The 51,190-nt window shown below is 60.7% G+C and carries 58 protein-coding genes and 3 pseudogenes; 29 read left to right on the top strand and 32 right to left on the bottom strand.

Translation table 11 applies throughout. From position 1 onward, the window contains the following. Positions 1–268: 268 nt before the first annotated feature. From ACO54Z_RS02360 to ACO54Z_RS02310, 11 genes are all read right to left on the bottom strand, one after another. Positions 269–844 (bottom strand): tetratricopeptide repeat protein, encoded by a 576-nt coding sequence (locus ACO54Z_RS02360; RefSeq protein WP_485995570.1) that lies wholly within the window; start codon positions 842–844, stop codon positions 269–271. Positions 845–853: 9 nt separating this feature from the next. Beyond that, a complete protein-coding gene (gene pal / locus ACO54Z_RS02355; protein ID WP_298080472.1) occupies positions 854–1,417 on the bottom strand; it encodes a peptidoglycan-associated lipoprotein Pal in 564 nt (187 codons plus the stop codon). Positions 1,418–1,559: 142 nt separating this feature from the next. Beyond that, entirely contained in the window at positions 1,560–2,837 is a 1,278-nt protein-coding gene (gene tolB / locus ACO54Z_RS02350; RefSeq protein ID WP_485995569.1) for a Tol-Pal system beta propeller repeat protein TolB, read from the bottom strand. Positions 2,838–2,937: 100 nt separating this feature from the next. Continuing rightward, on the bottom strand, positions 2,938–4,614 hold the full coding sequence (gene tolA, locus ACO54Z_RS02345) for a cell envelope integrity protein TolA (RefSeq protein ID WP_485995568.1): 1,677 nt from the start codon (positions 4,612–4,614) through the stop codon (positions 2,938–2,940). After that, on the bottom strand, positions 4,611–5,069 hold the full coding sequence (locus tag ACO54Z_RS02340) for an ExbD/TolR family protein (protein ID WP_298080469.1): 459 nt from the start codon (positions 5,067–5,069) through the stop codon (positions 4,611–4,613). The genes tolA and ACO54Z_RS02340 overlap by 4 nt, the downstream gene beginning before the upstream one ends. Beyond that, a complete protein-coding gene (tolQ, locus tag ACO54Z_RS02335) occupies positions 5,066–5,800 on the bottom strand; it encodes a protein TolQ (protein ID WP_298080468.1) in 735 nt (244 codons plus the stop codon). The genes ACO54Z_RS02340 and tolQ overlap by 4 nt, the downstream gene beginning before the upstream one ends. A gap of 63 nt (positions 5,801–5,863) precedes the next feature. After that, positions 5,864–6,874 (bottom strand): Holliday junction branch migration DNA helicase RuvB, encoded by a 1,011-nt coding sequence (gene ruvB, locus ACO54Z_RS02330; RefSeq protein ID WP_485995567.1) that lies wholly within the window; start codon positions 6,872–6,874, stop codon positions 5,864–5,866. After that, positions 6,871–7,464, bottom strand: coding sequence for a Holliday junction branch migration protein RuvA (ruvA, locus tag ACO54Z_RS02325; RefSeq protein WP_485995566.1), 594 nt, complete (start codon positions 7,462–7,464; stop codon positions 6,871–6,873). Before ruvA ends, ruvB begins: the two co-directional genes overlap by 4 nt. Next, entirely contained in the window at positions 7,465–7,989 is a 525-nt protein-coding gene (ruvC, locus tag ACO54Z_RS02320; protein ID WP_485995565.1) for a crossover junction endodeoxyribonuclease RuvC, read from the bottom strand. It lies immediately after the preceding gene. Between the two features lie 3 nt (positions 7,990–7,992). After that, positions 7,993–8,727 carry a YebC/PmpR family DNA-binding transcriptional regulator gene (locus tag ACO54Z_RS02315; protein ID WP_485995564.1) on the bottom strand — a complete coding sequence of 245 codons (735 nt, stop codon included), beginning with the start codon at positions 8,725–8,727 and terminating at the stop codon, positions 7,993–7,995. 271 nt (positions 8,728–8,998) lie between these two features. Further along, positions 8,999–9,907 (bottom strand): DMT family transporter, encoded by a 909-nt coding sequence (locus tag ACO54Z_RS02310; protein ID WP_485995563.1) that lies wholly within the window; start codon positions 9,905–9,907, stop codon positions 8,999–9,001. Positions 9,908–10,231: 324 nt separating this feature from the next. Between ACO54Z_RS02310 and ACO54Z_RS02305 the strand changes: the two genes are divergently transcribed. The 3 genes from ACO54Z_RS02305 (at position 10,232) to ACO54Z_RS02295 (ending at position 11,645) form a co-directional block, all read left to right on the top strand. Continuing rightward, a complete protein-coding gene (locus ACO54Z_RS02305) occupies positions 10,232–10,603 on the top strand; it encodes a PstS family phosphate ABC transporter substrate-binding protein (protein ID WP_485995562.1) in 372 nt (123 codons plus the stop codon). Between the two features lie 13 nt (positions 10,604–10,616). Further along, the gene (locus tag ACO54Z_RS02300) at positions 10,617–11,120 is read left to right on the top strand and encodes a type 2 periplasmic-binding domain-containing protein (RefSeq protein WP_485995561.1); all 504 of its coding nucleotides are present in this window, start codon (positions 10,617–10,619) and stop codon (positions 11,118–11,120) included. Positions 11,121–11,333: 213 nt separating this feature from the next. After that, complete coding sequence (locus ACO54Z_RS02295) at positions 11,334–11,645, top strand: hypothetical protein (RefSeq protein ID WP_485995560.1); 312 nt, start codon at positions 11,334–11,336, stop codon at positions 11,643–11,645. A gap of 154 nt (positions 11,646–11,799) precedes the next feature. Here the strand turns inward: ACO54Z_RS02295 and ACO54Z_RS02290 are convergent, their stop codons facing one another. The 3 genes from ACO54Z_RS02290 to creB all read right to left on the bottom strand — a co-directional run bounded on the left by ACO54Z_RS02290 (position 11,800) and on the right by creB (position 13,605). Next, positions 11,800–12,288 carry a PAS domain-containing protein gene (locus ACO54Z_RS02290; RefSeq protein WP_298078995.1) on the bottom strand — a complete coding sequence of 163 codons (489 nt, stop codon included), beginning with the start codon at positions 12,286–12,288 and terminating at the stop codon, positions 11,800–11,802. Positions 12,289–12,391: 103 nt separating this feature from the next. After that, on the bottom strand, positions 12,392–12,781 hold the full coding sequence (gene gloA2 / locus ACO54Z_RS02285; protein ID WP_485995559.1) for an SMU1112c/YaeR family gloxylase I-like metalloprotein: 390 nt from the start codon (positions 12,779–12,781) through the stop codon (positions 12,392–12,394). A 164-nt stretch (positions 12,782–12,945) separates the two neighbouring features. Further along, complete coding sequence (creB, locus tag ACO54Z_RS02280; protein WP_485995558.1) at positions 12,946–13,605, bottom strand: two-component system response regulator CreB; 660 nt, start codon at positions 13,603–13,605, stop codon at positions 12,946–12,948. A gap of 99 nt (positions 13,606–13,704) precedes the next feature. Between creB and ACO54Z_RS02275 the strand changes: the two genes are divergently transcribed. The 6 genes from ACO54Z_RS02275 to ACO54Z_RS02250 all read left to right on the top strand — a co-directional run bounded on the left by ACO54Z_RS02275 (position 13,705) and on the right by ACO54Z_RS02250 (position 18,191). Next, positions 13,705–14,211, top strand: coding sequence for a hypothetical protein (locus tag ACO54Z_RS02275; RefSeq protein WP_485995557.1), 507 nt, complete (start codon positions 13,705–13,707; stop codon positions 14,209–14,211). 9 nt (positions 14,212–14,220) lie between these two features. Next, positions 14,221–14,760: a hypothetical protein gene (locus ACO54Z_RS02270; RefSeq protein ID WP_485995556.1), complete on the top strand. Its 540-nt coding sequence runs from the start codon at positions 14,221–14,223 to the stop codon at positions 14,758–14,760. A 272-nt stretch (positions 14,761–15,032) separates the two neighbouring features. Next, positions 15,033–15,167, top strand: coding sequence for a hypothetical protein (locus tag ACO54Z_RS02265; protein WP_485995555.1), 135 nt, complete (start codon positions 15,033–15,035; stop codon positions 15,165–15,167). A 277-nt stretch (positions 15,168–15,444) separates the two neighbouring features. Continuing rightward, positions 15,445–15,645 (top strand): DUF2065 domain-containing protein, encoded by a 201-nt coding sequence (locus tag ACO54Z_RS02260; RefSeq protein WP_485995554.1) that lies wholly within the window; start codon positions 15,445–15,447, stop codon positions 15,643–15,645. Positions 15,646–15,802: 157 nt separating this feature from the next. Continuing rightward, on the top strand, positions 15,803–17,095 hold the full coding sequence (locus ACO54Z_RS02255) for an adenylosuccinate synthase (RefSeq protein WP_485995553.1): 1,293 nt from the start codon (positions 15,803–15,805) through the stop codon (positions 17,093–17,095). A 268-nt stretch (positions 17,096–17,363) separates the two neighbouring features. Beyond that, complete coding sequence (locus ACO54Z_RS02250; protein ID WP_485995552.1) at positions 17,364–18,191, top strand: hypothetical protein; 828 nt, start codon at positions 17,364–17,366, stop codon at positions 18,189–18,191. 98 nt (positions 18,192–18,289) lie between these two features. Here ACO54Z_RS02250 and ACO54Z_RS02245 read toward each other — a convergent pair whose 3' ends face one another. The 6 genes from ACO54Z_RS02245 to exbB are packed head-to-tail and all read right to left on the bottom strand — an operon-like array spanning position 18,290 to position 22,235. After that, entirely contained in the window at positions 18,290–19,477 is a 1,188-nt protein-coding gene (locus ACO54Z_RS02245) for a TonB-dependent siderophore receptor (RefSeq protein WP_485995551.1), read from the bottom strand. Continuing rightward, positions 19,443–19,961 carry a hypothetical protein gene (locus tag ACO54Z_RS02240; RefSeq protein WP_485995550.1) on the bottom strand — a complete coding sequence of 173 codons (519 nt, stop codon included), beginning with the start codon at positions 19,959–19,961 and terminating at the stop codon, positions 19,443–19,445. Before ACO54Z_RS02240 ends, ACO54Z_RS02245 begins: the two co-directional genes overlap by 35 nt. Before the next feature lie 33 nt (positions 19,962–19,994). Further along, positions 19,995–20,468 (bottom strand): TonB-dependent receptor plug domain-containing protein, encoded by a 474-nt coding sequence (locus tag ACO54Z_RS02235; RefSeq protein ID WP_485995549.1) that lies wholly within the window; start codon positions 20,466–20,468, stop codon positions 19,995–19,997. A gap of 24 nt (positions 20,469–20,492) precedes the next feature. Then, positions 20,493–21,404, bottom strand: a complete 912-nt coding sequence (locus ACO54Z_RS02230) for an energy transducer TonB family protein (RefSeq protein WP_485995548.1) — start codon at positions 21,402–21,404, stop codon at positions 20,493–20,495. A 1-nt stretch (position 21,405) separates the two neighbouring features. Then, positions 21,406–21,801 carry a biopolymer transporter ExbD gene (locus ACO54Z_RS02225; protein ID WP_314912211.1) on the bottom strand — a complete coding sequence of 132 codons (396 nt, stop codon included), beginning with the start codon at positions 21,799–21,801 and terminating at the stop codon, positions 21,406–21,408. After that, complete coding sequence (gene exbB, locus ACO54Z_RS02220; protein ID WP_004142048.1) at positions 21,798–22,235, bottom strand: TonB-system energizer ExbB; 438 nt, start codon at positions 22,233–22,235, stop codon at positions 21,798–21,800. The genes ACO54Z_RS02225 and exbB overlap by 4 nt, the downstream gene beginning before the upstream one ends. Positions 22,236–22,492: 257 nt before the next feature. Here exbB and ACO54Z_RS02215 point away from each other — a divergent pair, with 257 nt between their 5' ends. The 7 genes from ACO54Z_RS02215 (at position 22,493) to ACO54Z_RS02185 (ending at position 28,607) form a co-directional block, all read left to right on the top strand. Continuing rightward, entirely contained in the window at positions 22,493–23,542 is a 1,050-nt protein-coding gene (locus ACO54Z_RS02215; protein ID WP_485995547.1) for an NADP(H)-dependent aldo-keto reductase, read from the top strand. After that, positions 23,539–24,402, top strand: coding sequence for an alpha/beta fold hydrolase (locus ACO54Z_RS02210; protein WP_485995546.1), 864 nt, complete (start codon positions 23,539–23,541; stop codon positions 24,400–24,402). The genes ACO54Z_RS02215 and ACO54Z_RS02210 overlap by 4 nt, the downstream gene beginning before the upstream one ends. Positions 24,403–24,416: 14 nt before the next feature. Continuing rightward, positions 24,417–25,088, top strand: coding sequence for a hypothetical protein (locus ACO54Z_RS02205; protein ID WP_485995545.1), 672 nt, complete (start codon positions 24,417–24,419; stop codon positions 25,086–25,088). 64 nt (positions 25,089–25,152) lie between these two features. Then, on the top strand, positions 25,153–26,391 hold the full coding sequence (locus ACO54Z_RS02200; protein ID WP_485995544.1) for a tetratricopeptide repeat protein: 1,239 nt from the start codon (positions 25,153–25,155) through the stop codon (positions 26,389–26,391). 7 nt (positions 26,392–26,398) lie between these two features. Next, positions 26,399–27,118: a M48 family metallopeptidase gene (locus ACO54Z_RS02195; protein WP_485995543.1), complete on the top strand. Its 720-nt coding sequence runs from the start codon at positions 26,399–26,401 to the stop codon at positions 27,116–27,118. An 88-nt stretch (positions 27,119–27,206) separates the two neighbouring features. Beyond that, positions 27,207–28,331, top strand: coding sequence for an N-acetylglucosamine-6-phosphate deacetylase (gene nagA, locus ACO54Z_RS02190; protein ID WP_485995542.1), 1,125 nt, complete (start codon positions 27,207–27,209; stop codon positions 28,329–28,331). Positions 28,332–28,367: 36 nt separating this feature from the next. Continuing rightward, positions 28,368–28,607 carry a hypothetical protein gene (locus tag ACO54Z_RS02185; RefSeq protein ID WP_281839907.1) on the top strand — a complete coding sequence of 80 codons (240 nt, stop codon included), beginning with the start codon at positions 28,368–28,370 and terminating at the stop codon, positions 28,605–28,607. A gap of 195 nt (positions 28,608–28,802) precedes the next feature. Here the strand turns inward: ACO54Z_RS02185 and ACO54Z_RS02180 are convergent, their stop codons facing one another. Both ACO54Z_RS02180 and ACO54Z_RS02175 read right to left on the bottom strand, forming a co-directional pair. Further along, the gene (locus ACO54Z_RS02180; RefSeq protein ID WP_485995541.1) at positions 28,803–28,949 is read right to left on the bottom strand and encodes a hypothetical protein; all 147 of its coding nucleotides are present in this window, start codon (positions 28,947–28,949) and stop codon (positions 28,803–28,805) included. A gap of 88 nt (positions 28,950–29,037) precedes the next feature. Then, positions 29,038–29,628: pseudogene (locus ACO54Z_RS02175) on the bottom strand (IS256 family transposase, variant Zn-binding type); the annotation flags it as partial. Between the two features lie 58 nt (positions 29,629–29,686). Here ACO54Z_RS02175 and dcuC point away from each other — a divergent pair. Further along, on the top strand, positions 29,687–30,532 hold the full coding sequence (dcuC, locus tag ACO54Z_RS02170; protein ID WP_485995540.1) for a C4-dicarboxylate transporter DcuC: 846 nt from the start codon (positions 29,687–29,689) through the stop codon (positions 30,530–30,532). Positions 30,533–30,607: 75 nt separating this feature from the next. On the opposite strand, the gene ACO54Z_RS02165 is transcribed toward dcuC, so the two are convergent. The 6 genes and pseudogenes from ACO54Z_RS02165 to citD all read right to left on the bottom strand — a co-directional run bounded on the left by ACO54Z_RS02165 (position 30,608) and on the right by citD (position 37,187). Then, positions 30,608–32,098, bottom strand: a complete 1,491-nt coding sequence (locus ACO54Z_RS02165; protein ID WP_485995539.1) for an anion permease — start codon at positions 32,096–32,098, stop codon at positions 30,608–30,610. Beyond that, entirely contained in the window at positions 32,095–33,501 is a 1,407-nt protein-coding gene (gene citX, locus ACO54Z_RS02160) for a citrate lyase holo-[acyl-carrier protein] synthase (protein WP_485995538.1), read from the bottom strand. Before citX ends, ACO54Z_RS02165 begins: the two co-directional genes overlap by 4 nt. Positions 33,502–33,729: 228 nt before the next feature. Further along, positions 33,730–34,104 (bottom strand): endonuclease domain-containing protein, encoded by a 375-nt coding sequence (locus ACO54Z_RS02155; RefSeq protein WP_485995537.1) that lies wholly within the window; start codon positions 34,102–34,104, stop codon positions 33,730–33,732. Positions 34,105–34,513: 409 nt separating this feature from the next. Then, positions 34,514–35,923 (bottom strand): annotated as a pseudogene (citF, locus tag ACO54Z_RS02150) (citrate lyase subunit alpha); the annotation flags it as partial. Positions 35,924–36,021: 98 nt separating this feature from the next. After that, positions 36,022–36,900, bottom strand: a complete 879-nt coding sequence (citE, locus tag ACO54Z_RS02145) for a citrate (pro-3S)-lyase subunit beta (RefSeq protein WP_485995536.1) — start codon at positions 36,898–36,900, stop codon at positions 36,022–36,024. Next, positions 36,897–37,187, bottom strand: coding sequence for a citrate lyase acyl carrier protein (gene citD, locus ACO54Z_RS02140; protein ID WP_485995535.1), 291 nt, complete (start codon positions 37,185–37,187; stop codon positions 36,897–36,899). The genes citE and citD overlap by 4 nt, the downstream gene beginning before the upstream one ends. Before the next feature lie 12 nt (positions 37,188–37,199). Between citD and ACO54Z_RS02135 the strand changes: the two genes are divergently transcribed. The 4 genes from ACO54Z_RS02135 (at position 37,200) to ACO54Z_RS02120 (ending at position 39,549) form a co-directional block, all read left to right on the top strand. Next, positions 37,200–37,373, top strand: coding sequence for a hypothetical protein (locus ACO54Z_RS02135; protein WP_485995534.1), 174 nt, complete (start codon positions 37,200–37,202; stop codon positions 37,371–37,373). Positions 37,374–37,408: 35 nt separating this feature from the next. Next, a complete protein-coding gene (locus tag ACO54Z_RS02130; protein WP_485995533.1) occupies positions 37,409–38,044 on the top strand; it encodes a transaldolase family protein in 636 nt (211 codons plus the stop codon). A gap of 35 nt (positions 38,045–38,079) precedes the next feature. Continuing rightward, the gene (locus tag ACO54Z_RS02125; RefSeq protein ID WP_485995532.1) at positions 38,080–38,652 is read left to right on the top strand and encodes a hypothetical protein; all 573 of its coding nucleotides are present in this window, start codon (positions 38,080–38,082) and stop codon (positions 38,650–38,652) included. Positions 38,653–38,961: 309 nt separating this feature from the next. Further along, positions 38,962–39,549, top strand: coding sequence for a rhomboid family intramembrane serine protease (locus ACO54Z_RS02120; protein ID WP_485995531.1), 588 nt, complete (start codon positions 38,962–38,964; stop codon positions 39,547–39,549). Positions 39,550–39,633: 84 nt separating this feature from the next. Here ACO54Z_RS02120 and ACO54Z_RS02115 read toward each other — a convergent pair whose 3' ends face one another. Both ACO54Z_RS02115 and glmU read right to left on the bottom strand, forming a co-directional pair. Next, the gene (locus ACO54Z_RS02115) at positions 39,634–41,133 is read right to left on the bottom strand and encodes an amino acid permease (protein ID WP_485995530.1); all 1,500 of its coding nucleotides are present in this window, start codon (positions 41,131–41,133) and stop codon (positions 39,634–39,636) included. Positions 41,134–41,628: 495 nt separating this feature from the next. Continuing rightward, positions 41,629–43,002, bottom strand: coding sequence for a bifunctional UDP-N-acetylglucosamine diphosphorylase/glucosamine-1-phosphate N-acetyltransferase GlmU (gene glmU / locus ACO54Z_RS02110; protein WP_485995529.1), 1,374 nt, complete (start codon positions 43,000–43,002; stop codon positions 41,629–41,631). A 171-nt stretch (positions 43,003–43,173) separates the two neighbouring features. Here glmU and ACO54Z_RS02105 point away from each other — a divergent pair, with 171 nt between their 5' ends. Beyond that, entirely contained in the window at positions 43,174–44,730 is a 1,557-nt protein-coding gene (locus ACO54Z_RS02105; RefSeq protein WP_485995528.1) for a glycerol-3-phosphate dehydrogenase/oxidase, read from the top strand. Between the two features lie 157 nt (positions 44,731–44,887). Here ACO54Z_RS02105 and ACO54Z_RS02100 read toward each other — a convergent pair whose 3' ends face one another. Continuing rightward, a complete protein-coding gene (locus tag ACO54Z_RS02100; RefSeq protein WP_485995527.1) occupies positions 44,888–45,391 on the bottom strand; it encodes a paraquat-inducible protein A in 504 nt (167 codons plus the stop codon). Continuing rightward, positions 45,388–45,819 (bottom strand): DUF1249 domain-containing protein, encoded by a 432-nt coding sequence (locus ACO54Z_RS02095; RefSeq protein WP_485995526.1) that lies wholly within the window; start codon positions 45,817–45,819, stop codon positions 45,388–45,390. Before ACO54Z_RS02095 ends, ACO54Z_RS02100 begins: the two co-directional genes overlap by 4 nt. 107 nt (positions 45,820–45,926) lie before the next feature. Here ACO54Z_RS02095 and ACO54Z_RS02090 point away from each other — a divergent pair, with 107 nt between their 5' ends. The 7 genes and pseudogenes from ACO54Z_RS02090 to ACO54Z_RS02060 all read left to right on the top strand — a co-directional run. After that, on the top strand, positions 45,927–46,445 hold the full coding sequence (locus tag ACO54Z_RS02090) for an adenine phosphoribosyltransferase (protein WP_485995525.1): 519 nt from the start codon (positions 45,927–45,929) through the stop codon (positions 46,443–46,445). A 100-nt stretch (positions 46,446–46,545) separates the two neighbouring features. Beyond that, positions 46,546–47,202, top strand: coding sequence for a Bax inhibitor-1 family protein (locus tag ACO54Z_RS02085; protein WP_298079547.1), 657 nt, complete (start codon positions 46,546–46,548; stop codon positions 47,200–47,202). Between the two features lie 63 nt (positions 47,203–47,265). Then, positions 47,266–47,880 (top strand): paraquat-inducible protein A, encoded by a 615-nt coding sequence (locus tag ACO54Z_RS02080; protein ID WP_298079548.1) that lies wholly within the window; start codon positions 47,266–47,268, stop codon positions 47,878–47,880. Continuing rightward, positions 47,858–48,508, top strand: coding sequence for a paraquat-inducible protein A (locus tag ACO54Z_RS02075; RefSeq protein WP_485995524.1), 651 nt, complete (start codon positions 47,858–47,860; stop codon positions 48,506–48,508). The genes ACO54Z_RS02080 and ACO54Z_RS02075 overlap by 23 nt, the downstream gene beginning before the upstream one ends. Beyond that, on the top strand, positions 48,475–50,094 hold the full coding sequence (locus ACO54Z_RS02070) for a PqiB family protein (RefSeq protein WP_485995523.1): 1,620 nt from the start codon (positions 48,475–48,477) through the stop codon (positions 50,092–50,094). Before ACO54Z_RS02075 ends, ACO54Z_RS02070 begins: the two co-directional genes overlap by 34 nt. 1 nt (position 50,095) lies before the next feature. Further along, positions 50,096–50,653 carry a PqiC family protein gene (locus tag ACO54Z_RS02065; protein WP_485995522.1) on the top strand — a complete coding sequence of 186 codons (558 nt, stop codon included), beginning with the start codon at positions 50,096–50,098 and terminating at the stop codon, positions 50,651–50,653. A gap of 261 nt (positions 50,654–50,914) precedes the next feature. Then, positions 50,915–51,190, top strand: a pseudogene (locus ACO54Z_RS02060) (tonB-system energizer ExbB); the annotation flags it as partial.

Here is a 51,190-nt window from a genome sequence, read left to right as displayed (position 1 = left end):
CCTGCCGCCTGATTGTCGGCGGCGACGGGCGGGTGTTATACCTGCGCGGCAAGGCGTAAAAATATATAGCCATCCACCGAAAATTTCAGACAAGGCACGCCGCTGAAGGCAGTACGCGGTTGTACGGCGCGGGGTTTCCCTAAAAAATGGCTCCGCCATTTTTTAGGGTGCCCGGTCAGACGACGCAACACCGTATGAGGCTTTCGGTGGATGGCTATAGAAAAACCCCGCCGTTTGGCGGGGTTTAACGTTGTAGTACTGGCATTATTTATTGCAAGGCGCTGATGCCCTGGCTGGCAAGCGTCGCGGCATCTTCGTTGCGCCCCATCGCGCGCAGTGATTCGACGAGGCGGTTCAGTGCCGCCTGGGCGCGGTCGCCGTTCGGTTGCGCCTTGAGGTAGGCGCCGAGGTAGCGGCTCGCCATGTCGTAGTTGCGCTGCATATAGTAGGCGTCGCCAAGCCAGTACTGTGCCAGCGCCGCTTCGGGGCCGCTGGCACCGCTGTTGAGGTATTGTTCAAAGGTACCGATGGCGCCGTTCAGGTCGCCGGCGCGGTATTGGGCAAGGCCTTCTTCGTAGCCGCCGCCGGTGCTGTTTTGTGCAGCGGGTGCGGCTTCGCCCCGGCGCGGGGTGACGACGGCATTGACGCCGCTCGGCAGGCGTGCGCCTTTGCCGACTTCGTCAAGGCGGGTTTGCAGTGCAACCTGGTCGGCTTCCAGTTTTTTCAGGCGGGTGCTGAGGTCATTAACCTGGCGCTGGGTGGCGGCGTATTGTTCGGGGTCAATGGTGGCGCAGCCGCTGGCGAGCAGGGCGAAGGTGATGAGGGCAAGGGTGTGGCGCTTCATGGCGGCTCCTTAGTAAACGATGACGGCGCGGCGGTTCTTGGCGTAGTCTTCTTCGCTGGAACCGAAGGCGGCGGGGCGTTCTTCGCCGTAGCTCATCACGCGCATTTGTTGTGGCGAGATGCCTTCGGCGACGAAGCGTTCTTTGACGGAGTAGGCGCGGCGTTCGCCGAGGCCGATGTTGTATTCGCGTGTGCCGCGTTCGTCGGTGTGGCCTTCGAGTACGACTTTGGTCTGCGGGTGGGCGCGCAGGTATTTGGCGTGCTCGCGGATGACGGCTTCGGAGCGGCTGTCAATGGCGCTGCTGTCAAAGGAGAAGTAGATGATGCGGTCTTTGTCCGCCGATTGTGGCCCGCCGACGACGTTCACGCCGTATTGCGGGTCGTTGTAGTAGTCGGCGGTGCTGGCGCTGCCGCGACCAAAGCTGTTGTTGTTGCCGTAGGTGGTGCCGTCGCCGTAGCCACCGAAGCCGTTTTCTTGTCCGGCGTTTTCGCCTTCTTCGAGGCCGTAGGGGCTGGAGCAGGCAAAGGCCAGCAGGCTGAAGATGATGAGTCCGAGGGTTTGTTTGTATTTCATGGTTTTTGGGTTCCTTTTTTGTCTTCAGGTTTTGTTGGAAAGGGTTGTAGGTGTTTTCTGTTCAGGGGGAAGGATGCGGTTTTGTTTTTGCCCCGCCACGGGGGCGGGGCGTGTTGTTTTTATGGTTTGGGAACGGTGCGCTTCAGGGCTGCGGGCGGGTGTCTGGTCCCCAGGCCGGGTCGCGCAGGCGGCCATTGCTGTCGGAGAGGGTTTGCGCGACGCCACCTTTGCTGTTGATGATTTTCAGCACGGATCTGCCGCCTTCTTTGGTGGCGTAGATGATGAGTTGTCCGTTCGGGGCGAAGCTCGCGCCTTCGTCAAGGCGACCGCTGGTGAGTGCGTCAAAGCGTTTGCTGGCAAGGTCGTAGGTGCCAATCTGGAAGCCACCGCCGCTTTGGCGTGTCAGCACGAGTGAGCTGCCGTCCGGCGAGAGGTCGCTGTTGGCGCTGTAGCCGCTGCCGGAGACGACGCGCTCGGCACCGCCGCCGTTGCGGCTCATGCGGTAGATTTGCGGACTACCAGAGCGGTCGGAGGTGAAGTAGATGTAGTTGCCGTCTGGCGAGAAGGCGGGTTCGGTATCAATCGCCGCGTGGTCGGTGAGGCGGGTTTTGGCACCGCTGGCGAGGTTTAAGAGGTAGATGTCCGGGTTGTTGTTTTCGGACTGGACGAAGGCGAGGTAGCCGCCGTCCGGCGAGAAGGCCGGGGCGCTGCTGATGCCGTCGCCCTGGGCAACGACGCGGCTGCCGCCGCCGATTTCCTGGATGACGACTTGTGCGTGGTGGTTGGCGTAGGTGACGAAGGCAATGGCGCGGCCGTTCGGCGCCCAGGATGGCGAGAGGATGGGTTCGTTGGAGGAGTAAACGGTACGGCGGTTGGCGCCATCAACGTCAGAGACGAGCAGCGAGTAGCTGCGCGCGCCTTTGGCGCCGCCCTGTTCGAGGACGTAGGCAAGCTGGGTGCCGAAGACACCGCGTTTGCCGGTGAGGCGGTAAAGTATCCAGTCGGCGGCCTGGTGCGCCAGTTGGCGTGCGTCGGCATCATGCAGGTTTTCGTTGGCGAGTTGTGAGGCGCTGTTGACGTCGTTCAGCACGAATTGGCCGGCGTTTGCGCCCTGCATCATCCCCATGACGACGTAGTCGGCGCCGGCCTGTTTCCACGCGGGATACTGAATGGCGGCGGGTGATGCCGGGTTTTCCGGGAAGGTTTTGGGGTCAAGCGGCTGGAACAGCCCGGTCTTTTGCAGGTCACTAGCGATGAGGTAGTCCATTTTGACGCCCGGATCGCCCTGTACCGGCAGGATGGCGATGGGGCGCGCCGCCACTTGTGCGCCGGAGACGTTGACTTCGACTTGTGCCTGCGCGGCAGTCCACGGCAGGAGGAGGCAGAGGCCGAGCAGCTTCCATTTTTGGCTATTTTTCATGTGGGTTCACCTTTTGGTTGTGGGTTGCGAGGAGCGCGGCATTTTAGCAGTTTGTCGCGCGGTTGCAGGCTTTTACGCCGGTTGGTGCGGGGTTTCGGGGTCATGGGTCAAATTTGGTGATGATGCCGTCGGAGACCAAGGCTTCTACCGCGCCGGGGTGTTTGGGCATCGGCAGGGGTGAGGCGTCGTGTACGGCGCGCAGCGCGGCGTCGTCAAACAGTTTGTAGCCGCTGCTTTGTTTGATGCTGGCTTTGACAACGTTGCCGCTGCTGTCGAGTTTGACGAAGATTTTGACGGAGAGGTTTTCCGGGATGTTCGGCGGCAGGCGCCAGTATTTTTTCATCCGCGCGCCAAGGGTGTTGACGCCAAAGTCTTTGAGGGCGGCAACGGCTTCGGCGCTTTCTTTGCCTTTGGCGTCAGCTTCGAGTTCGGCTTGCAGCGCGGCCATCGCTGCTTTTTTGTCCGCCTCCGCCTTGGCTTTGGCGGCTTCGCGTTCGGATCGGGCTTTTTCGGAGGCAGCTTTGGCAGCGGCTTCTTTGGCCGCTTTTTCGGCGGCTTCTTTTTCGGCTTTGGCTTTTGCCGCCGCTTCTGCTTTGGCGGCTTTTTCGGCTGCCGCTTTTTCCGCTGCTTCTTTGGCGGCGGCTTCTTTTGCGGCTTTTGCGGCAGCAGCTTTTTCAGCCTTGGCTTTTGCCGCAGCTTCTGCTTTGGCAGCAGCGGCGGCTTCGGCTGCTTCTTTGGCAGCCGCTTCTTTTGCTGCTTTGGCAGCCGCCGCTTTTTCAGCCTTGGCGGCAGCGGCTTTGGCGGCTTTGTCTGCCGCTGCTTTTTCCGCTGCTTCTTTGGCTGCGGCTTCTTTTGCCGCTTTGACCGCCGCAGCTTTTTCGGCTTTTTCGGCGGCGGCTTTGGCTTCTTTTTCGGCTTTGGCTTTTGCCGCTTTTTCGGCTTTGGCCTTGGCGGCGGCCTCGGCTTTGGCTGCCGCTGCCTGTTCGGCGACTTCCTGGGCGGCGATTTCTTTGGCGCGTTTTTCGGCGGCTTTTTTCTCGGCCGCTTTTTCGGCTTTGGCTTTTGCTGCGGCTTCTGCCTTGGCTTTGGCCGCCGCTTCGGCTTTTTCTGCCTTGGCTTTTTCGGCAGCTTCTTGTTTGGCTTTGGCTGCCGCTTCAGCTTTTTCTGCTTTGGCTTTTTCGGCGGCTTCTTGTTTGGCTTTGGCGGCCGCTTCGGCTTTTTCTGCTTTGGCTTTTTCGGCAGCTTCTTGTTTTGCTTTGGCTGCCGCTTCGGCTTTTTCTGCTTTGGCTTTTTCGGCGGCTTCTTGTTTAGCTTTGGCGGCCGCTTCTTTGGCGGCAGCGGCTTTGGCAGCGGCTTCGGTACGGGCTTTTTCTGCCGCTTCTTGTGCGGCTTTGGCGGCGGCTTCTGCGCGCGCTTTTTCGGCCGCGGCCTTGCGTGCAGCGGCTTCTGCCTGGCGGCGTTTTTGTTCTTCGGCGCGGCGCTCGGCTTCGATCGCTTTGCGCTCGGCGTCGAGGCGTTCTTGTTCTGCCGCCTGTTTGCGGTTTTCGATGCGGTCGATGGTGTTTTTCAGGGTGGCGGCATCGACGATTTGGGTGTTGATGGCGGGGCGTATTTGTTCGCTTTTTTCGCCCGGCGGTTTTTCGCCGCTGATGTCCACCGGGTATTCGCGGCTCAAGAGGATGATGAGCGCCAGGGTGAGTAGGCCGATGCCGATGCCGGCCGCGCCACCGAGGTTGTCCTGGATGCGGTCGCGCTTCGGCGCGTGGTATTCGTTCACTGCGTGGTCTCCGCCGCGCTTTCCGGGGGTTGTTCGGTGACGAGGCCGACTTTCGGCGCACCCGCCTGTTGCAGGAAGACGATGCCGTCGATGACTTTGTTGTAGTTGGCGTTGGCGTCGCCCTGGACAAGGACGGGCAGGTCAGGGTGCGCGGTCATTTCCTGGTTGACGATGTCAACGATTTCTTCGGGTTGCAGCGGGCGGGTGCTGTCGCCCCGGTTGAAGTAGTAGTTGCCCTGGGCGTCAACGGTGAGGACGAGCGGCATGAGGTCGTTGCCCGCGTCTTCGGGCATTTCGATGACGTCGGCGGTGCTGTCGGGCAGGTCGATTTCGATGGATTGCTGGTGGATGAGCGGCGCGGCGATCATGAAGATGACGAGCAGCACGAGCATGACGTCGATGTAGGGCACGACGTTCATTTCGGCTTTGGCTTTGTGGCGGCGACGTCGGATCATGCGGGTTTTCTCGGTTGTGCCTGTTGTTGTTGGCGGCGCTGGTAGTCGCGCGCGATGATGATTTGGCGTTGCAGGAGGTTGGAGAATTCTTCGATGAAGGCGTCGTATTCGACGACGAGGCTTTCGGAGCGGGTGACGAAGTAGTTGTAGGAGAGGACGGAGGGGATGGCGGCGAGCAGGCCGATGGCTGTGGCAATCAGGGCTTCGGCGATACCGGGGGCGACGCTGGAGATGCTGGCGCTTTGTGCGCCGCCGATGGCGATGAAGGAGTTCATGATGCCGTACACGGTGCCGAGCAGGCCGATGTAGGGCGCGGATGAGCCGATGGTGGCGAGCAGGTTCAGGCCGCGTTCCTGACGCGAGCTTTCGCGGTTGAGCGCAGCGGTCATGGCGCGGCGGCAGTTGTGGACGATGACGTCAGGGTTGTCGAGGCTGTTGCCGTGGAATTGCATAAACTCGCGGAAGCCGTCGGTAAAGACGCGCTCGATGCTTTCGGGGTTTCGTTTTTCGTAGCCGGCGTAGAGGATTTCGAGGTCGCTGCCTGACCAGAAGGTTTTGTCAAATTGTTTGATTTTCTGGCGCAGGCGCAGGAACTGGACGTATTTTTTGCCGGTGATGAACAGGGTGGTGAGGAACATCATGAAGAGGATGAGCATGATGAATTTGACCGGGATGCTGGCATCACCGATGAGGCGGGAGACGGACAGGCCGGTTTCTGCGGTCGGGTGCAAGGGGGTTCTCCTGTTGGGGTTTGCGGGGTTGCGGTAGTGTAACGTTGGCGCGTCCGGGCAAGGTTACGGTTTGGGCATTTCCAGGCCGAGATGCGCATAGGCGCGGGCGCTGGCGACGCGGCCGCGTGGGGTGCGTTGCAGGTAGCCCTGCTGGATGAGGTAGGGTTCGACCACGTCTTCGAGGGTGCCGCGCTCTTCGCCGATACTGGCGGCGAGGGTGTCGAGGCCGACCGGGCCGCCGTCGAAGTGGTCAATGATGATGGTGAGCAGGCGGCGGTCGAGGTTGTCGAAACCGCAGTGGTCAATGGCGAGCAGTTCCAGCGCTTCATCAGCAATGGCGCGGGTGATGATGCCGCCGCCGCGCACGTCGGCGTAGTCACGCACGCGGCGCAGGAGACGGTTGGCGATGCGCGGCGTGCCACGCGCGCGTTTGCCGATTTCCACCGCGCCGTCGCGTTCCATCTTCACGCCAAGCAGTTCGCCCGCGCGCAGGACGACGGCGGTCAGCTCGCTTTCGCTGTAGAACTGCAAATGCTGGCTGATGCCGAAGCGGTCGCGCAACGGCGCGCTTAAAAGCCCGCTGCGGGTGGTGGCGCCAACGAGGGTGAACGGTTTGATGGGCAGGATGATGGAGCGCGCCGCCGGACCTTCGCCAATCATGATGTCAATGCGGTAGTCTTCCATCGCCGAATACAGCACTTCTTCCACGGCGGGCGAGAGGCGGTGGATTTCATCTATAAAGAGGACGTCATGCGCTTCCAGATTGGTCAGCATCGCCGCCAAATCGCCGCCCTTGTCGAGGATGGGGCCGGAAGTCTGGCGCAGGTTCACCCCCAGTTCGGCGGCGATGATGTTCGCCATCGTCGTTTTGCCCAGTCCCGGCGGGCCAAAGAGCAAGACGTGGTCGAGCGCTTCCTTGCGGGAAAGCGCCGCCTGGATGAAGATTTCCATCTGCGCTTTCAGCGCGCTTTGCCCGATGTAGTCGGCGAGGCGTTTCGGGCGCACGGCGCGTTCAACGGCCTGTTCGTCATTGCCGAGACTGTTGCCGTGAATAAGGCGGTCGGATTCAATCATGTCTTGAATTTCAGTTGCAGGGCGCGGCGGATAAGGGTGTCGGTGTCGGCGTCGTCATCGCCGACGCGCTCAATCAGTTGCGCCGCTTCCGCCGGTTTATAGCCGAGCGCAATGAGCGCTTCTTCGGCATCGAGCCGCGCCGACGCCGGACGCAGGATGCTGCCCTGCCCTGCCCCGCCCGCCGTGGGCAGTCTGCCGACGCGGTCGTTCAGCTCCATTAACAGCCGCTCGGCGGTTTTTTTGCCGACGCCGGGCAATTTCACCAGCGCGGCGCTGTCCTGCGCGCGCACGATTTGCGCCAGCATTTCCCCGTCGAAACCGGAGAGAATCAGCAGCGCGATTTTCGGGCCGATGCCGCTGACGCGGATGAGTTCGCGGAACCAGCCGCGCTGCTCCAGGGTGAGGAAACCGTAGAGAAAATGGCCATCGTCGCGCACCGCATGATGGACGAACAGCGCCGCTTCCTGCCCCTCATGCACCCGCTCCAGTACGGCCAGCGGCACCGCCAGTTCGTAGCCGACGCCGCCGGTTTCAAGAATCAGTTGCCCGGCCTGTTTGACCAGCACCGTGCCGCGCAGATAGCCAATCATTCACGCCTCCCAGGCGGTAGCCAGCCCCGCCAGTTGTTGCCGCCGCTGCGTTTGCAGGTGGTGCGCGTGCGTCAGCGCGACGGCGAGCGCGTCGGCAGCGTCGCTCTGGATGACACCGCTGCGGTTCAGCAAAATCTTCACCATGTGCTGCACCTGCGTTTTCTCCGCGCCGCCCTTGCCGACCACCGCCTGCTTGATGCTTTTCGCCGCGTATTCGGCGACGGGCAACTGCGCCAGCACCGCCGCGCAAATGGCAACGCCGCGCGCCTGCCCCAGTTTCAGCGCCGACGCGGGGTTTTTGTGGACGAAGATGGCTTCTATCGCGAATTCCTGCGGGCGGTAAGTGCGGATAAGCTCGCTGATGCCCTGATGAATCATCATCAGGCGCAGCGGCATTTCTTCGTCGGCGAGGCGGATGCAGCCGCTATCAACGTAGCGCACCTCCTGCCCGCTGACATCAATAATGCCGTAGCCGGTGACGCGCGAGCCGGGGTCAATGGCAAGCACACGGCGGGACAACGCCATGATTTAGCCTGCGAAATCTTCCGGGAAATCGGCGTTGGTATAGACGCTCTGCACGTCGTCCAGCTCCTCCAGCCGCTCAATCAGGCGCATCACCTTGTCGGCGTCATCGGCGGAGACGGGCGAGAGATTATCAGCACGCATCGTCACCTCGCTCTCGTCCGGCGTATAACCGGCGGCGACCAGCGCATCATAGACGGCGGCATAATCGGCAGGGTCGGTCAGCACCTCGGCGCCGTTCTCGTCAATCTCCAAATCGGCAGCGCCCGCTTCAAGCGCGACCTCCATGAAAGCGTCCTCGTCGGCGACCTGCTCAAAGAACAGCACGCCGCGCTCGGTGAACTGAAACGCGACCGAGCCGGACGTGCCGAGATTGCCGCCCGCCTTGGTGAAGGCATGGCGTACCTCGCCAACGGTGCGGTTCTTGTTGTCGGTCAAACAATCGACCATCACCGCGACCCCGCCCGGCCCGTAGCCCTCATAGCGGATTTCCTCCATCTGCGCGCCTTCCAGCTCGCCCGCACCGCGCTTGATGGCGCGCTCCATCGTGTCCTTGGTCATGTTTTCCGCCTGCGCCTTGGCAATGGCGAGACGCAAACGCGGATTGCTGCTGGCATCCGAACCGCCGTGGCGTGCAGCAATCGTCAGCTCGCGGATGAGGCGGGTGAAGACCTTGCCGCGCTTGGCATCTTCCTTTGCTTTCTTGTGCTTGATATTTGCCCATTTACTGTGACCGGCCATAAATTCCTCTTAAATTGATTGGATTACGAAAAGGCGCGCATTCTATTACGCGCCCCGCACGAATGCCAGCCACCACGCCTGCCACGGTTTTCAACGCCATTTACATACACGATCCCCGCTATCGTGTATGTAAATTGTAGGGCGGGTCTTGACCCACCATGACGGAACACGCGGCTTTAACGGTGGGGCAAGCCCCACCCTACAACTGAAGCCGCTCACTATTTACATACACCTTCCCCGCTATCCTGTATGTATAGCCGGGCATAACAGACTATGCCTTGCCCCGCCCGCTGTGCATCAGCGCCATGCCGCCGATGGTGAGCGCGCCGCCGCTGACAAGCGACAGGGTCAGCGGTTCGCCCAGCCACCCGGCGGCAATCAGCACGGCGAAGAACGGAATAAGCGTCATGTAGGCGGCAGCATTGCCCGCGCCGAGGGCGGCGATACCCTCGAAATACCAGAGATAGCAAAGCAGGGTGGCGCCGAGGGCGAGCGCCAGCAGCGTTGCCCAGACCGGGGGCGCGACGTGTGCGAGGCTTGCCCATGCCGCCGTGCCTTCGCTGGCGAGGCTGATGACAAAGAGCATCGCGCCGCCGATGAGGGCGGTGGCCGTGGTGGCGGTGAGCGCGTCGATGCCTGTCAGCACGCGCCTGCCGAGCAGCGAGTAGCTGACCCAACAGGCGACGCAACCGAAAATGAGCCATTCACCCGCGCCGATGGTGGCAAACAGCAACAGAGGATTGCCGCGCGCGGCGACGATGAGCGAGCCGCCGACCGCCAGCGCCATGCCGCAGAGAATGCGACGGTTGAGCCGTTCGCCGAACAGCCACGCCGCGCCGAGCATGGTCAGCGCCGGGTTGATGGAGAAGATGACGGCGGCGCGTCCGGCGCCGATATGGCGCAGGCCGAGCATGAAGAAGATGGCGTAACCGCTGACGCCGCAGGCGGCGGCGAGCGCAAGTCCCGCCCATTGGCGGCGGTTGAGGGCGGTGAGCGCGCGCAGCCGGTCGCGATGGTACAGCCACAGCAGCAGGAAAACGGTGGATATCAGGAAGCGCAGGCTGGCGGCGGTGAGCGGCGGCATCGCCTGGGCGACGATGCGTCCCCACGTCCATGCCGCGCCCCAGATAAGCGCCATGCCAAGCAGTTGCGCGTGAATGCGCCAGATGTGCGGTTTCATAACGGTCTCCAACCAACGAGGGCGGGCATGATACGCCTTTTGCCATCGCCCGTTGCCGCCTACCCTCTTGCAAACCGCGTGCAGATAGCCCCGCCCTTCCGTATCCTTGCGCCTTTCCCCCAACCGGAGCCCTCCCATGATCCCAACCATCAACCGTAGCGGTTGGTACTCCTTCTTTTTCATTCTCGGCCTGCTCGCCCTGCTGGCGGGCAGTTTTTATGGCGCCATCCTGCTGCTCTTTGCCGGCGTTCCCATGTGGCTGGCACTTGGCTTTCCCGTGCTGATCGGCGGCTACATCAACCTGTGGGCGTGCGGCTACAAATCATGGGCGACACCCCGCTGCAAGCCGCACCGCGCGAAGACATCGCAGGCGACATGGGCGGCATCATCGACCGCGTTTCCGATTACTACAACTTCAGCGACGCCCTCGGCTACTCCTTCCTCTTCTACAGCACGCAGATGACCGCGAAAAAAACAATCAAACTGCTCAACATCGACGGCATCGCCCCCAACCACGCCAACATCCGCGCGGGCCGCTATCCCTTCACCAACGACTTTTACGCCGTGACCGTCGCCGGGCGCGAAAGCGACAACGTGCGCCAATTGCTGGCATGGGTACAATCGCCGCAAGGGCAGGAGCTGGTGCAAAAAACTGGCTACGTGCCGTTTACCGAACCACCCTCCCCTACCCCCTGAACCCGGAGCCATCATGAGCCTCAAACACACCCTCGCCGCCCTCTGCCTCGCTGCCGGACTGCTGCACAGCGCCGCCGCGCAGACCGTGCTGCGCTACAGCGACCACGAACCCTACGGCAATATGCGCACCCGCTTCATCAACAACGTCTTCTTCAAACACGTTGAGGCGGAAAGCGGCGGACGCATCAAAATCGAGCCGCACTGGGGCGGTACTATCGCCAGGGCGCACGACGAGCTGCAAGCCCTCGCCGACGGCAAAACCGACCTCATCGTCGCCGTGCCCGAATACAGCGCCGAACAACTGCCGCTGAACCAGCTCTTCAAAGGCTTCATGATTGGCCCCGCTGGCGAGCAACAAGTACAAACCCTGCGCCGCATCTACGCCGACATCCCCGAACTCGCCGCCGAATACCAAAAAAACGGCGCGATGCCGCTCATCATCGCCACCGGCTACCCCGTCGCCTTCTTCAGCGTCAAACCCCTGCAAACCCTCGACGACATCAAGGGACAAACCTAGCGCACCGCCAGCTTCTGGCACCGCGCCTTCCTCAAAAACGCGGGCGCCATCCCGACCAACAGCCGCTGGGGCGAAGAAACCTACGCCAAACTGAAGAACGGCGAAATGCACGGACTGATGGTCAACATCGACAGCGCCATCGACATCAAAGCCTACGAGTACGCGCCCTACGCGCTGGTCTCGCGCGACTTCTAGCTGGGGCACATCTACCCCGTGGTTATCAACAACGAAAAATGGGCGGCGCTCGGCGACGACGACAAGGCCGCCTTTGCCCGCGCCGCCGACAAATCCTGTGCCGAACTGGGCAAAATGATGGACGACCACTACGCGCAAATCCTCAAGACCGCGCAAGAAAAAGGCGTCACCCTGCGCGAACTCACCCCGGCAGAAGTCGCCGCCTGGGGCGAGGCGAGTGATTACCGCGCCGAACTCGACCGCTGGGCGCAGGAGCAGCAACAAAACGGCACGGTTGGCGCGACGGCCGTGTTGGCAAAACTGAAAGCCCGGCTGCTGCCGCCGCAATAACCGCGTCAAGAAAACCCGCCGGATGGCGGGTTTTTAGCAGCTGTTTACCATTTCCCTGCAAAGCGGGGAGGAAGTCTCCCGGCGCCAGGCAATAAAAAAACCGCCCCGAAGGGCGGAGGTTAGGCGCGCGAATGCGGTAGCGCATGGGCGCGAATCAGAGCTCGGCAGCGCGCAGTTGCGCGTAGAGCGCTTCGTGTTCTTTGATGGTGGCGTTGTCAATGCGACGGCGGACGGAGTTGTAGCCGACGATTTTGCCGTCTTCGATGATGGGGTCAATCACCGCGCGTACCCAATAGTAGCCGCCGTCCTTGCGCAGGTTTTTCACGCAGCCCGTCCACTGTTTGCCCGCTTGCAGCGTGCTCCACAGGTCTTCAAAGGCGGACGCCGGCATATGCGGGTGGCGCAGGATGTAGTGCGGCTGGCCGATGAGGTCTTCTTTGTCCCAGCCACTGGCTTCGATGAAGGGCAGGTTGACGCTGGTGATGAAGCCCTTGGTGTCGGTGCGCGAGAAAATCATCATGGTGTTGGTGAGGTAAAACTGCGCGTCGGTCACATATACGCGGCGTTTGTGGCCGTCGTAGTAGGTGAGGTCATAGGCTTCGGACTGGCCGGACGGTTTTTCCATATCGGGTATGGGATTCATGGTTTTCCTTTGTTCTGGAAGGGGTTTCTTGGTTATTCCCGTCACGAAAGAACGCGACGATTGTCTTTATTGAAGCACGTTCTGTGCCATGTCGGGCGAGGGGTTATTGCTGGTAAAACTCCAGCGGCAGGCCGTCCGGGTCTTTGATGAAAAATAGCTGCTTGCCGGTGTATTCGTCGATGCGGATGGCTTCGCAGGCGACGCCCCGCGCTTGCAGTTCGGCACGTTTGCCGGGGATGTCGGCGACGGCAAAGGCGAGGTGGCGCAGGCCGCAGGCTTCGGGCGCGCCACTCGTGCTGCCCGGTCGTGGCGGCGGGTTGGGGAAGGAAAAGAGTTCAAGGACGTACTGGCCGTTCAGACCAAGGTCAAGTTTCCACGAATCGCGCGCGGCGCGGTAATGCTCGGCCAGTATTTCCAGGCCGAGGATTTCGGTGTAGAAGCGCTTGCTGCGCGCGTAATCGGAGACGATGAGGGCGGTGTGGTGGATGTGCATTTAGAGCCTGTTCAATATTCTGGTGCGTGGCGGGTGGGTGCGGGTTGGGATGGGATGCAAGGCGCAAAACGCAGGCAATGTGGGCTACCTTGCCAAGTTTTGCAACGCCGCAGCCCGCCCAACCCCGCATACATTACGCCCGTAACGGGATATTGAACAGGCTCTTACGGCTCCAGATGGTAGCCGTAGCCCCGGCGGGTACGGATGGGGTCGGCGTCGGGCGCGATGGCGCGCAGTTTTTGCCGCAGGGTTTTGATGTGGCTATCGACGGTGCGGTTGTCGATGTGGTCGGGGTGATCCCACAGGGTGTTCAGCAGTTGGTCGCGGTCAAAGGTCTGGCCGGGATGGGCGAGCAGATGACGCAGCAGGCGGTATTCGTAGCGGGTGAGGTCAAGGATGACGCCGTGATAGCTGATGGTTTGCGCGCTGTCGTTATGCTGCCAGACGCTGACCGTCTCCGCCTCGCCGCTGCGGCGGCAGACCGCCTTGATGCGCGAGATGAGTTCGCGGTTGCTGAAGGGCTTGCCGCAGTAGTCGTCCGCGCCGAGTTCAAGGCCGACGATGCGGTCGATTTCTTCGTTGCGCGCGCTCAAAAAGATGAGCGGCGTTTGCCATTGCTGGCGGATGCGGCGGCAGAGTTCAAAGCCGTCGGTGTCGGGCAGGCCGACGTCGAGCACGATGCAGTCAAAGCGCTGCGCCTGCAGGGCGGCGAGCGCGGCGATGCCGGTGTCGTGCCACACCACCTGCCATTGTTCACGCGCGAGCGCGTAGCTGAGCGGGTCGGCAATGGCGGGGTCGTCTTCGATGAGGAGGATGTGTTTCATGCGGTCATTATAAGTAATGTGGCGTTAAGCTGGCGTTCACCCGCGCGTGCTATGGTTGCCCGCGTCTGAATATCCAGGCGCACACTAAAGAGGTGAATCATGAAGAAATCATTGTTATTGACCCTGATGGCGCTTGCGCTACCCGCGCTGGCAGATGGCAACGCCGTTGATCGCGCGCAACCGCAGCCGCCATCCAAAGTGACGACCACCAGCACCATCACCACCGAGCGCACCGTCGGCGGGCAAACCAGCACCGAAACCGCGCAACCGGTGGCGAACGTGCAGGAATGGCAGGACAACAGCAAACGCGGCGGCTACGCGCACAGCAGCAAGGCTGGCGGCAAGGTCAAAAGCAGCCAACTGCGCGACAGCTTCGCCGCCCTGCAAAACGCCGACTCGCCCGAAGCGATGGCCGCGCCGTTGCGCCGCTTTAACGCCGCCGGGGAACGCGCCCTGTCGCGCAAGGGGCTGAAAGCACAACGCGCCGAGTTCCGCGAAGCCATCGCCGCGCTGCGTGAAGCGGTGGATGCGGGCGACCTCGCCAGCGCCAAGGCGCAACTGGACACCATCGCGCAAATCCCTGCCATTGCCAACCGCCTGCAATAAGGGGTCGCCATGAAAAAAACGCTGCTATTCAGCCTGATCGCGCTCGGCGCATCCGCGCTGGCGGCGAACGACAACGCGGTAGATATGGCGCAACCGCAGCCGCCTGCCATCGTGAAAACCACCACGACCGTCACCACCGAGCGCACCGTGGGCAACCAGACCACAACAGAGACCGCGCAACCGGTGACGCAGGTGGAAGCCGCGCCCGCCAGCGACAAACTGCCGCCGCCGCAGCGCTTTGACAACGCCGACGCGGCGCAAACCCGCCAGTATCTGCGCGACAATTTCCACGCGCTGCAAAAAGCGGACACGCTGGAAGCGATGGCAGAGCCGCTGCGCCTGTTTTCCGCCTACGCCGACCAGGCGCAACTGCTGGGTATCGGCGATGTGGACAACGCGCAGCAGCAGGCCTACGTTGATGAGCTGGCGCAGCTCCGCCAGGGCATCGTCGAACTGCAAAACAAGGCCGAACTCGGCGATCTTGCGGGCGCGAAAGCGCAACTGGACGCCATCGCGCAAACACCCGCCGGGCAAAAATGGCTGCGCTGAGCGCACGCCGTCATGAAAAACCCCGCTGCGGCGGGGTTTTTTGTGTCGTTCAGGGGATGTTTGCAATTCAGCCCCCTTACCCGACGAACCTGTATAGAGCGGACACATGGGTAACAGGTGTGCGAGGACATAGGTATAGCCATCCACCGAAAGTCTCAGACAAGGCGCGTTGTCGAAGACAGTACGCGGTTGTACGGCGAGACAACGCAGTATGAGGCTTTCGGCGGATGGCTATAGATAACACTTTTACCATCCCAACGACGGAGAACCCTATGCCCTGGAGAACCCTTACCGTGAACCGACAACGTCAAGAATTCCTTGCCCTCGCCCAAAATCCCTCTCGCAACCTCAGCGAGCTCTGCCGCCGCTTTGGCATCAGCCGCAAATACGCCCTGGCAGCGTTTTGAACACCCCTGGCCCAATGCCCTGTGGCAAATGGAGTTCAAGGGACGCTTTAAGTCGCCGGGCAACGCCCGCCACCGGCAGCCAGTACGCAACAGCCACAGAAGGCTTATACGCCGCGATTTCGCTTTTTTTGGTGTGCGCTTGCCAGTAGCGGGCGGAGGTTTTCAAACTGTTTGCGGCTGATGTTGCTGGGGTATACTTGCCTCAATTCTGCAAAATTCTCATGTTTTATGGGAATTTCCGTACCATCCCCTTCCCGACAACCCCGGACACAAAACCATGAACATGACCACCTGGTGGCTGGCGCTCGCGCTGATGCTCCTCTGCGAAGGCGCGCTGATTGGCATCGCCCCCGCCGTCTGGCGGCGCACCATGCGCCAACTGGGCGAACTGCCGGACAACGCCCTGCGCCGCATCGGCCTCGGCATGGCCGCCACCGCCCTCCTCATCGTCGCCGTGCTGCTATGGCTGGCGCGCTAAAGCCCTTGAACCCGTTAGCTTCAGCAAGAAGCCCCACCCTCCTGTAGCAGTGGGCGGCGGCATACATTTCAGAACAGCGCCCGATTTTTATTAAATAAAGTGGCACAATAGCCGCCAAATCCACCCCATTCCTCACTACTTAACCAAGGAAACACCCATGAGTACAAACCTGGTCGTCATTGGCGCCCAATGGGGCGACGAAGGCAAAGGCAAAATCGTTGACCTCCTCACCGAAAAAGCAGGCGCGGTCGTGCGCTACCAGGGCGGGCACAACGCCGGCCACACCCTCGTCATTGACGGCAAAAAAACCGTGCTGCACCTCATCCCCGCCGGCATCCTGCACGCAGGCGTCGAAAGCTACATCGGCAACGGCGTCGTCCTCTGCCTGCGCGCCCTCTTTGAAGAAATCGCCGCGCTTGAAGCCGCAGGCGCGCCCGTGATGGAACGGCTGCACATCTCGCCCGCCTGCGCCCTCATCCTGCCGAGCCACAGCGCACTAGACCAGGCGCGCGAAGCCGCACGCGGCGCCAACAAAATCGGCACCACCGGGCGCGGCATCGGCCCCGCCTACGAAGACAAAATCGCGCGACGCGGCCTGCGCCTTGCCGACCTGATGCAGCCGGACACCTTCCGCGAACGCCTGCGCGAACTGATGGACTTCCACAACTTCCAGCTCGAACACTACTACCACGCCGCCCCGGTGGATTACGACGCCGTCGCCGCCGAATGGCTCGCCTACGCCGACCGCGTCCGCCCGCTCATCACCGACGTGACGCTGGCTGCCTACCGCCACCGCGAAGCAGGCGAACACATCATCTTTGAAGGCGCGCAAGGGGCGATGCTCGACATCGACCACGGCACCTACCCGTTCGTCACCTCCTCCAGCACCGCCGCTGGCGGGGCAGCAACCGGCAGCGGCGTCGGCCCACGCCACCTCGACTACATCCTCGGCATCGCCAAAGCCTACACCACCCGCGTCGGCGGCGGCCCCTTCCCCACTGAACTGACCGACGCCACCGGCAAACACCTCGCCGAAACCGGGCACGAATACGGCGCCACCACCGGCCGCGCCCGCCGCTGCGGCTGGATAGACCTGCCCGCGCTGCGCCGCGCCATCTACAACTCCAGCATCAGCGGCCTGTGCCTGACCAAACTGGACGTGCTCGACGCACTCGCGGAAATCAAAGTCTGCACCGCCTACCAGATGGACGGCGAACGGCTCGACATCGCCCCGGTCGGCGCGGACGAACTGGCGCGCTGCCAACCGGTGTATGAAACCCTGCCCGGCTGGCAAAGCAGCACCGTGGGCATCACCAACTACGACCAACTGCCAGAAAAGGCACGCGCCTACATCGCCTGGCTTGAACACGCGCTCGGCGTCCCGGTTGCCATCGTCTCCACCGGCCCCGACCGCGTCCACACCATCCAGCGGGAAACGCTGCTTGCCTGAGTGCTCCCCGCTCCCCGGTGGGGCGAGGGTACCCATGAAAAGGCCATGAAAAGGCGTCGGTCTTTCCATGGGTGCCGGGGGATGGGGCTGGCGGCGCACAGTTATTCTGCTGCCCCACATTTACATACACCTGGGCGCTCAAGGTGTATGTAAACCGTATGGGGTACTTGTCGCAGCCGTGGATGATTCATCGCCCCAAAATCGCATAAAACCAACCAACAGGCGCTTTCAACAAAAATCCCCCCGTTCGCCACCCCGGAGCCTCGCCATGACCAGCCGCTACATCCCCATCTACCTCTTTGCCGCCTTCATCATCATCCTTCTGGTCGTCCTGACCTTTGTCGCCAAAGACGAAAACCAAAAAATCTACCGCCCCGGCACCCTCGAAAAATACCTGCTACAAAAAGCGGCGCGCATCCACCAGCATATCCGCCAAACCCTGCGCAGTTTCGCCCAGCGCCCTGCCTTGCCCGCGCACATCCCGGAAACCCGCGCCGAGGACGGCACCCTCACCTTCCACGGTGCACTCAGCCACAACGGCATCCTCGACAGCGACTGGTTCCGCCGCCAAAGCGGCGGCACGCTGCCCGCCCATATCATCATTGACGGCGACCTCACCCTGCACGGCGCGCTCAATCTTGACGGCGGCATCCGCCTCACCATTAGCGGCAACGCCCGCATTGACAGCCTGACCCTGGACGACGCCACCCTCGACATCCACGGCGACCTTGACGCTGCCCTCGCCGTCTGCGCCACCAGCCCCGCCGCCGTCCTCCGCGTCGGCGGCGCGCTGCGCAGCCCGTACCTCCTCGCCTGCGGCGACGAAATGCCGCGCCACAACGCCCACCCCGACCACATCTACATTGATGATGGCGCCGTCGGTTATATGCCCGCCAGCGCGGACGGCAATGACGCCTTCCCGCTGGACGACAGCATCGGGCGCGGCGCGCATGGCTGGTACACCTTCCATAACGCCCAACGGATGCTGCGCCCTGAAACCCGCGACGCGGACAATCATTTCTCCCCGGCACGCACCTTCGCGCTGATTCAAAGCGGCGAAAATCCCTTTATCCGCCCGCCGTCATCCCCGGCCTGATTGAGCAGCCTCAGCAAGACAAAACGCCGTTTACATACACGAAAGCGGGAATCGTGTATGTAAACGGCGTTTTGCCGCAGCCCGCAGTGGGCAACAGATTATTGCAATTTCCAGTCGAATTTCAGCATGACATTGCGCGGTTCGCCATAGAGATTGTTAATGCCCATGGTGCGGACGCGGTGATTTTCATAATAGCGTTTGTCTGCCAGGTTGCTGCCTGTCAGGCTCACACTCAAATCTTTGCTCACATCATATTTCACGCCCAAATCCCACAAGGCGTAACCGCCCTGGCCAACATTCCACAAACTATTCGTTGCACTTTGCGCACGCACGCCGCCGCTGATGGTCCATTTGTGGTCATGGAATGGCAGGTTATAGCTGCTGTAGAGGCGCGCCATGTGTTTCGGTGTGTGTTTACTGAAATTCGTTCCGGCGGGGTAACGTTCGCCTTCGTTTTTTTGGTATTTGCTGGTGTTGTAGGTGTATCCGGCAAAGAGTTTCCAGTCGGGAGTGAGACTACCGGAGATTTCGGCATCAATACCCTGACTGCGGATTTTTCCCTGGGCGAGATATGCCCATTCACCCGCGCTATTGCGCGTTTCCAGATCAAAGGGACGATTTTTTTGTTCGATGCGGAAGATCGAGAGCGCGCTGTTTAATTCGCCATTGCCGAACCAGTCTGCTTTCCAGCCGATTTCGTAATTCGTGCCGGTTATCGGTTTCAGCAAATGGTTATTCATATCGTGCACGGTTTGCGGCTTGTCGATAGTGGTATAGCTGGCATAGAGGCTATGTTTCGGCGTGAGGTCGTAGGTAATGCCGAAATAGGGGACGAGCATATTTTTGCTGTATTTGCTGTCTTTACCCGTTTTGCGATTTTCCGAGTCGTAATGCCAGTTGGTGAAGCGTGCGGCGGCGAGAATGTGTAATTGTTCGGTTGGGTTAATTCTCGCCCCGGCGGAAAACGCATGGGTGGTAATTACCCGACCGGTGTCGGTGTAATCTTTGTTATTGTTTGTCCAATCGGGTTTGGTGAGTGTTTTCCAGTCGAAGGTGTAGATGTTGTAGGGATGGGCAGTGTGGTCTTTCCAAACGTTATGTGAATCAGATTTTTCGCGACTGGAATGGTGGGTAAAGAACAGGTCGTGTTGCTGACCAAAGGCATTGAATTTACCGCTAAGGGTATTTTGCCAGGCGATGTTGTCGCCACGATTTTTATAACGCTGGATGTTTTCGCTGGCACCCGCCAGTTCACCATTTTTTTTCAACGCCGGTAAATTTGCCACTGGTATTGCTGATGAAGGCAAATTGTTCATCGGATTCAGCGTGAACGTAATTCAGTTTGCTGTTGAAATCCCAATTATCGTTGATGGCGTAATCGAGTTCGGCAAAAACATTCGCCTTTTTGTATTTTTTGCGGTTCCAGTCGGCGCCAAGATAACTCTTGGCGGGCAAGTTGAGATTGAAGCCGCGACCCATCGGTACGCCGTAGAAATCCGGCGTTTCCTGCGTGCTTTGGTACATTCCGCCGAGGCTGAAGGTGGCGCTGTCGCCAAGGTCGGTTTCCAGTACGCCGTAGAGGGTGCCGTCGTTACCCGCGTGTTTTTTCTGCCAGTTTTTGTTGCGGCTGGCAACGCCGACGACGCGACCGCGCAGGGTCTGCGCCTGGTTGAGACTGCCGGAGAGATCGCCAGTGCCATACACCTTGCCGAAGCGGTCGGCCTGCAGACTGGCGCTGGCCTGCGTCGCTGCGGTCGGTTTTTTGCGCACCGCGTTGATGGTGCCGCCCGGCTCACCGTTGGACTAGGTGAGTCCGGTCGCGCCGCGCACGACTTCAATGTGGTCGTAAATGGCGAGATCGCTCATGCTCTGCGGATCGTTGTAAGGGTTGCCCGCAGCACCCGGCACGGTGCTGGCGATGCCGTCTTCTTCGATTTTGTCCACGTAGAAGCCGCGCGACTGGTAGCGCCAGCGTCCGGAATCGGGGATGACGTTGATACCGGTGGTGGTTTTCAGCGCGTCGTGCATGGTGGTAATACCGCGCTCGTCAAGCTGCGTTTTGGTGACGACGCTGACGGATTGCGGTGTTTCCTGCGGCGCGAGGGCAAGGCCGGTGGTGGTGCGCATCGCCGCAGTGGTGTAGCTGCGCGTGTCTTCGGTGCGGGTATCGTCGCCGCTGCTTTTGACGTTAATGGCTTGCAGGTCTTCACTTTCGCCGTTTTGTGCCAGGGCAGGAATGGCGAGCAGCACAGCAGCCGCCAAAGGTGCGTGTTTCATGGTTTATCTCTGATATTTCTTGAATTATCTGACGTTAAGCGGGATGCGCTTGGCGACGGTGCGGCCTTCCGGCGGTGGCGCGTAGCTGCCGACGCTGCGTACCGATTCGAGGATGAGGTCGTCAATGCGCTGTACGCCGGAGCTTTGTTCGATGCGGATGTTGGTGAACTGGCCGCTGGCCTGGATGTCAAAGGCAACCACTGCGGTGCCGCGTTCGCGGATGCGCCCTTTGCGTTTTTGTACGGTGCTGGCGATGCGCCCTTGCAGTCCGGCGTTGTAACTGGCCGCGCTTTGTTTGTTGCCGCTTTGTGCACCGTTCGCGGAGCCACCATTGGCTTTGTTGCCATTATTGGCGACGGCATTCGGTGTTTGTCCGTAAAGGTTGTTGCTGGGCGGTGCGATATTCACCGGGCGCGGTGCGGGCGGGATGTTTTGCGGACGTTCGCGGATTTGTGGCGCGGGTTCTGGCGGTGTTTCTGCACGCGGTTTGGGTTTTTCTTTTGGCTTGGGCGGCTCTTTGGGTTTTTCTTTCGGTTTTTCTTTTGGAGGTTTGGGTTTTTCTTTGGGCTTTTTGGGTTCTTCTTTTTTCGGCGGCGGCGGTGGTTCTTTTTTGATTTCGACCGGCGCGGCTTTTTCTTCTACAACGGGTTCAGGTTCCGGCTCCGGTTCGGGTTCCGGCTCCGGTTCGGGTTCTGGCTGCGGTTCTGGCTGCGGTTCTGGTGGCGGTGGAGGCGGTTCGGCAGCGGGGGGCGGGGCAGGCGCGTGTTCTTCTTCGGTAAGGTATTGCAGCGATTCCCAGCCTAATACGTTTTCGACTGCAACGGGGGCGGCGCGTCCGCTTTGGTAGAGATACCAACCGCCGCCAAAGAGTGCGGTGTGTACGGCGAGCGAGAGGCAAAAGGCCGCCGCGCTTCTCGCCCGGCTGTATCCGGCCATGTTATTTCTCCTCTGGTACGGCGAGTACAGCGACGCGGAATTTTTTGTTTTTCAGCATTTCTTGGATTTCTATGAAATGTTGGAAGGGGGTTTTGGCGTCAATTTTTAAGGTTACCCGCTGGTTTTCCGGCCAGCTTTCGATGATTTTTTCTAGCTCATTGACGCCGATTTTTTCGTCCACAATTTCGCCGTCTTTCAGGTAATAGATGCCGTCTTTATCGATGGTGATGAGTTTTAGGGTGTCTTCGGAATGCAGGGCGGCGGGTGATTTTGAGGTCGGCAGATTGACGTCTATTTTGCCCTGGGCGATAAAGGTCGCGGTCATTAGAACGATGGCGAGCAATACCAGCATGATGTCGATGAAGGGAATAACGTTGATTTGGTCAAATTTTTTCATCGCGCATTCCCGATTTGGTAAGACAGCCATTTCTCGCGGCGGATATCAACTTTGCGCGAGAGCATGTTGTAAAACATGATGGAGGGTATGGCGACGAGGATGCCGAGCGCGGTCGCTTTTAAGGCGAGTGCGAGGCCGACCATAATTTGTGCCGCGTCAATATTGCCGCCGTGTTGTCCCATATCGTAGAAGGTAATCAAAATCCCGGTGACGGTTCCCAGCAGTCCCACATACGGCGCATTGGAGCCGATGGTGTAAATGGGCGTCAGATTGCGTTCCAGCGCGATATTGAGTTCATGGATATTGGGATAATCGCGCACGTCCATGCGGGCGAAGAATATATAGCGTTCTACCACTTTCCACAGCATGATCAGGCTCATTAAACCCAGAATGCCGAGGATGATGTAATCGACGTGCGCTTTCAGAAATTCCATGATGGAGTCCTCTAATGTTAATGAAAGGCGCCACTATACGCGGGCGCTATGGGGCTGTAAACAAGAGGGATTCTTATCTTCTATGGCGGCCTCACAAAGCCCTGTACGGTGTTGCGCCGCTTCGCCGTACAAATGCGTACTGCCTTCAGCGGCGCGCCTTGTCCAGCGCTTCGTGAATGCCGCTATAGTTTTGTAGTCGCATTGCACTTTTCCCGCGCGGTGGTAATGTGCGCGCCTTACTTTTCCAGGAGAACCCCATGCAATACCGCAAACTTGGCACGACCGGCATCGACGTCAGCGTCATCTGTCTCGGTACGATGACCTTCGGCGAGCAGAACAGTGAAGACGAGGCGCACGCGCAGCTCGATTACGCCCTCGCACACGGCGTGAACTTCATCGACACCGCCGAAATGTACCCGGTACCGCCGCAGCGCGACACCTACAGCCGCACCGAACAATACATCGGCAGTTGGCTGCAAAAACGCGGCAAACGCGACGACATCGTCCTCGCCAGCAAAATCGCCGGCCCCTCGCGCGACAGCGACGAACAGGACTACATCCGCGGCGGTTCGCGCTTCACCCGCGCACAAATCCACGCCGCCTGCGATGCCTCGCTTGCCCGCCTGCACACCGACTACCTCGACCTCTACCAACTGCACTGGCCGGAGCGGCGCGTCAATTACTTCGGTCGCCTTGGCTTGAGCGCGCTCAACGACCCGCCCGACATGACCCCGCTTGAAGAAACCATCGCCGCCCTCGACGAACTCGTCCAAGCGGGCAAAATCCGCGCCTATGGCCTGTCCAACGAAACTCCGTGGGGCGTGATGGCGCACCTGCGCGAAAGCGCGCACAGCCAGCGCAGCCGCGCCGTTTCCATCCAAAACCCCTACAACCTGCTCAACCGCAGCTACGAAGTCGGCCTCGCCGAAGTGTCATTACGCGAAAACATCGGCCTGCTCGCCTACTCGCCGCTCGCCTTCGGCCTGCTCAGCGGCAAATACCGCACAAAACCGTGGCAACCCGAGTGGCGCATCGCCCGCTTTGAGCGCTTCACCCGCTACACCAAGCCGCAAGCATTCGCTGCGGTGGAGCGCTACGCCGCAGTCGCCGAACAGGCCGGACTCAGCCTCACCCAAATGGCGCTGGCGTTTGTGAACAGCCGCCCGTTCGTCACGTCCAACATCATCGGCGCGACCACGCTCGACCAGCTCGCCGAAAACATCGCCAGCATCGACATCACCTTGAGCGACGACACCCTCGCCGCCATTGACACCATCCACGCCGACATCAGCAACCCATGCCCATGACCCCCCGCGAAATCAGCATCGACCTGCCCCACATCCGCCTCGCCGGCCAGCGCTGGGGCGACGGCGAACACATCGTCCTCGCCCTGCACGGCTGGCTCGACAACGCCGCCAGCTTCGCCCCGCTCGCGCCGCACCTCATAGATGACAACACCTCGCTCATCGCCCTCGAATTTGCCGGACACGGCCGCAGCGCGCACCGCCCGCTCGGCGCGGGCTACCACTTCACCGACCATATGCGCGACGCCATGTACGCCGCCGAAACGCTGGGCATCGAAAAAATCGACTTCGTCTGCCACTCGCTCGGCGCGGCGGTCGCCAGTATGCTCGCGGGCACCTTCCACGACCGCATCGCGCGCCTCGTCTGCATCGAATGCTACGGCACGCCGTACGTCTCCGACCACAACGACCTGCCGGAGCGGATGCGCGAGCGGCTGCTGACGATGGACTACATGAACCCGCGCAGCACCCGCCACTACGACGACCTCGCGCCGCTCATCGCCGCGCGCATCAAGGCAGGCGCGATGCACCCCGCAAGCGCCGAACGCCTCGTACGCCGCAACCTCATCAAAGAAGCACAGGGCTACCGCTTCATCAGCGACAAACGCCTCACCGTGTGGCAACCGATGATGCTCTCCGAAGAACAAGTACAAGAATTCATCCCGCGCATCACCGCGCCCGTCCTGATGATCGAAGGCAACCAGGGCTTCACCGCGCACTGGCATTACCTGCCCGAACGCTACCGCCTGACGCAGGACATCCGCGTTGCCAAACTCGACGGCGGCCACCACCTGCACATGGACCATCCCGAAGCCGTCGCCGCCGCCATCAAACAATTCTGGCAGGAAAAGCCGCTGCCATAATGGATTACATAACTATGCGAAACAAAAAAGGATTCAGCTATAACGACAAATTCCACTGCGATGTGCTGCTATTTCGCGGCATCGCCGTTGGCGTTAACAAAAGCCGCACCGTCCATACCGAAATAAGCGGGGGCGGCGGCAGTATTCGTACCGGTATAGATGGAAAAGTGTACGGCGGTACCAGCGGAATACGTTCTACCACGCAAACCCATATCTACGACAAATTCTTCCTGCGCAACCAAACGAGCGGCAAAGAAGAAGACTTTTCATTGACAGACTGGGACATTCCGCTACGCGACGGACACGATGCCGCAGTTGCCTGGGTTGTTCCCCATGGCAATAACCAGGGGCCATACATCGCCTTGCACAACTACACCCTGCAAAAAACCACCTGGCGCGCCGACCTGCTGCCGCAAATGTTTCAAATTAAAAAACCGATTTATCTGTGGGTATTAAATGTCATTGTCTGTATAGCTTGTTTTATTATGGCCAATAACATGACGAAATGGATTTCCGATGGTTGGCTATTCTCTTTATTTATGATTGCAGTAGCTTTTTGTAGCGCCTTTTACCTCAATGACAAACTCTACCAACTTATGTGTGGCGCGCGCGACGCCGAAATCGAAGCCGCGCGTAAAGCACTCTCCGACCGCGTCGTACAAATGATGAACGAAGCCAAACCCTGACCTTCCCTCCAATATACATACACATGAGCGCTCAACGTGTATGTAAAACCCAAAAAGGAACCCCATGAAAACCCCGCTCCTCCTCGCCCTCCTTCTGGCCGTCCCGCTCGCCCATGCCGATGACGACACCGCCCAATGCGACCGCGCCGCCGACCCGCTGCACCCCGGCAACCCGTCCGGCGTGCGTGGCGTCGAACAACCGCCACGCTTTGACGACGACAACACCGCCTGGGACACACTGCGCCTTGCCTGCGAAAACAGCTACGCCGCCCACCCGGACACCCCGCGCTACGCCTACCAGCTCGCCCGCCTCTACCAGGCACGCGACTACAACGTCTCCGCCGAAAAATACCTGAAAACCGCCGCCGAACAGGGCGACCCGCTCGCACAAAACGCCTACGGCAACACCCTGAACGAACAAGGCTATGACGGCACAGACTGGCTGGAAAAAGCCGCCGCACAAGGGTTCGTCCCGGCGATGGAAGCCCTCGGCGACCACTACCACGACGAAGAAAACAGCGACCCCGACCAGGCACGCGACTGGTACCAAAAAGCCGCCGAAGCCGGCAGCGCCCGCGCCGCCTGGAAACTGGGCGACCTCCTGCAAGCCGAACAACCCGAACAGGCGCGCGACTGGTACCAAAAAGCCGCCGCGGGCGGTGAACTGCACGCCGCGCTGCGCCTCGGCGACCATTACCGCGACAGCGACCCCGCCAAAGCGCGCACCTATTACCAAGCCGCCACCGCCCTCGGCGAAGCCGAAGCCCACTACAAACTCGCCGAACTGCTGCGACAAAGCGAGCCCAAAACCGCGCGCGAACACTACCGCAAAGCCGCACTCACCAACTACGACAGCAGCAAAAGCGACGCCAAAGCGGCCACCGCCCTCGGCGACATCTACCGCCACGGCGAAAACGTGCCGCAAAACCTGACTGAAGCCTACAGCTGGTACAGCATGGCGGGCAGCATCCCGGCAAACATGGCGCTGGCGGCAATGTTCGAGAACGGCGAAGGCGTTGCGGCCGACCGCGAACGCGCGCGCCTGCTCTATCAGCGCGTTAGCGAAAACTACGACTATCAAATCGAACCCAACCCGCAGGACACCCCCGCCGTCGCCCTGGCCTACCAAAAACACGCTGACCTCGCCGACGCCGACACCCCGGCAGAAGAACGCAAGGCGGACTACCGCCAGTCGCTGCGCCTCGGCAACGACGCCGCCATCGAAAAAATGCGCGCCCTCGGCGAAACGCCGTACGACATCAACCAAATCCTCAACGAACGGCGACAACTGCGCGGCGAATAAAGCGCGCATGAAACCCGCCATTCTTGACATCCCGCACGCCGGACAAACCTGGCGCATCCACTGCCGACCGCCGCGGCGCAACAACCGCCGCCTGCGTCTGACCGTAGAAGCCGACGGCAACATCTACCTCTCGCACCCGCCGCGCAGCAAGACAGAAGACATCCTGCGCTTCATCCACGAACACCTCGACTGGCTGGCCGCGCGCGCCCGCTCGCTGGAAACACAGGCGGCGCGTCCCTCGCCCTACGCCGACGGCAGCACGCACTGGCTCCTGGGCGTGCCGCTGCGCCTCGTGCTGCGCGACACCGCCGCGCGCGACATCCACCGCGCAGGCGACAGCCTGATTGCCGTCCGCAGCGACGCGGCGACACTTGCCGCCGCCTTCCGCCGCTTCCACCAGACACAAAGCGCCGCCCATTTGCCCGGCATGGTCGCGTTTGAAGCGGCGCGCTGCCCGTGGGTACGCGCACTGCCGCCGCTGCGGTACCGCGCGATGCGCCGCAGTTGGGGCAACTGCCGCCGCGACGGCATCCTCACCCTGAATACCCGCCTCATCCAGTATCCGCCCGCGCTAATCGCGCACGTCATCATTCACGAACTCTGCCATTTACAGGAACACAACCACAGCCCCGCCTTCTACGCGCTGATGCAGGCGGTGCAGCCGGACTGGCGGGCGCGCAAGACAGCGCTGGAACACTTCCGCCGGGAGCACGGCACGCTGATGTGAGCACCGGCATCTGCCCACTGCCCGCACCCGCCGGGATGAGCCAATCGGCGTACAATGCCCGCACCACTTATTACTACGGAGACACACCATGAAAACCGCATACACCGGCGCCCGCATCTATCACCGCGACGTGCTGCTCGAAGGCCACGCCCTGCTCGTGGAAAACGACAAAACCCTCGCCGTTGCCGCCACGGGCGACATCCCGGCAGACGCCACCGTGCATCACCTCGGCGGTGGCATCCTTACCCCCGGCTTCATCGAAACCCAGGCAAACGGCGGCGGTGGCTACCTCGTCAATGACCGCTTCGACGCCGACGGCCTCGCCCACATCCTCGCCGCGCACCGCCAGTTTGGCACCGTCGCCATGCTGCCGACCTTCATCACCGACGCCAAAGACAACTACCACCGCGCCATTGCATCCATCGCCGACGCCACGCGCCGCGTGCCGGGCATCCTCGGCGGCCACTTTGAAGGGCCTTTCCTCAGCCCGGAAAAAAAAGGCACGCACAACCCCGCTTACCTGCGCGTGCCAGACGAAAGCGACTTCGCCTGTTTTGAAAAACACGCGGACGCGCTGCAACACAGCATCGTCTCGCTTGCGCCGGAGCGCGTCCCCGCAGGCACCGTCCGCCGCCTGCGCGCGCTCGGCCTGCGCGTCAATGCCGCGCACACCATGGCCAGCAAAGCCGATATGCAACGCGCCTGGACAGAAGGCCTCGGCGGCGTCACCCACCTCTACAACGCGATGCCGCCGCTCGCCGGGCGCGACCCCGCCGTTATCGGCAGTGCCGCCGAACTGCGCCTCTACTGCGGCATCATCGCCGACGGCGTCCACAGCGACCCGTATTCGCTCGCCGCCGCCTGCAAACTCATCGGCAAAGACCGCCTTATCCTCGTCACCGACTCGATGCACACCATCGGCACGGATATCCGCGAATTTACCCTGCCGGGCGGGGTGCGCGTCTTCGTCGAAAAAGACCGCCTGGTCAACGAACACGGCTCGCTTGCCGGCGCGCACGTCACCCTGCTGCAATGCGTGCAAAACGCCATCCGCTACATGCACCTCGCGGTAGAAGACGCGCTCGGCATGGTCATCACCAACCCCGCGCGCTACCTTGACCGCCCTGATCTGGCGCGCATCACCCGTCGCGATGTGAACGACGTGCTGTGGCTGAGCGATGCAATGCAGTTGCAGGCATTACCGACCACATAACATCACCCCGCTTCACCACAACCAAGAGAGGTCCTTATGAAAACCACGACACCACTGACGATTGCCTTGCTCTCCCTCAGTGCTCTCGCCGCCTGTGGCGGTGGTGGAGGCCGCGAAAACTTTATCGCACCGCCACCGCCGGAAACCCCTGCTATGCCGGATGCCTCGGACAGCTCGACCGCCACCCCGGCGCCGACGACGGAAGATCCGCGTAGCTATTGGACCAAAGAGCGGATGCAAAATGCCCAACCCGCGCCAATGCCGGGAATGCCATAAATACTGGCGTCGCCAAGCGGCGTGATTACCGGATTTGCCGCTGATGCGATAGCTTCAACCCCTCACTTATAAAGCGAGGGGTTTTTTATGGTGTCTAACTTCATTCACGACAAAACTTGCCAAGCGAGGCGTATAGGAAAAAATGGAGGCTATTAGCCTTCTTTGACGGAGAAATAATCCTTTATAAACATTATCTTATTCACCTTTCTCATCCCGTGATGACACCCCACTGCGCTTTAAGTCGGCAAATTTTCCGTCCAGCAGATTGGTGGTGTTGTGGATGCCCAAACCGGGATGCGCCTCAAAGGTAAACAGGTAGTCCAGATTCCGTTTCAGGCTCAAATACGCACTCCTCAGCTGCTTGTGCGTGTAGTGCGACCTGCCGCTTTCCTCATTGACCGTCCGTTCGTTGAGAAAGCCCTGATGTTGCTCAAACCACGCTTGCAGGGCGCTTTGGAAGGCCACCTTGCCGCTGGCCTTTCAGCGTTAGCGCCAGCTGCCACAACGCCTTGCCAGCTGCCGTTTTCGGGTTGCGTGTCAGATAGCGGCTGACGGTTTTGACCTGATGAAACTGGCACAGTTGCGCGGGAATCTCCGGGAACAGCTGCAACAATCCTTTCCGTCCGTCGCAAACAATGCTCTGTATTGCAATGCCTTTTTCCCGCAAATCGTTCAGCGCTTCGGCATAGAGGGCGTTGGTTTCGTGTTTGACTTCACGGACGGAAAGGACTTGCCCGCTGATGCTGTCCATCAGCACCATCACACCGAAACTGCGCCCGAAGTAAGTGGTGTCCATGATGATGTTGGCTTTGGCAGGCTGCGGGAAGGTTTCCCGGATGCGCGCCCTGCGCAGATGGCGGTAGATGGTCTTGCAGCTACAACCGTGTTGCGCGGCGAGCTGGGCGGCAGTCTGCTTGCCCGCGCTGTAGGCTGTCCAAAGTTCATCGCTTTGGTGACGCCTGCTACCGTCAAATTGCCTGCCACAGTTGCAGCATTTATAGCGTTGTTGGCTGTTGCGCCGCCCGTTCTTTTTGACCTTCTTCGAGCCACAGAAAAAGCATTTTTTGTGTTCAAAGGTTTTGACCCCGCTTAAAGCCTTGCAGCATAAGGCTTACAGCGTTTTTGAGCCTCCATTTTGTCCTATACGCCCCCATTTCTTCTGGCAACCGTACTGCGACCGCAACGAAGGCCTGCTGCCGCAGGGCGGCGGCGAGCGCGTGCAGATGGACCTTTCCGCGCTGAAAAAAGCGCCTGTGTTCTACATGGTGCTGCCGTTCCTGCCGATTGCCGGGATGCTCGTCTTCGACGGCAAAATCGAAATCGGCGGGCGCGTCATGCCGGAAATGTCGCTCGGCGCAGTGGTCATCCTCACGCTCATCATCAGCCTCATCATCGAATACTGCCGCAACCCGCGCGCCAAAGACCTCTACGAAGGGCTGGAAGTCGCCTACCAGGAAATGGGCGCGGCGTTCGCGGGCGTAGTCATCCTCCTCATCGCCGCCGGAGTTTTCGCCGAAGGACTGAGCAACATCGGCTTCGTCGATGAAATGATTGCGCTGGTGGAAAAAAGCGGTGCAGCCGGGGTGACGATGATGTTCGCGCTGGTTGGCGTGACGCTGTTGGTGGTGGTCGCTTCCGGTTCCGGCAACGCCGCCTTTTACGCCTTTGTCGAAATCGCGCCGAAAATGGCGACCAAACTGGGCATCAACCCCGCCTACCTCATCCTGCCGATGCAACAGGCGTCCAACGTTGGCCGTACCCTGTCGCCGGTATCCGGCGTCATCGTCGCCGTCAGTGGCGCGGGCGACCTCTCGCCGATGCTGCTGGTCAAGCGCACCGCCATCCCGACTATCGCCGCGCTCGCCGTCATCGTGCTCTACACGCTGATATTCGTGCCGCTGCATTTGCCTGCGGTTGCGCCATAAACCTAACAGCTCCAGGCGTTACACACCATAAAAAAACCGCCCCGAAGGGCGGTTTTTTTTGCAGGCGGGGAATGCTTACAGCACGCCCATGCCGACCAGCGCTTTCCACCAGGCGAAGCCGATGGTGACGTGGATCAGCAGGTTGCCGAAGGCAAAGACCGCGCCGACTATCCACCACGATTTGATGTCGTTGTAGCCTGCGCCGTAGATGACGGGCGCCGGGCCGGAGCCGTAGTGGGTGAGCGCGCCGCCGTAGCAGTTGGAGAAGAGCAGACCGAGCGCGAGCAGGGTCGGGTCGGCACCGGCGGCAAGGCCGACAGCGGCAAACACCGGCACCATCGCCGCGATGTAGGCACCGCCGGAGGCGAAGAGGTAGCGCACCGCAACACTCATGAAGAGGATGATGATGGTGGCGATGGTGCTGCTGATGCCACCAAAGTTGAGGTTGGCCTGCATGGTGGCGGAGAGCCAGTCAAAGAAGTGGGCTTTTTCCAGCACGCCGGAGAGACCGAGCAGGCCACCGTACCAAACGAGGGTGTTCCAGGCGCCCTTGTTTTTCAGCATATCGTCCCAGACAAGCACACCGCAGATAACGAGCAGGGTCATGATGCTGATGGCGGTGGTGGAGGCTTCCTTGATGCCGATTTTTTCACCGAGCGCCCAGGAGAGGACAGCGAGGATGAAGAGGCCGAGCAGGGTTTTTTCGCGCACGGTCATCGGGCCGAGTTCTTCCAGGCCTTTCTTCGCAATCGCCTTGTTGTCCAGCTTCTTCAGCTCCGGCGGGCAGATGAAATAAACCACCAGCGGGGTGAGGAAGAGGCAGATGAGACCGGGAACGGAGGCGGCGTAGAACCATTGCGGCCAGCTCAGCAGGAAGGGATGGCTTGAGCCATAAACCTTGCCGATGAGTTCCATCGCCAACATATTCGGCGCCATCGCGGTGATGAAGAAATAGCCGGTGGTTTTGACAACCATGTAGGTGTTGAGCAGCAGGTAGCGTCCGGCCTTGCGCGGGCTGGTGTCCGGCTCCGAGCCGAGCGAGACGGCGACCGAGTTCATGATGGGGAAGATGATGCCGCCGGCGCGTGCCGTGACCGACGGCATTGCCGGGGAGATGAGCAGGTCAAGGCAGGCATTGACGTAGCCGAGGCGCAGGGTGGTGCTGCCGAGCCCGCCGATGAGCAGGTAGGCGATGCGTTTGCCGAGGCCGGTCGCAACGAAGGCGGTACTCATCGCAAAGGCGGCGAAGACCAGCCAGGTAGTGCTGGATTTATAGCCGTTGAGAACGTCTTTTTCTTTCAGCACGACGTCAACCGCTTTTTGCGCTTCGCTGTCAAACCATTGTTCGCCCGGCGCAACGCCGATGGCGATGGAGGCGAGGGAGACGCCCGCGAGCAGGATGATGGGTAGCGGGAAAACTTTGAGGATGATGGCAATGATGGTGGCGATGTAGATGCCTGCCAGATGCCAGCCGATGTTGGTCAGGCCTTCCGGCGCGGGAAAGATATACGTCGCCGCGATAATCGCGATCAGGATGAGGTAGTGGATGGCTTTTTTGGTACTCATAGAGGGGTTCCAAGGTTGGGGGTGAAGTGTTGGCCGCACCAGGCGGTGAGGGCGAGCAGGTCGGCGCTGCCGCCCGCGCTCAGGCGACGGCTGGCGCAGTCGCGGGCATAGGCGGCGATGGCTTCGCTCAACTGCGCCTCGTCGGCAAGGCGCGCGCGGTCTGCGAGCAGGGTGCGCGCCCAGTGTTGGTGCGCGCGCAGGCCGTCAAGGCCGACGCGGGCAAGGGTGTTGCTGTCGTCATTGACCGCATAGAGGGTAACGAGCGCCAGCAACAAGGCGCGGCGGCTGTTGCCGTCTGCTGTCAGCGCTTGCCGGTAAGCAGGCAAGGCATGGCTGCTGACGGTGGCATAGCCACTTGCCGCTTCGCCGCGCGCGCCGCCGATGCCGTGCCGTGCGTAGCCGCGTTTGCCGGCGCTGTCGTCGCCCGGCTGGTGCAGCTCGGCAAGCAGCCCGGCGCAGATGGCACGCACGTCGGCTTGCACATCGGCGAGCGTTGCCCTGCCCGCTTCGGCAAGGCGTTTGCCCAGCGCAGCCGCGACCACGCCAAAGGCAAAGATGGCGCCTTTGTGGGTATTGACGCCGCCGGTTGCCGCGCGCATCGCCGCTTCTGCCGCGATGCCGATGGGGCGGATGGCAGCGAGCATGGCGGGGCTGGCAGGGTGTCCGGCGAAGATCATGCCGCAGGCGGCACAGTCGCCGAGGAAGGGCGCGATGGCATCAGCGCTTGTGAGGAACAGGGCAAGGTTCATGTCGCCGTGGCCGCCGTTGTGCGCGGCATCGACCAGCCCGGCTTTCGGCGTCAGCGTCGCTTCCGTTATCAGCGCCTGGCGCATCGTCGCCGCTATCGCTTGTGTCTGTTGGTGCAGGCGGTAGCGGTGGGCGATGTCCGCTTGCAGCTCGTCGATGCTGTGGCGACGGGCGCGGGCGCAGGTTTTGGCGTCGTCGTCGCAGATGAGACAGCGGCGCGGCGGCAAGCCGAGCTCGCGGCGCGAGACGGGGTTGCCGTCGCGGTCGATGATGTCGATGTCCCACAGGCGCGCGAGTGGCGCGCGGTTTTCCAGCGCAATGACCCGCTTTTTCCAGTCGCGTGCGTCGCCGTCGAGCAGGTAAAGCGCGTGATGCCCGCCGTCGTCCACCGCTTCCAGCCGCGCGCGGGCATCGCTGATGTGTGGGCGTAGCGCATTGAGCGCGGCGGTGAAAATGGCGTCCAAAAGCGGGCTGCGTTTGACCGCACCGGGCGCGACCAGGGTAAGCGAGAGCAGCACACCGCCTTGTTGCAACATCGCCTGTTGCCGCGCCACACGGGCATCGCGCGCGGCGAGGACGGCGTCCAGCGCGACCGCCTTGCCTTCAGCGGCAGGCAGGACGGTGGCAACGGGGCGGTAGTGCAGGGTGTGGGGCATGGGGTTGGCTTATGTGCTGGTTGAATGGCTATTTAATGGCGGGTGCTGTATTCAGTAACCCCACCCCAGCCCTCCCCCACAGGGGGAGGGGGTTGCTCCGTTGTTTTTTGAACCCTTGTTTCCTTCGCGGATATTGCGATGCATGAACCCATGCGTGAAATTCCGCCGATCTGCCCCCTCCCCCCGTGGGGGAGGGTTGGGGTGGGGTTCATCGCGGCTAAACCGGTGTTATTGCGCATTCTGTTCTTCCAGTTTGTGCAGGATGGCGGTAAGTACCGCTTCTGTCTGTTGCAAGACTTCGTTGTTCCAAAACCGCAATACGGTAAAGCCACGCTGTTGCAAGTAGCGGGTGCGCTGCGCGTCGCAAGCAGTCTGTTCAGCGTGTTGTCCGCCGTCAATTTCGATTGCCAGCTTCGCTTCGATACAGACAAAATCAAGGATGTATGTACCCAACGGCTGCTGGCGGCGGAATTTGTACCCGGCCAACCTCTTGCCGCGCAGATGCCGCCAGAGGCGCTGTTCGGCAAGGGTCATGTTTTGCCGTAATTGTCGTCCGTTGGCGGTGATTTGCGGGTTGGCGTAGGTAAAGAGGCGGTTGGTCATGGTGTTTGGTTTGCTGACTATTTGACAACGAGGTATGCGGACGAACCCCACCCCCGTCCCCTCCCCCACGGGGGGAGGGGGGAAATCGCGGTGCGACCCACACTCATCCTTCCCCCCGCGAGAATAGGGAAATCGCGGTGCGCCCCACCCCGGTCTTCCATACAGGGGAATCGCGGTGCGAACCACCCCGTCCCGGGTAAAACGGTGGCATTTCACGCATGGGTTCACGCATCGCAATATCCGCGAAGAAAACGAATGTTCAAAAACAACGGAACAGCCCCCCTCCCCCGGTGGGGGAGGGGATGGGGGTGGGGTTCATTCGCGGCTAAACCGATGTTATTGCGCATGCTGTTCTTCCAGTTTGTGCAGGATGGCGGTGAGTACCGCTTCTGTCTTGGGAATCGCTGCTTCAATCCGCCACCTGATAGACGGTGTCGATGACGCTGCCGTCGCGGTAGCGCACGATGGCGACCGGTTTGTCGGTGAAGCGGATTTTTTCCGGTTTGCCGGTCAGCGCGATGGCGCGCTGGTAGAGGTCTTCTATGGTCGTCAGTTCAACTCCGGCGTCGCGCAGGCGCTGCGCCAGTTGCGGACGGCGCGGGTTGACGGCCACGCCGTGGTCGGTGATGAGCACGTCGATGTGTTCGCCCGGGGTGATACAGGTGATGACTTCATCTACCACGGTGGGGATGCGGCCACGTACCAGCGGGGCGACGATGATGGCAAGGCGCGCGTTGGCGGCGGTGTCGCAGTGCCCGCCGGAGGCGCCGCGCAGTACGCCGTCCGAGCCGGTGAGGACGTTGACGTTAAAGCCGGTGTCGATTTCCAGCGCGCTCAGGACGACGACGTCGAGTTGTTCGACCGATGCGCCTTTGGAGCCGTAGTTGGCGTACTGGTTGGCGCTGATTTCGATGTGGTTCGGGTTGCGCGCCAGGGATTTGGCGGCATCGGCGTCAAAGCTCTGTACGTCCAGCAGTTTTTTGATGAGCCCTTTTTCGTGCAACTGCACCATGGTGGCGGTGATGCCGCCGAGGCCGAAGCTGGCGGTGATGTTGTCGCGGCGCATTTTGTCTTCGAGGAAGCGGGTAACGGCGAGTGATGCGCCGCCGGTGCCAGTTTGCAGCGAGAAGCCGTCGTAGAAGTAGCCGGATTTGGCGATGACTTCGGCGCAGCGGCGGGCGATGAGCAACTCGCGCGGGTTGGTGGTCATGCGCGTTGCGTCCGCGCCGATTTTCGCCGGGTCGCCAACGGCATCCACCTGCACGATGTAATCGACTTCGTCCTGGGCGATGCTGTGCGGCGCGGTCGGGAAGGTTTCAATCGCTTCGGTGAGCAGCACGACTTTGTCGGCGTATTGCGCGTCGGTCATGGCGTAGCCGAGCGAGCCGCAGACGCTTTGTCCGTGCTGGCCGTTGGCGTTGCCGAAGGGGTCGCAGACCGGCACGCCGAGGAAGGCGACGTCAATTTTCAGCTCGCCGCTTTTGACGAGGTGGACGCGGCCGCCGTGCGAGTGGATTTGTACCGGCTCTTTGAGAATGCCGGCGGAGATGGCATCGGCCAGTTTGCCGCGCAGGCCGGAGGAGTAGAGTTTGCTGACCACGCCGTTTTTGATGTGCTCAACCAGCGGCGCGTGCACGCCGGTGAGCGAGCTGGAGGCGACGGTGAGGTTTTTGAAGCCCATGCGCGCCAGCACGTCCATCACCATGTTGACGGTGTAGTCGCCGCCGCGGAAGCCGTGGTGGAAGGAGACGGTCATGCCGTCCTTGAGGCCGCAGGCGCGTACCGCGTCTTCGATGCTGGCCAGCACTTTGCGCGGCGCGCGTTCGCCGAAGACGACTTTTTTCTCGCGCACGGCGAAGGGTTTGAGGTTGTTGGCTGCGGCGAGTCCGCCTTTGACCCGTTGTTCTCTGTTCATGTTTATTCCTCCCGGATTCCAGATGCGGCGGCGCGTTGCAGCACCAGTTTGGCGCGCTCGATGATGGGGCTATCGACCATTTTGCCGTTGAGCGAGACGACACCAGAGCCGTTGCGTTCGGCTTCTTCGGCGGCGGCAATGACCCGCTCGGCGTGGTCCACTTCTTTCTGCGTCGGCGCGAACAGGTTGTGAATCAGCACAATCTGGTTCGGGTTAATCAGCGATTTGCCGTCAAAGCCCAATTGCTTAATCAGCGACGCTTCGCGCAGGAAACCTTCTTCGTTGCGCGCGTCGGAATAGACGGTGTCAAACGCCATCAGGCCGTTGGCACGAGCGGCGTGCAGGATGCTGCTGCGCGCAAAGAGCAATTCGATGCCCTCCGGTGAGCGCTCTGTTTTCATGTTGCGTACATAGTCTTCCGCGCCCAGGGCAATGCCCATCAGGCGCGGCGAGGCTTTCGCGATGTCGTTCACCGCGAGAATGCCCTGCGCCGATTCGATTGCGGCGAGCAGTTGCGTGCTGCCAACGGCGCGGCCGCAGGCTTTTTCGATTTCGCTAATAGCGGCGTCCATGTCGATGATGTCCTGCGCGCTGTCGGTTTTCGGCAGGCGGACGATGTCGGTGCCGGCGCGCACTACCGCGTTCAGGTCAAGCAAACCAAACTCAGAGGCGAGCGGATTGACGCGCACCACCGTTTCCAGCTCGCGGTAAAGCGGGTGTTGCAGGGCGTGTGCAACCAGCATCCGCGCGGTGTCCTTCTCGGCAAGCGCGACCGAATCTTCCAGGTCAAACATGATGGAATCGGGCTTGTAAATAAAGGTGTTGCTAATCATCGCCGCGTTGGCACCCGGCACGAACAACATACTTCTGCGCAGTTTCATAGCACTTTCCCCCAATCGACTGGCTCATCGGTGGCGCGTAACAGCGCCGCTTTCAGCCGCGCACGCAGCACACAATCGAGCGCGCCGCGGTCTTCCAGCTTGAGCGCGACCGCTTGCACGCCAAGCTGCGCCAGCACTTCGTGCACGGTGGCGCGGATTTGCGCGTCAAACTGCTTGCCGACGCTGCTGTTTACTTCCAGCGACACGCCGGAAGCGGCGGGCGCGACATAGACCATGACGTCGCTGGACTCGACCGTCCCGGCAACACTCTCTTTGCTGATTAACATAAACACTCCTCTATGCAGGATTACCGAACGCTGCGTACAGGGCAGCGCAAAAACCGCGCTATCTTAGAGAAATTAAAAAACGATGACAATCTCAAAACATCGCCGTTGCGGCAGGTCAAGCGTAACGGGCTGATTTCGCGACAAGCGGGCGCGTCGCTGCACGTAGAAAAACGCCGCTTTGTATAATGCCGCCTTCATTTTCCCGTAACCGGAAGGTCATCATGTATCTCGACAGCGCCGACCCCGCCGCCTTTGCCCGCTATCAGCCGCTGGGCATCCTCAAAGGCATCACCACCAACCCGACCCTGCTTAAAGACAGCCCGCGCCTGGCGCAACTGGACGCCATTCTCGCCCAGCGCCCGCCGCTCTTGTTCGTGCAGGTTCTCGGCGCGACTGCCGCGGAAACGTTTACCGACTACCAACACATCCTCGCCACTTTCCGCAATGCGCCGCTCGGCTTCAAAATTCCCGTCAATTACGCTGGACTTGAAACCATCGCCAAAATGCGCGCGCACCGCCTCGACCTGCCGCTGCTCGGCACCGCCATTTACAGCGCCGAACAGGCGATTCTTGCCGGCATCGCTGGCTGCGATTTCGTCGCGCCTTACATCAACCGCATGGAAAACAACGCGATTGACCCCTACGCCGTCATCGCCAGCGCCCGCCGCTACTACGACAACCACGCCATTCCCTGCCAAATCATGGGGGCGAGCTTCAAAAACAGCGCGCAAATCCTGCGCGCGCTGGACGCGGGCGCACACACCTGCACCATCCCGCCCGACCTGCTGCACGCGATGCTGGAGCAACCGCTGGTGGCAGCGGCCATACAGGCCTTTAACGCCGATGGCGCGGCATAGGGCACGCCAATGCCGCAGAATAAACGGGGAATAACATGAACTTCTTTGGCGGCTTCATTCATTTTTGCCGAAGCCCACTGCTCCTGAAATACAGCACTTACGATGAATGCTGGGGCTATCTCATCATGAGTACGGCGATGTTATTGGTCTTTATCGTTACCGGCGATGCGGAAATCATCTATAAAAAAGGCGTTTATTACGACATCTATGGCCCGGTTAAAACAACTTACTACCCGCCACCGCCAAGGGGCAGCCCAGGCCTCATTATCCGGACGGCAGACAAACAGCGCCTTCATTCCGAATGTATCGGATTGCACGAATACTTGTGCAAAGAACCGAAAATAAAACAGTTTTCCGCAGAATACCGCTTCAGATATATCCCCTATGAACGTAGCGGCGGACAAATCCGCGGTCTCATCATTGCCGTTTACAAGGACGGGGAAGAAGTCTTTGCCAACCAAAAAATTCGCCGCTTTTTCTTCGCCAGAAATCTTGAAACATTTATTGTCGGATGTATGAAATTATTCGCCCTGTGGCTTTTTGTCATGAGCATTATCCGGCTGCGCATCCTGCGCCGGGAAAGAATTGCCAAAGGGATGCGTATCTGATGCCAATCCATCAAACAGACCGCAGGGGTAGTTATAGCAATTCCCCTAAGGGCTGTTTACAATTCGGCGGATAAACGCCTCTCTCGCTGCGCGAACTGTTTCAGTCCCTTTGGGACAAGCATTGCTTGCGAAGCAAGAGAGAGGGTTGGGGTGAGGGCAGCAAACAATTGAAAAATTGGAATTTCGGCTCATCAATAATATCGCACACCCCCTCCCCAACCCTCCCCCGCTGCGGGCTTCGCCCTGCAGGGGAGGGAATTTTTCAATTGCAAACAGCCCCTGACCGCACCCTGAAAAATCATTCCGTCCATGAACCCCGAACTCCTTGACCCCCAACTCTGGCTGAAATATGCCGCCAAATATCCACTGCTGGCATTGCTCGCCCTCATCTGGGCAGGCTTCGTCCTGGATCGCCTCACCTTCAAAAGTCTGCGCCAATTCCTCGGCATCCGCCCGCGCCATTTCCTCAGTCTGCCCGCGATATACACCGCGCCATTTTTCCATGTTGACTGGGCGCACCTGCTCTCCAACAGCATTCCGCTTGCCATCATGGGCTTTTTGAGCGCCAACCTACTGCCGCTGCATAAATACCTGCTGTTGCTGCTGCTTGCAGCGACGGGCAGCGGCCTCGGCGTCTGGCTCTTTGGCCGCAACGCCATCATGCTCGGCGCCTCCGGCCTCGTCTTCGCCCTCTTTGGCTTTCTCCTCGCCAACGCCGCCTTTATCCACGACCCGTGGGCGCTCTATTCCGCCATTGCCGCCTTCCTCCTCTACGGTGGACTGCTGGCGTCGCTGTTCAAATATCAGCCGCAAGTTTCGTGGGCGGCGCACATCTGGGGATTCCTCTCCGGCATCGCCACCGCCTGGTGGTTTGCCGGAGCGCCAATGCCGCGCTAAAGGCTGTTTGCAATTGAAAAATCCCCCACTCCCGCAGACGCCAAATTTTCAAAACCCGCCAGATGGCGGGTTTTCTTTTGCGTGTTATTCCGCGTCGCGGCGCAGGTCAATGTCCTGCAGCGGGATTTTGTGGGTGCGGTAACGCAGCTTGTGGTAGAGGTAGAAGGCGAGGAAGACCGGGATGCCCATGTAGGTGACGACGAGGCGTTTCCAGTTGAGGTCGCCTTTCAGCACCAGTTCGGTGTCCTGGCCGATGATGACCAGCACGCACAGGGTGAGTGCCAAGAGCGGGCCGAAGGGGAACCATTTAGCGCGGTAGCCGAGTTCGCTGAGCGAGCGGCCTTGCGCGGCAAAGGCGCGGCGAAAGCGGTAATGGCTGATGGCGATGCCGAGCCAGGCGATGAAGCCGGTGAGGCCGGAAGCGGCGATGATGTACTGGTCAAACAGGTCTTTGCCGATTTCTTCGTTCAGTTGCAGCAGGAAGAGGCCGAGGATGACGGCAGCGGTGGATGCCAGGGCGATGAGCGGTACGCCGCTGCCACGGGTGGTGCGCGCAAAAACTGGCCAGGCGAGGCCGTCTTTGCCCATCGCGTAGAGCATCCGCACCGAGGCGTACATCCCGGAGTTGCCCGCCGACAGCACGGAGCTGAGGATGACCGCGTTCATCACCGCAGCGGCGAAGGCGAATCCGGCGCGCTCAAAGACGAGTGTGAAGGGCGATTTGGCGATGTTTTCCGCGCCCGCGCCGATGTCCGCGCCGAGCAGCTCGTCGCTGGTGTGCGGGATGAGCAGGCCGATGACGAGGATGGCGAGGATGTAGAAGATGAGGATGCGCCAGAAAATTTGTTTGACCGCTTTCGGGATGCTTTCTTCCGGGTTGGCGGTTTCGCCGGCGGTGATGCCGATGAGTTCTGTCCCCTGGAAGGAGAATCCGGCGATGAGGAAGACGCCGAGGATGGTGAGGAAATGGCCGCCCGCGCCGTCACCGAGGAAGGGGCCATCGCCCGCAGTGAAATTGCTGAAGCCGACGTACTCGCCGCCGAGGATGCCGAAGATGGTCAGTGTACCGATGCAGAGGAAGATGATGACGGTGACGACTTTGATGAGCGCGAACCAGTATTCGGATTCGCCGTAGGCGCGCACGGAAAAGGCGTTCAAGAGGCAGATGAGGCCGAAGAAGATCAGGCTCCAGCCCCACGGCGGCAGGAAGCGCAGCGGCTCCCAGTAGGTGATGACGACGGCGGCGATGGAGACGTCCACCGCGACGGTGATGACCCAGTTGAACCAGTAGTTCCAGCCCAGCGCAAAGCCAAGCGAGGGATCGACGTAGCGCGAGGCGTAGGTGGCAAACGAGCCGGAAGTCGGCAGCCAGGTCGCCATTTCGCCGAGCGAGGTCATGAGGAAATAGACCATCAGGCCGATGGCGGCGTAGGCGACGAGCGCGCCGCCGGGGCCGGCGTCGTGGATGGCGCTGCCGCTTGCCATAAAGAGGCCGGTGCCGATGCAGCCGCCGATGGCAATCATCGACAGATGGCGGGTTTTCAGGTGGCGTTTCACCTGGGTATTGGGGGAAGTGTCTGTCATTTCAGTCCTTCTTTTGGATGGTGGAATTTATACATACACCTGAGCGCTCAGGGTGTATGTAAACGGGGTTATGGATGGCTCCCGGTACTATTTTGGAAAGCGCCTTTCGCAGATGGGGTATTGATTCATGCCTGACATCGTTTTTTGTCGCGCTGCGGGTTATTGGCTGCCCCCACCCCATCCCTCCCCCACGGGGGAGGGAGCCTTTCCGCTGTTTGACAGGCTTTCGTTTTCTGTACGAACAGCAAACAGCCGAAACAGGAGATGAAAGCCCATGTATGCAATTTCGTCGAATCATCCTTCCCACGGCGGAAAAGTGAATCACAGGGCGTTTGCGATTATGCCCGTTGCGGGCGTCATTCTGCGGGCATACGCAGGTCAGATCCCTCCCCCGTGGGGGACTGGAACAGCTCGCGCGTAGTGCGAGAGAGCTGGGGTGGGGGCAGCAAACAACCCGCGCAGCGACCGACCATATACAAAACGCCGCAAACAATCTCAATGCCCCTTCTTCACCGGCCGTTGCCAGCCGCTGATGGTTTTCTGCTCGCTGCGCGTCAGCGCCAGTTGCTCCGCCGGGACGTCTTTGGTGATGACCGAACCGGCGCCGATGGTCGCGCCGTCGCCGATGTTCACCGGGGCGACCAGCGCGCTGTTGGAGCCGATGAAAACGCGGTCGCCGAGGGTGGTGCGGTACTTGTTGGCGCCGTCGTAATTGCAGGTAATCGTCCCCGCACCGATATTGACCGTGCTGCCGAGGGTGGCGTCGCCAATGTAGCTCAAGTGATTAACCTTGCTGCCGCGGCCGATAACCGCCGCCTTGGTTTCGACGAAATTGCCGATGCGTACCCCTTCGGCCAGCACCGTTTTCGGCCGCAGCCGCGCGAACGGCCCGACTTGCGCGTTCGCCCCCACCTCGCAATGCTCCAGCCGCGAATGACTGTAAATGCGCGCACCGCTGGCGATGGTGCAACTGTCCAGCACGCAGCCGCTTTCAATATACACATTGTCGCCGAGGCTGACCGCGCCTTTCAGCACCACATTCGCCTCAATCACCACATCGCGCCCGGCGCTGACCGTGCCATGCACATCAATCCGCGCCGGGTCAATCAAGGTAACGCCCGCCTCCAGCAGCGCCTGCGCCTGCCGCTGCCGCCACACCGCTTCCGCCTGCGCCTGCTGCGCGCGGGTGTTGATGCCCATCGTCTCGGCGCTGTCGGCGGCGGGAACGGTCACGACGCGCCAACCGGCGGCGACGTGCAGCGCGATGAGGTCGGTCAAATAAAACTCGCCGGCGGCGTTGTAATCCTGCAATTGCGGCAAATAGCGGCGGAGATACTCGCTTTTCACCGCCATCATCCCGGTGTTGATTTCACGGATGGCGCGCTCGGTGTCGCCCGCGTCCTTTTCCTCAACAATGGCAGTCATCTCGCCCGCCGCATTGCGCACGATGCGCCCGTAACCGTGCGGGTTTGCCACCACCGTGGTCAAGAGGGCAAAGCCGTTTTGCTGTCCCGCCTCCAGCAGCCGTTGCAGCGTCTCCGCGCGCACCAGCGGCGTGTCGCCATAAAGGATGAGAACCAGATCGGCGCGGGCGATGTCATCCAGCGCCATCTGCACCGCGTGGCCGGTACCGCGCTGCTCCGCCTGCAAAATCCAGCGCAACTGCGGCCAGGCGGGGGCGATGCAGGCGCGCAACTGCTCGCCCTGATGGCCGTAAATCACCGCGCTTTCCGTCGGCGCGAGCACTTGCAGCGTCTCCAGCAAATGCACAATCATCGCCTTGCCGCCGACCGGCTGCAAAACCTTGGACTGGGCGGAGTGCATACGTTTGCCTTGACCGGCAGCGAGAATGAGGGCGAGCGTCTTCATGTGGATTCCTTGTGGATGACGTGTGAGTAACTATTGTAACGAAAGCGCCGCTGTTGTGGGATTTTAGCCCTCAAAATTTACTTTCTTTGTGATGAATGTGAATGCGGGTGTTAAAATACGCACATCTCCAGTGAGTTTCTGGTGAAAATCTGATTAAAGGAGCACAATTTTATGAAAAGACAAGAGAATCTCGAACGCGCCAAAAGCGCAGAAACCTGGGACGTCGTCGTCATCGGTGGCGGCGCGACCGGCCTCGGCATCGCCGTTGATGCCATTACCCGCGGATTCTCTACCCTGCTGCTGGAGCGCCGCGACTTCGCCAAAGGCACCTCCAGCCGCAGCACCAAACTCGTGCACGGCGGCGTGCGCTACCTCGCGCAAGGTTATGTCGATCTCGTGCGCGAAGCATTGCGCGAACGCGGCCGCCTCGCGAAAAACGCGCCGCACCTCTTCAAAAGCGAAGCCTTCATCATCCCCGGCGAAAAATGGTGGACGGCGCCGTACTACACCTTCGGCCTCTGGCTCTACGACCGCCTCGCCGGCAAACTCGGCATCGGCCACACCCGCTACCTCGGCAAAGCTGAGGCCAACAAACTGCTCGAAGGCGTCAAGCCGGAAAAACTGCGCAACGGCGTCTGCTACTACGACGGCCAGTTTGACGACTCCCGCCTCGCCATCAACCTCGCGCAAACCGCCGTTGAGCACGGCGCGGCGGTGGTGAACTACTGCGAAGTCATCGGTCTCAACAAAAACGAAGCAGGCAAAATCAGCGGCGTCAAAGTACGCGACACCCTCTCCGGCGACGAATTTACCGTAAACGCCCGTTGCGTCGTCAATGCGACCGGGGTATTCGCCAATGAAATCAACCATATGGATGACCCGCACTCCGAAGACGGCATCGTCCCCAGCCAGGGCGTACACATCGTCATAGACCGCAGCTTTCTCCCCGGCGATTCCGCGCTGATGGTGCCGAAAACCTCCGATGGCCGCGTCCTCTTCGCCGTGCCGTGGCACGACAAACTCGTCGTCGGCACCACCGACACCCTCGTCAAAAACGCCGAATACGAACCGCTGCCGCTCGAACAAGAAGTGGACTTCATCCTCAACACCGCCAAAGACTACCTCGTCAAGGCACCGACCCGCGCCGACATCCGCAGCGTTTACGTCGGCCTGCGCCCGCTTGCCGCGCCGAAAGACAGCGGCAAAAGCACCAAAGAAGTCTCGCGCAGCCACAAAGTCCACGTTACCCCGTCCGGCATGGTGGACATCATCGGCGGCAAATGGACGACCTACCGGCAAATGGCCGAAGACGCGGTCGATGCCGCCATCAAGGACAAAACCCTGCCGGAAAAACCCTGCCAGACCACCGAACTGAAAATCCACGGCCATGCGCCGGCGGACATGGGCAACCACCTCGGCTACTACGGCAGCGACCGCCCGGCGATAGAAGCGCTTGCCCAGGCTGACGCCAAAGCGGGCAGCAAAATCCACCCGGATCACCCCTTCCTCTACGCCGAAGCCTTGTGGGCGGTGCGCGAAGAAATGGCACAAACGCTGGAAGACGTCCTCGCCCGCCGTATCCGCCTGCTCTTCCTTGATGCCCGCGCCGCGAGTGAGGTCGCGGAAGACGTCGCGCGCTACATCGCTGCCGAACTGGGCAAAGACGAAAACTGGGTACGCCAGCAGACGGAAGATTTCCGCAAACTGTGCAAGCAGTACCACTTCTGATTGCGCCTGCTAACAAAAATCCCCGCTCCGGCGGGGATTTTTCATCTGTGGAAATAGCGATACGCACAAAATTCTGCACAAGGCGCGTCGCCATACATAGATTTGTAAAGATGGCTATAAAATCCGCCCTGCCCCTCCTTCGCAGGCGAGGGGACCGCTATGGCGCAGACGTCGCCAGCCGTGCTTTCAGGTCGTATTCAATCGCAATGCCGGCGACGAGCGAGAAGAGGACGGCGGCGGAGAACCAGTAGATGCCGCTGTGGATTTGTACTTCCACCAACCAGCCGAGCTTCAGGATCATCAGCATTTGCGCGACAAAGAAGACGTCTATCATCGAGAATTTCGCCAGTTTGCCGAGCCAGCTCTGCCAGCGGGCGAGCGCGGCGGGTATTGGCGGGTAGTAGTAGAGGTACGCCGCCATCAGCGCGAATTTGCCGAGCGGAAAGAGGACGCTGAAGGCGAGCAGCAGCAGGCCGAGGCCGAAGGTTTTGTCGGCGAGCAGCGCGCCGATACCGGAGAGGACGGTGAAGGTGTTTTTTACCAGTACCAGTTTTTGTACGGTCATCATCGGCAGCAGGATGCCGGGGATGAAGGCGGCGACGCCCGCGAGGACGATACTCAGCAGGATGAGGCGACGGCGGCGGTTTTCGTGGCGGTTCATGCGACGTCCACCAGCGGCGCGGTTTGCGCCACGCCCGCGAGGCGGTACTGGTAACGGCGGCAGTAGTCCAGCCATTCGGCCAGCGCGCGGTTTTGCGCCCGCTTTGCCGCGCGCTGTTGGCGTATGGGCAGGCCGGCATCGAGCATCGCTTCAGCGAGGCGCGCGTCGTGATAGACGCGGATGCGGTAGTCGGGGGCGAAGCGGCGCTGTTGTCGCTGCGGGTAGAAATGGCCGAGCAGCCATTCGCTGGTGTAGGCGTGGCGGCCAATGCAGCGCAGGTAGATGGCCGCCCGCTGTGGCGCGCGCAGGATGTACCAGGCGTCATCGGCGGGCGGTTGCGGCAGGAGGAGGCGGAAGAGCCAGTAGTTGTGTTCGTAGAGCGATTGCAGCGGCACTTCGTCGCGCTGCATGAATCGCGGGGTTTGCATGGGGTCGGGTCTCCGAAAAAGGGGGCATTGTGGGGACGAACGCCGCCACACGCAAGCCTGCGCGATGCGTTAGAATGCGGCTTTTCAACTGTACAAGGAATCATCTCATGTCCTGGCATTCGCTGATTAAAGACATCCCGGACTATCCGAAAGCGGGCATTATTTTCAAGGATATTACCCCGTTGCTCGCCGACGGCCCCGGCTTCCACGCTGCCATTGAGGAGATGGCGCAGTTCTGCGAGGAAAGCGGCCATCAGCCCGATGTGCTTGCCTGCCCGGAAGCGCGCGGTTTTATTTTTGCCTCCGCCCTGGCGCAGCGCCTCGGCATCGGTTTTATCCCGCTGCGCAAGCCGGGCAAGTTGCCGCGTGAGGTCAGTCGCATCACTTTTGATTTGGAATATGGTCAGGATACCCTTGAAGTTCACAAAGATGACGTCAAATCAGGGGTACGCGTGATGATGGTCGATGATGTACTCGCCACCGGCGGCACGATGGCCGCCTGTATCGAGCTGCTGCGCAGTCTCGGTGCGAATGTCATCGGCGCGGCTTTTTTGATGGAAATCGAAGGGCTGCACGGGCGCGACAAGCTGGGCAATATTGAAGTCTGTTCGCTGGTGAAATGCTAATTTCCGCCTGCTTTACAAGTTTCGCCCAACCCCCTACAATCCTTGCACAATTTTTGTATTTTCAACCCTCAACCCTTAAACAGGAGCTTTCATGAACAACATGAACCCCCGCACTATTGAAGCCATCTCCCAGGACGGCATCCTCGCGCGCAACAAGGTGCTGCGCCAAACTTACATCCTGCTCGCCATGAACGTGCTGTTCAGCGCAGCGTGCGCTTATGTCGGTATGCTGATGAAGGTGAACGTACCGTTTTGGCTGTATTTCATCGGCTGGGTGCTGTTGATTCCCGCCGTTTCTGCCAACCGCAACAACGGCCTCGGCATCGTCCTCCTCTTCGCCCTCACCGGCTTCCTCGGTTTCAGTATCTCCAACATCCTGACCCTGCTGATGGGTGCCGGCATGGGCAGCATTATCGTCAAGGCGCTGGTCGGTACTGCCATTCTCTTCCTGGGGCTGTCCGCCTACGTGCTGTTCACCGGCACCAATTTCACCTTCTTGGGCGGTTTCCTCTTTACCGGCATCTTTGTGGTATTCCTCGCCATGCTGGGCGCGTTTGTCTTTAACATGAGCGCGCTGAGTGTCGCCGCTTCCGCCGGATTCCTGCTGATTTCCTCAGGCTATGTCCTCTATGACACCAGCAACATCATTCACGGTGAGGAAACCAACTACATCATTGCGACGTTGAACCTGTTCATCAACATCTTCAATATGTTCCTCAGTCTGATCAACATCTTGACTGCTTTCAACCGCAACTGATTCCGGCAATCCCAATCCGTCTGGCACCTTTCCGGTGCTAGACTTTTTCATTTCTGCAAAACCATGCCGCAACGAGAACTCCTCGCCTGTCCCTACTGCGACGCGCTCTACCAGCGCAAAGCGCTGCGCCGTGGCGAAAACGCCTACTGCACCGACTGCGGCAGCAAAATTGACGACGGCCTCGCCGATTTCCGCAAGGCCTTCATCTATGCGCTGACCGCGCTCATCCTCTTTATCATCGCCAACAGCTTCCCCTTCATCACCCTGAGCCTGAGCGGCGACGACACCACCATCTCCGTTTTCTCCAGCATCAAGGCGCTGTTTGACAACGACCTGCACATCCTCGGCATCCTCGTCTGTATGCTGATAATCGTCATGCCGCTGTGGTACCTGCTCGCGGTGCTGTGGGTCATCATCAGCTTCCGTTACCGCTTCCTGAACGACATCTCGCACAAATTCCTGCACTGGATGACGCACATGGCACCGTGGAATATGCTGGAGGTGTACCTCATCGGCGTTGTCGTCACCCTCGTCAAAATCCTGCAAATCGCCAGCATCACCTTCCAGCCCGGCTTTTGGGCGTTCTGCGCGCTGATGTTCTGCTCCGTCTTCGTCACCCTGCGCTTTGACCTGAGCGATGCCGTATTCCTCGCCTATGAAGAAGACTACCGTCTCTAACGATACCGCCAGCGCCCACGGACTGCTGCTCTGCCTCGACTGCGCCACCGTCGTCCGCGCGCCCGCCCACCGCTGCCCGCACTGCCACGGCCACCTGCACCGGCGCAAACCGGCGAGTTACAACCGCACCTGGGCATACCTCGCCACCGCCATCATCCTCTTCTTCCCGGCGAACCTGCTGCCGATTACCAACACCACCTACCTCACCCAGCCGCCGCAGGCCGACACCATCATGAGCAGCATCGCCCTGCTCTGGCACCACGGCTCCTACGCCATCGCGCTGGTCATCTTCCTCGCCAGCATCTTCACTCCCTTCTTCAAAATCGCGGTGCTGCTCTACCTGCTCGCCTACAAACGGACGGACAAACCGCCGCGCCTGCAAACCCGCCTCTACAAACTCATCCACTTCGTTGGCCGCTGGTCAATGATAGACGTCTTCGTCGTCGCCCTGCTCGGCGCGCTCGTGCACGGACGGCTGGCGCAAATCGACCCCGCGCCCGGCATCTTCGCCTTCGCCGCCGTCGTCGTCTTCACCATGCTCGCCACCGAAACCTTCGATATGCGCCTCATCTGGGACCATTACCGGGAACACCAATGCAAGAACCTGAAATCGCCCGCAACCGACTGAGCTACCTCTGGCTGCTGCCCATTATCGCCCTCGGCATCGGCCTGTGGCTCGCCTGGTCGCGCCTGAGCCAAATCGGCCCCATCATCCAAATCGCCTTTACCAGCGCCGAAGGCCTGGAAGCGGGCAAAACCAAAATCCGCTACAAAGACCTCGCCGTCGGCACCGTCACCAGCATTGACCTCTCCAACGACCTCAAACAAATCATCGTCACCGCGCAAATGCTGCGCACCGCCGAGCCGCTCCTGAAAAAAGACAGCCAGTTCTGGATCGTCAAACCGCAAATCAGCGCCAGCGGCATCACCGGGCTTGGCACCATCGTCTCCGGTAACTACATCACCGTCAGCCCCGGCAAAGACGAAGACCGCGCCAACCACTTCACCGGCCTCGACGAAGCGCCGCAAATCCAGAGTACCGAAGAAGGCCTGCGCGTGCGCCTGCTCACCAACGACGCGCGCGGGGTGAACGTCGGCACCGCCATCTACTACCGCGGCATTGCCGTCGGCCAAATCGAACAAATCCGCTTCAGTGAACACTACGACAACCTCTACCTCACCGCCTTCATCCACGCGCCCTACGACCGCCTCATCACCAACAACACCAAATTCTGGAACGTCAGCGGCATCAACTTCAGCATGGGCGCGGAAGGCGCCAACCTCGAAATGCAATCACTGGAAGCGCTGGTACGCGGCGGCATCACCTTCAGCACCCCGACCACGCTCAACAACAACGACACCCCCGCCAGCCCCGGCACCGTTTACACCCTCTTTGAAAACGAGCGCGCCAGCACCGAACGCACCGGCTTTGAAAAAGAGTACTACGTCGTTTACTTCGACAGCACCACGCGCGGCCTGCGCCAGGGTGCGCCGGTGTACTTCAACGGCATGAACATCGGCGAAGTCATCGACATCCGCCTGCTCTACGACGAAACCGCCAACACCGCCGTCACCCCGGTACTCATCGCGCTCGAACCTGACCGCATCGACCGCGTCAACCGCCAGGAAAAACGCGACCGCAACCTTGTCGCAGATTTGGTCAAACACGGCCTGCAAGCGACCCTGGAAAACGGCAACCTCATCACCGGCGACAAAATCATCACCCTCAAACAATACCCGGACGACATCCGCAGCCTGCGCAAAGACACCTACAGCAACTACCTCGTGCTGCCGTCGCGCGCCGACAGCATCAGCCAGCTGACCGACGACATCAACAGCATCGTCACCACCGTCAAAAAACTGCCGCTGGAAGAAATCGCCGCCAACACCAAAGACGCGACCGCCGCGCTGAAAAACACCCTGACCAGCCCGGCCTTCCGCCACCTCGACCAAACCCTGAAACAACTGGACAAAACCCTGGTGAGCATCCAGAAAGCGGGCGACAGCACCGACAAAGTCCTGACCCAGCTCAACCAACAAATGAAAACCCTCGGCAAACAGCTCGAACAAACCCTGTACAACATCGGCCCGGAAAGCAACCTGACCTACAGCCTGCAAGAAACCCTGAAAACCGTACAGCGCAGCATGAAAAGCATCAACGACGTCATGCGCAAAATCGACGACAAACCGAACGTCCTCATCATGGGAGAATAAAATGCGCACCCTTGCCATCACCGCCCTCGCCTGCCTCCTCACCGCCTGCGGCAGCGTCCCGGACACCTACCACAGCCTGCGCCCGGACATCAGCACCACCCCGACCCAGCAAGGCACGCCGACCGCCATCCGCTACACCGAACTGCCGCCCTACTACGACAGCGAATACCTCGTCAGCTACGACGAACACGGCCGCATCAACATTGACAAAAGCCACCACTGGACCTACCCCTTCAGCGACAACCTGCGCGACGTGCTGCGCCAGGCGATAGCCGGTGCCACCGGCAACAGCCGCACCTACACCTACCCGCTCGCCGAAAACAACCGCCCGGAGGTGCTGATTGACATCCAAATCCGCGAACTCATCGCCGACCCGCCCAACCACCGCTACCGCATCAGCGCCCAATGGCAGACGAGCCGCGCAGGCAGCGACACCGCACCCACCAACCACGAATACCAACAACAGCTGCCGCTGCCACAGAGCGACCCGGACAGCATCGTCGCCACCACCGCGCAGGCCATCAACCAGCTCGCCGCCGCCATCGCCCGCACCCTCTGAATTTACATACACCACCCCGCTACTCTACAGGTTGTGCCCCGGCACACCGCCTCCCCCTCCAAAGACAACCACCACCCGCATCCCCGTCAATCGGCTCCCCTCCCCCTGTGGGGGAGGGGCTGGGGGTGGGGTTAGCCCGCATACTGCCAATGCCAAAATGCCCGCCACCAACCCAAACCCACCACCGCAAGACAATCGACAAACCCCGCCACACAAACATACAATCCCCGCAACACCCCGCTAACCGCAAGGAACCCGCACATGGAAACCAAGCACCCCGAAACCGATCCCCTGTTCCCCGCACCCGCCGCCGTGCGCGACACAGAAAACCCGGCCACCGACACCATCGCCGCCCCGGCAGAACCCGCTTCCGCTCCGGCAGAGACCGGGTCATCATCCGCCGCGCCAACCCCGTTTACCGCCCCCCCGCCTGCTGCTGAACCAGCAGAAACCGCGCTACCGACCGAAGCCGTCACGACCACAACCCTGTTTACCGAAACCGTACCCGTCGCCCCTCCGCCTGCCGCTGAACCAGCA

The organism is Cardiobacterium sp. (assembly GCF_057314735.1).
The sequence above is the reverse complement of the archived record's forward strand: the minus strand, read 5'-3'. Positions and strand labels throughout refer to the sequence as shown.

Coding starts and splice junctions, on each gene's coding strand:
- ACO54Z_RS02080 (WP_298079548.1), top strand. CDS start 47,266: ATGCCGCAACGAGAACTCCTCGCCTGTCCCTACTGCGACGCGCTCTAC.
- citD (WP_485995535.1), bottom strand. CDS start 37,187: ATGTTAATCAGCAAAGAGAGTGTTGCCGGGACGGTCGAGTCCAGCGAC.
- ACO54Z_RS02070 (WP_485995523.1), top strand. CDS start 48,475: ATGCAAGAACCTGAAATCGCCCGCAACCGACTGAGCTACCTCTGGCTG.
- ACO54Z_RS02290 (WP_298078995.1), bottom strand. CDS start 12,288: ATGAATCCCATACCCGATATGGAAAAACCGTCCGGCCAGTCCGAAGCC.
- ACO54Z_RS02310 (WP_485995563.1), bottom strand. CDS start 9,907: ATGAAACCGCACATCTGGCGCATTCACGCGCAACTGCTTGGCATGGCG.
- nagA (WP_485995542.1), top strand. CDS start 27,207: ATGAAAACCGCATACACCGGCGCCCGCATCTATCACCGCGACGTGCTG.
- ACO54Z_RS02100 (WP_485995527.1), bottom strand. CDS start 45,391: ATGAACCGCCACGAAAACCGCCGCCGTCGCCTCATCCTGCTGAGTATC.
- ACO54Z_RS02360 (WP_485995570.1), bottom strand. CDS start 844: ATGAAGCGCCACACCCTTGCCCTCATCACCTTCGCCCTGCTCGCCAGC.
- ACO54Z_RS02185 (WP_281839907.1), top strand. CDS start 28,368: ATGAAAACCACGACACCACTGACGATTGCCTTGCTCTCCCTCAGTGCT.
- ACO54Z_RS02105 (WP_485995528.1), top strand. CDS start 43,174: ATGAAAAGACAAGAGAATCTCGAACGCGCCAAAAGCGCAGAAACCTGG.
- ACO54Z_RS02195 (WP_485995543.1), top strand. CDS start 26,399: ATGAAACCCGCCATTCTTGACATCCCGCACGCCGGACAAACCTGGCGC.
- gloA2 (WP_485995559.1), bottom strand. CDS start 12,781: ATGCACATCCACCACACCGCCCTCATCGTCTCCGATTACGCGCGCAGC.
- ACO54Z_RS02075 (WP_485995524.1), top strand. CDS start 47,858: ATGAAGAAGACTACCGTCTCTAACGATACCGCCAGCGCCCACGGACTG.
- ACO54Z_RS02120 (WP_485995531.1), top strand. CDS start 38,962: ATGAACCCCGAACTCCTTGACCCCCAACTCTGGCTGAAATATGCCGCC.
- ACO54Z_RS02225 (WP_314912211.1), bottom strand. CDS start 21,801: ATGAAAAAATTTGACCAAATCAACGTTATTCCCTTCATCGACATCATG.
- pal (WP_298080472.1), bottom strand. CDS start 1,417: ATGAAATACAAACAAACCCTCGGACTCATCATCTTCAGCCTGCTGGCC.
- ACO54Z_RS02065 (WP_485995522.1), top strand. CDS start 50,096: ATGCGCACCCTTGCCATCACCGCCCTCGCCTGCCTCCTCACCGCCTGC.
- citE (WP_485995536.1), bottom strand. CDS start 36,900: ATGAAACTGCGCAGAAGTATGTTGTTCGTGCCGGGTGCCAACGCGGCG.
- ACO54Z_RS02230 (WP_485995548.1), bottom strand. CDS start 21,404: ATGGCCGGATACAGCCGGGCGAGAAGCGCGGCGGCCTTTTGCCTCTCG.
- ACO54Z_RS02125 (WP_485995532.1), top strand. CDS start 38,080: ATGAACTTCTTTGGCGGCTTCATTCATTTTTGCCGAAGCCCACTGCTC.
- ACO54Z_RS02315 (WP_485995564.1), bottom strand. CDS start 8,727: ATGGCCGGTCACAGTAAATGGGCAAATATCAAGCACAAGAAAGCAAAG.
- creB (WP_485995558.1), bottom strand. CDS start 13,605: ATGAAACACATCCTCCTCATCGAAGACGACCCCGCCATTGCCGACCCG.
- ACO54Z_RS02205 (WP_485995545.1), top strand. CDS start 24,417: ATGCGAAACAAAAAAGGATTCAGCTATAACGACAAATTCCACTGCGAT.
- ACO54Z_RS02250 (WP_485995552.1), top strand. CDS start 17,364: ATGACCAGCCGCTACATCCCCATCTACCTCTTTGCCGCCTTCATCATC.
- ACO54Z_RS02135 (WP_485995534.1), top strand. CDS start 37,200: ATGCAGGATTACCGAACGCTGCGTACAGGGCAGCGCAAAAACCGCGCT.
- ACO54Z_RS02235 (WP_485995549.1), bottom strand. CDS start 20,468: ATGAAACACGCACCTTTGGCGGCTGCTGTGCTGCTCGCCATTCCTGCC.
- ACO54Z_RS02340 (WP_298080469.1), bottom strand. CDS start 5,069: ATGATCCGACGTCGCCGCCACAAAGCCAAAGCCGAAATGAACGTCGTG.
- citX (WP_485995538.1), bottom strand. CDS start 33,501: ATGCCCCACACCCTGCACTACCGCCCCGTTGCCACCGTCCTGCCTGCC.
- ACO54Z_RS02210 (WP_485995546.1), top strand. CDS start 23,539: ATGACCCCCCGCGAAATCAGCATCGACCTGCCCCACATCCGCCTCGCC.
- ACO54Z_RS02215 (WP_485995547.1), top strand. CDS start 22,493: ATGCAATACCGCAAACTTGGCACGACCGGCATCGACGTCAGCGTCATC.
- ACO54Z_RS02085 (WP_298079547.1), top strand. CDS start 46,546: ATGAACCCCCGCACTATTGAAGCCATCTCCCAGGACGGCATCCTCGCG.
- tolB (WP_485995569.1), bottom strand. CDS start 2,837: ATGAAAAATAGCCAAAAATGGAAGCTGCTCGGCCTCTGCCTCCTCCTG.
- exbB (WP_004142048.1), bottom strand. CDS start 22,235: ATGGAATTTCTGAAAGCGCACGTCGATTACATCATCCTCGGCATTCTG.
- ACO54Z_RS02095 (WP_485995526.1), bottom strand. CDS start 45,819: ATGCAAACCCCGCGATTCATGCAGCGCGACGAAGTGCCGCTGCAATCG.
- ACO54Z_RS02300 (WP_485995561.1), top strand. CDS start 10,617: ATGAGCCTCAAACACACCCTCGCCGCCCTCTGCCTCGCTGCCGGACTG.
- ACO54Z_RS02305 (WP_485995562.1), top strand. CDS start 10,232: ATGGGCGACACCCCGCTGCAAGCCGCACCGCGCGAAGACATCGCAGGC.
- ruvB (WP_485995567.1), bottom strand. CDS start 6,874: ATGATTGAATCCGACCGCCTTATTCACGGCAACAGTCTCGGCAATGAC.
- ACO54Z_RS02090 (WP_485995525.1), top strand. CDS start 45,927: ATGTCCTGGCATTCGCTGATTAAAGACATCCCGGACTATCCGAAAGCG.
- ACO54Z_RS02270 (WP_485995556.1), top strand. CDS start 14,221: ATGAAAAAAACGCTGCTATTCAGCCTGATCGCGCTCGGCGCATCCGCG.
- ACO54Z_RS02115 (WP_485995530.1), bottom strand. CDS start 41,133: ATGACAGACACTTCCCCCAATACCCAGGTGAAACGCCACCTGAAAACC.
- ACO54Z_RS02130 (WP_485995533.1), top strand. CDS start 37,409: ATGTATCTCGACAGCGCCGACCCCGCCGCCTTTGCCCGCTATCAGCCG.
- ACO54Z_RS02155 (WP_485995537.1), bottom strand. CDS start 34,104: ATGACCAACCGCCTCTTTACCTACGCCAACCCGCAAATCACCGCCAAC.
- ACO54Z_RS02275 (WP_485995557.1), top strand. CDS start 13,705: ATGAAGAAATCATTGTTATTGACCCTGATGGCGCTTGCGCTACCCGCG.
- glmU (WP_485995529.1), bottom strand. CDS start 43,002: ATGAAGACGCTCGCCCTCATTCTCGCTGCCGGTCAAGGCAAACGTATG.
- ACO54Z_RS02200 (WP_485995544.1), top strand. CDS start 25,153: ATGAAAACCCCGCTCCTCCTCGCCCTCCTTCTGGCCGTCCCGCTCGCC.
- ruvA (WP_485995566.1), bottom strand. CDS start 7,464: ATGATTGGCTATCTGCGCGGCACGGTGCTGGTCAAACAGGCCGGGCAA.
- ruvC (WP_485995565.1), bottom strand. CDS start 7,989: ATGGCGTTGTCCCGCCGTGTGCTTGCCATTGACCCCGGCTCGCGCGTC.
- ACO54Z_RS02265 (WP_485995555.1), top strand. CDS start 15,033: ATGCCCTGGAGAACCCTTACCGTGAACCGACAACGTCAAGAATTCCTT.
- ACO54Z_RS02165 (WP_485995539.1), bottom strand. CDS start 32,098: ATGAGTACCAAAAAAGCCATCCACTACCTCATCCTGATCGCGATTATC.
- ACO54Z_RS02260 (WP_485995554.1), top strand. CDS start 15,445: ATGAACATGACCACCTGGTGGCTGGCGCTCGCGCTGATGCTCCTCTGC.
- ACO54Z_RS02255 (WP_485995553.1), top strand. CDS start 15,803: ATGAGTACAAACCTGGTCGTCATTGGCGCCCAATGGGGCGACGAAGGC.